Raw genomic sequence first — 47162 nt, forward strand, 5'->3', positions numbered from 1 at the left:
CAAGAAGAAGGAACTAATTTTTCAATCTATTATTCAAGCCCCAAGAAATATACCATTGCTGGTATTGATGTCGTTGGAATACGCTATTTGGATACCGATGTGTTAATTCAAATTTCAGGACTAAGTGTTGGTCAGGAAATTTTAGTGCCGGGGGAGGACGTCACAAATGCGATCAAAAAGCTTTGGGGAAACCAAATGTTTTCCGACGTTAAAATTGAAGCCAGCAAAGTTATTGGCGATCAAATATGGTTGAAAATTTATTTACAGGAACGCCCGCGTTTGGCCGATGTGAACTTTTATGGTGTCTCTAAATCCGAGCGCGATGATATTACAGAACGAGTTCTTCTGTTAAGAGGAAGTCAGGTGACCGATAACCAGCTGAATAATGCGGAGCGGATTATCACGAGTATTTTCCATGAAAAAGGATATCTGAACACCGAGGTGAATATTGTGCAGCGTGATGATACGGCTCAGGTTAATAACGTGATCCTTGATATCATGGTCGATAAAAAGGAAAAGGTAAAAATCGAGGAGATCGTTTATCATGGCGCTGAGAATTTGAAACCTGCGGCTTTGAACAAAGCCATGAAGAAAACCAATGAACGGGGAATCAAGAATTTCTTCAAATCCAAGAAATTTCTGGAGGATAAATACAAGGAAGATAAAGCAAACATTATTTCGAAATACAACGAAAAAGGATTTCGCGATGCAACGATTGTCGCAGATTCTGTCTCACCACTTCCAACCGGTCGTGTGCGACTAGATATTTATCTGGACGAAGGAGACAAGTATTACTTCGGTGATATTCGCTGGATGGGAAATACTGTTTACCCATCGGACTACATGAACGCTGTACTGGGAGTGAAAAAAGGTGATGTCTTCGACCAAAAAACCTTGGACAAGCGATTGAACGAAGATGACGATGCCGTTAGTAACCTGTATTTGGATAATGGTTATTTGTTCTTTAACCTCGAACCTGTTGAAGCCAGCATTCAGGATGATACGATTAATTTTGAGATGCGTATCTACGAAGGAAATCAGGCGACTATTAATCGCGTTATGATCGAGGGGAACACTAAAACTCACGAACATGTGGCTCGTCGGGAGTTGCGCACATACCCGGGCGACTTGTTCAGCAAATCGCAGATTATTCGTTCGGTACGTGAACTTTCACAATTAGGACACTTTGATGCGGAAGCAATTAATCCGGTTCCAATTCCACATCCAGAGGATGGAACGGTAGATATTAAATACGAATTGCAAGAGAAAGCCAATGACCAGATCGAATTGTCGGGTGGTTGGGGAGCCGGTATGTTTGTTGGAACAGTCGGTTTACGATTCTCAAATTTCTCGGTACGTAATATCCTCAATAAAGAAGCATGGCGCCCGCTACCTACCGGTGACGGACAAACATTGAGTATTAAAGCGCAAACGAGTGGTAAATTCTATAACTCATACAGTTTGTCATTCATTGAGCCTTGGCTCGGCGGCAAAAAACCAAACTCATTATCACTCTCATTCTCTCGATCAAAAGTAAATTACTCTGCCAATAACTATTACAATAGTTCGTATAGCCCATATGGCAGCGGATACTCTAGCTATGGATCGAGTTACGGTTATGGATCGTATTACGGTTATGGCTATGAAGACACAGATTCATCGGATGATCAAGTACAAGTTACATCGTCTGTTGCATTGGGGTATGGTTACCGATTGAAATGGCCGGATGATTTCTTTACGATGTATCATGAAGTATCATTCCAGCATTATAATCTGAAGAATATGGCTAACTATTATTACTTCCTGAGTGACGACGATGACGATGGCAGTGGGCAGTTCCATAACTTCAGTTTCAAAACAACATTTGGTCGGAATTCTGTCGACCAGCCATTATTCCCTCGCAACGGTTCTGAGTTCTCTCTGGCATTGCAGTTCACTCCGCCATTTTCATTGTTAAATGGGGTAGATTACAGCAGTGCTGATTTGACCAGCGAAGAGCGTTACAAGTGGATTGAATATCATAAATGGAAATTTAAGGGTGCATGGTATACTCCGATCTCAAAAGACAGAAATCTGATATTGCATACCAAGGTTGAATATGGCTTTTTGGGATACTACGACGAAAACCGTCGTTCACCTTTCGAGCGATTCCGGGTTGGTGGCTCGGGTATGTCAGGTTATAACTTTTATGGTGCCGACATCGTTTCGTTGCGTGGTTACTCAGACTACAGTTTGAGTCCGACTACCGGCTCGAACATGTATGATAAAGTAACTCTGGAGTTACGCTACCCGGTTACCCTGAAACCTTCAGCTACGATTTACGTGCTCGGGTTCCTTGAAGGAGGTAATGCTTATATGAATTTCGAAGATTATAACCCATTTGATTTGAAACGTTCTGCCGGTTTAGGTGTTCGAATCTTCCTGCCAATGTTTGGTTTGATGGGAATCGACTGGGGATATGGTTTCGACGATATTAACGGTGACAGCTCAGTATCCGGAAGTCAGTTTCACTTCGTTATTGGTCAGCAGTTCTGATGATTACGTTTTTGGCTTGGATTTTGTTTAAATGATCTGCAGTAGAAACAAATAAAGTTTTAAACATGAAAAAGATATTATTTATTGTAGCCTTCCTGTTTGTTGCGGGAGCAACAATGGCTCAGAAATATGCTTTTGTTGACACCGAATATATTCTGGACAATATACCGGCTTATACAGCAGCTCAGGAACAATTAGATCAAGTCTCAACTCAATATCAAAACGAATTGGAAACAATGCACGCTGAAATTGAGAAAATGTACAACGATTATCAGTCTGAAGCAGTTTTACTGTCGGAAGATATGAAGCGGAAACGCGAAGATGTAATCATCACGAAAGAAAAAGAGTATAAGACGTTACAACGTCAGTATTTTGGACCGGAAGGAGATCTGTTTAAAAAACGCGAAGGACTCGTTAAGCCGATCCAGGATGATATATTTAGTGCGATCCAGGATATCGCCAATGAAGGTAGTTACGTGGTGATTTTCGATAAAGCTGGAAGCATGTCGATGTTGTATACAGACCCCAAATTTGATTTAAGCGACCAGGTATTGCAAAAACTTGGTTATAAGAATTAATAAATTATATTTGTCAACCAAAATTAAAATCAATAAATGATCATGAAAAGTGTTTTAAAAATTTGTTTGGTAGCGATCATGGTGTTTTCAGCCGGAATGGTTAAAGCTCAGACTCTGAAGTTTGCTCATATTGATTCTCAAGCTTTAATTCAAGCAATGCCTGAAACAACAGCTGCTCAAAAAACGCTCGAACAGCAAGCCAAAGGATTGGAAGATCAATTGTTAAGTATGCAAAAAGAATTTCAGTCTAAATTAGCGGAATATACTCAGAAAGCAGATTCACTGACAGACATCGTTCGTTCTGCCAAAGAAGAAGATCTGCAAAATCTGCAGCAACGCATTCAAACGTTTAACCAAAGTGCTCAACAAAAAATACAGCAAAAGCAAGCTGAGTTGATGCAACCTGTCTTCAATAAGGCAAACGAAACGATCGAAGCTGTTGCTAAAGAACAAGGGGTAATTTATGTGTTCGATACGAATAACGTTCTCTATAAATCAAATCAAAGTATTGATTTGTTACCTTTGGTAAAAACGAAGTTGGGAATTTAATTCTTCACGATATTAAGGAAAAGCCATCTGTCTTCAGGTGGCTTTTTTTACTTTTGATAAAAATTGAATATGACTTCCAATGTGCATCCTATAGGTGTTTTCGACAGTGGCTATGGCGGGCTGACTGTTCTGCGCGAATTTGTAAAAACGATGCCTCAATACGATTTTTTGTATTTGGGCGACAATGCCCGCACGCCCTATGGAACAAGGTCCTTTGACGTCGTTTATGAGTACACGTTGCAAGCTGTAAACGAATTGTTTAATCGAGGATGCCAGTTAGTGATATTAGCCTGCAATACGGCTTCGGCAAAAGCGTTGAGAACGATTCAGCAACGAGATTTACCACTCATTTCTGCTGAAAAGCGTGTATTGGGAGTTATCCGTCCCAGTGTTGAATATGCAGCTAAGTATACACGGTCAGGCCATGTCGGAGTACTGGCCACATCTGGTACTGTTGCTTCAAAGTCGTATCCGATTGAGTTGGAAAAGTGGTCAGAAGGTCGGGTTAAAGTAACCACCCAGCAAGCGTGTCCGATGTGGGTGCCAATTGTCGAAAATCAGGAAATCGGTACAACAGGAGCTGAATATTTTGTCGAGAGGGACATGAAACGGTTGTTTGAGCAGGATCCGAAAATTGATACGTTGATTTTAGGTTGTACGCATTACCCTTTACTCATCGATAGTATCCGGAATTATTTGCCGAATAGGAAAGTAGAAGTTGTTGAACAAGGAAAGATTGTAGCCGAGAGTCTGGTAGATTACCTGTACCGGCATCCCGAAATAGACAGAAACTGTACGAAAGGGGGAATGGTTGATTATTTGACGACAGAACAAGTCGAACTGTTTGAACCTCGTGCTAGCCTTTTTATGAATAAAGAAGTGAAAGCCCGAAAAGTCCATCTCTAGCGTATCATAAATGTTTCAGGTTTTGAATTCCAATTTTGGAAACCAAAACCTGAAACAACTTATGCTTACCAGAGCTTGGAGGGGTAGATTCCCTTGTTCGTCAAACGTTGAATTTGTGATACCACCCAGGCTTTGTCTTCGGGGTAGGTAACACCAAACCATGGTGAATCAGCTTGCAGAACTTTCGTTTTTACCTCTTCGGATTTTATCAACTCAAAAACCACACTAGGAATATAAAACTCCGATTTAGGGAGCATCATTTTTTCATCCAAAAAGCTTTTGAATTGATTCTCCAGATGGGCAAACAGATTGGGATGAAATCCCCAGAAATTCATCGATGCCGGAGTGTTCTCTCCAACTTCTACCTGATGGGCATTTTCATCAACGAACACAATTGAGTCCCCCGAGCGTTCAATTTTGTGACGTTCGGTAATTTCAACCAGATTCTGTTCATTGTCTGTTTTGCAAATACCGCGGCTTACGGTTCCGTTTTCCGAGAGGGTATTTTTCAGTAGGTAACCAACCATGCTGTAGGTGTTTTCCGATACTTCGGTTTTGAAAAAATCGGCCATGACCTGAAAGGCAGGAGCGCCATAGAAATCATCAGCATTGATAGCGGCAAAAGGTTCGTTGATGACTTCTTTGGCCATTAAAATCGCATGGCCGGTTCCCCAGGGTTTTTCACGTTCTTTTGGGCAGGTATAGCCTGCGGGAAGTTTGTTTAGTTCCTGAAAAACGTACTCGACTTCAATTTTCCCCTTTAACTTTTCATCAAATCGAGATTTGAATTCATCGGCAAAGCTTTTGCGAATTACAAATACAACTTTGCCAAAGCCTGCACGTATCGCATCGTAAACCGAGTATTCCAAAATCGTTTCACCGTTTGGACCAAATGGGTCGATCTGTTTCAATCCACCGTAGCGGCTGCCCATACCCGCAGCTAAAATTAATAAGGTAGGTTTCATTTATTTTTTCGGTAAAAGTTACTTTATATCTTGTTCTTCTTCTTTATACCAACTGGCATAGGTGCTGTATGCGTTCGCAATTCGGTGAAGTTCTCCTTCCATTAATTCAGGGCTAATCGACTTGATTTTCTTCGCCGGAATACCTGCGTAAACACTGTTGCCTTCCACGAGCGTTCCCTTGGTTACAACCGACCCGGCTGCAATAATTGTATTGCTCTGTACGATCGCATCGTCAAGTACAACTGCATTCATCCCAATCATAACATGGTTGTGAATGGTGCACCCATGGATAATTGCACCATGGGCAATGATCACATTGTTTCCGATATTGGTTGGCGATTTTTGGTAAGTGGCATGAATGACGGCACAATCCTGAACATTGGTGTTATTGCCGATGCGAATAGAATGAACATCACCCCGAACAACGGCGCTGTACCAGATGCTACAGTCGTCACCCATTTCTACATCACCTATAATTGCCGCATTTTCAGCTAAAAAGCAGTCCTTTCCAATGACTGGTGTTTTCCCTCTAAGTGTCCTTATGAATGCCATTATGTTTATTGATTTTAAATTGATTTGTAAAGATACTAATTCATCTAAATTATTTATGGGACTCTCGTTAGCTTATTAATAAATGGTTATTTTTGCTTGAATCGCCGGAGAAGGCAAGCCTTCAGAGGGGATGGCCAAATGTTAAAATAGTACTTTTAGGCCTCCTTTTTTTAGAAATTATAGGAATTATTGTAGGTATCATAAATATTTGTCAAATGAAAGACGCTAAAGTTATCGAACTTGAAGAAGTGGCTATCAGATTCTCTGGAGATTCCGGAGATGGTATGCAGTTAACCGGAACCTTGTTTTCGGACGCTTCTGCCTTGTTTGGGAATGACATTTCCACCTTTCCCGATTACCCCTCTGAAATTCGTGCACCCCAAGGAACAGTTGGTGGTGTGTCTGGTTTCCAAGTACAATTTGGAAAAAAGCATGTAAGTACTCCGGGTGACTACGCCCACGTGCTGATCGCGATGAATCCGGCCGCTATAAAAGCCAATGCGAAATTTATGAATCCGGGAGGAACCATCATTTTTGATGCGGATTCATTCACTCAGAAAAACCTTGATAAAGCTCAGTTTAAAAGCGAAGATGTATTTGCTGAACTGAATTTAGTCGATTACGTTAAAATTCCGGTGCCGATCACGAGCATGACACGCGAGAGCCTAAAGGACTATGGTTTGGATAATAAATCGGTTTTGCGGAGTAAAAATATGTTTGCCCTCGGACTTGTCTGCTGGATGTTTGGCCGCCCGCTTGATTATATCGAAGGGTATATTTCAAAGAAATTTGCAAAAAAGCCACTGGTGGTCGAAACGAACCTGAAAGTATTGCACGACGGGTACAACTACGGCATGAACATGCAACACGAAACCCCACGGTATATCGTGCATCCAGCGGCTATTGAACGAGGAATCTATCGTAACATTAACGGAAACAATGCAACAGCGTGGGGATTTCTGGCTGCTGCTGAAAAGTCAGGATTACCGCTGTTTTTAGGTTCATATCCAATTACTCCTGCAACTGATATCTTGTCAGCTCTTTCGGAACGGAAAGACCTGGGAGTGAAATCTTTCCAGGCAGAAGATGAGATTGCTGGTATTTGTACCGCCATTGGTGCAGCTTTTGCCGGTAATCTGGCAATTACAACAACGTCGGGGCCTGGCTTTGCCTTAAAATCAGAAGCACTTGGTCTATCCGTGATGGCCGAACTGCCATTAGTTGTTGTGAATGTGCAACGAGGTGGTCCGTCAACCGGCTTGCCCACAAAAACGGAACAGTCTGACTTGTTGCAAACCTTATACGGACGAAACGGTGAAAGCCCGGTTGTGGTTATTGCCGCCAGTACACCGTCCGACTGCTTTTACTACGCTTTTCTGGCTTCGAAAATTGCACTTGAACGAATGGTTCCCGTCGTATTGTTAACTGACGGTTTCCTTGGAAATGGTAGTGAGCCATGGCGTGTTCCGTCAATGGATGAGCTACCTGTAATCACCCCTCGATTAGCCAAAGATAAAGATAGCTTTAAGCCTTATAAGCGCGACGAAGAAACGCTGGCCAGAGAATGGGCTTTCCCTGGAATGGATGGTTTCCAACATCGCATAGGTGGTTTGGAGAAAAACATAGACGGAGCGGTAAGTCACGATCCGGAAAATCACCAGATCAATACCGGATACAGAGAGCAAAAAGTTGAACGGGTTGTCGATATGTTGCCAAAACTGGAAGTTTGTGGCGAAGAGTCAGGCGACCTCTTGGTGGTAAGCTGGGGTGGTACTTATGGACACACCCTGAGTGCTGTTCGTGAAATGAAACAAGAAGGTAAAAGCGTTTCTTTGGCTCATTTCAACTTTATTAAACCATTGCCTAAAAATACTGCCGAAATTTTCAGCCGATTCAAGAAGATTGTTGTGTGTGAGTTGAATATGGGACAGTTTGCCGGCTATTTGCGAGATAAAATTCCCGGGTTTACATACCATCAGGTGAATAAGATGAAAGGCTTGCCATTTACAGTGTTGGAGCTGAAACAAAACTTTAACAAATTATTGGAGGACTAATCAATGACTGACATCAATTATACAGCAAAAGACTTTAAAAGCGAAAACGAAGTTCGTTGGTGCCCGGGATGTGGCGACTATGCTATTATGAACGCTGTTCAGCGGACGATGGCAGAAATGGGGATTCCTCACGAAAAATTCACGGTGATTTCCGGAATTGGCTGCTCGTCCAGGTTCCCGTATTATATGAGTACTTTTGGTTTTCACACCATTCATGGTCGTGCTACAGCAATTGCTTCGGGAGTTAAAACAGCAAACCCGGATTTAAATGTGTGGGTTATCACTGGTGATGGAGATTCAATGGCCATTGGCGGAAACCACTTTATTCATCTGGTTCGTCGTAACATCGACCTCAACCTGGTGCTTTTTAATAATAAAATCTATGGCTTAACGAAAGGGCAATATTCACCAACTTCTGATCGAGGTGTGGTAACTAAGACTTCACCTTTTGGTACGGTTGAAGATCCCTTTGTGCCTGGCCAATTGGTATTGGGAGCCAGTGGAACTTTCTTTGCCCGTGCTGTTGATAGTAATGTGAAACATACTCAGCAGGTGCTCGCCGAAGCAGCAAAACACGCCGGTACATCGGTGGTAGAAGTACTTCAGAACTGTGTGATTTTCAACGATGGAATCCATGAGCAAATCGCTGATCCAAAATTCCGCAACGAGCGTCAATTGTTCCTTGAAGATGGAAAACCAATGGTTTTTGGCAATGAAAACGATAAAGGGTTGGTGTTTGAAAAGGGTCGAATGAAAGTGGTAACGATCGGTCAGGATGGTTATACTCTGGATGACATCCTGGTGCACGATGCCAAAAATCCCGATCCGACTTTGCATTTGGCGCTGATCAATATGTCGTTGCCGGACTTTCCGGTAGCCATGGGAGTTATCAGAAGTGTGGCAGCTGTTGTTTACGATCAGGCTGTGGTAAAGCAAATTCAAGACATTCAGTCAACCCGAAAAATAACAAAGGTTGATGATTTGTTACGCTCAGGAAATACTTGGGAAGTAAACGATCCAACCAGTAGCGATCCGGTACCGTTTTTTCAGAAAAAGTGTTCACTTGTTGAAGAGTAATGCATTAACTATATGTTTGAAAAAAGGAGGCGAAAGCCTCCTTTTTTTATTCCCATCATCCGGAATTTTTCTAATTTCAACAGGTAATAACGCAGTACGATTCCCTTGGCTGATTTTGGGAATGGCCAAAATTGCTAAAATAGAGTACCATGGAACATCTGGATGAAATTTCGCTTGATTCAATTTACAAACACAAAAAGAACGACCGAGACATTTTTGAAGACCTGATGCCAACAAAGGTGAAGGAAGTGCTACTGGTAGCAACACTTTATGATAGTTATTCAATTGTCAGGGAGGGGCAGTTTACCGATAAAATATTTGGTGAGTTTCTTCAACTTAACTTGTACACTTATCCGCGTTTCACAAGTGTAAATACCGAAGATCAGGCTATCCGAATGATAAATAACCGCGATTTCGATCTGGTTATCATCATGGTTGGTGTGGATAAAAATATCCCGGTGAAGATGGCCGACAGTATTCACAATGCCAAGAGCCATGTGCCAATCCTGCTGCTGGTGAATAACAACGGTGACCTGCGTTATTTTCAGGAGACAGCAGATAAATTTGAGTCGATAGACCGGGTTTTTGTCTGGAACGGAAACTCCAATGTCTTCCTGGCAATGGTGAAATATATTGAAGATAAAAAGAACATCGAAGCAGATACCAGAAATGGGAATGTCCGGGTGATTTTGCTTGTTGAAGATTCAATTCAATATTATTCTCGGTACCTGCCTATGTTGTACACCAACATCATGACGCAGACGCAGAATCTGGTTCAGGACGAAGCGGCCGATGAGCTACACATGATATTGAAGATGAGAGCTCGGCCTAAAGTGCTGTTGGTAAGTACCTACGAAGAAGCAATTCAGATGATGAATAAGTACCGTGACTATCTGCTTTCAGTAATCTCGGACGTCAAATTCCATCGCAACGGAAAGGATGATGAGGATTCCGGGATTGAATTGTTGCGTTACGCCAAGCAAATTCTGCGTTTCCCGATTCCCTTGTTGCTTCAGAGCCAAGACGTTCGTAACGCATCGCGAGCAAAGGAAATCGGTGCTGATTTTATCAGTAAAAACTCCGATAGTCTATCGATGGATATTCATAATTTCATTTATAAACGATTGGGATTCGGAAGTTTCGTTTTTAAGGATATGCAGGCGAACCCAATTATGGTTGCACACAATTTGCAGGAATTTCAGGAAATGTTTAAGGTTATTCCGGCAGAAGCTCTGGCCTATCACGGCCGGCGAAATTCGTTCTCAACCTGGCTCATGGCACGCGGGGAGATTAATATTGCGGAACAATTACTACCATATCGGTTCGAAGATTTTAAGGATTCAGAGGAGCTCCGGAAGTTTTGTTTGAATGTGTTTGAAAGGGTACGTATAAAAAAATTGAGAGGGCTCATAATTAATTTTGATCAACAATTGCTTGGCAACGAGCGCTATATCGTTCGAATGGGGAAAGGCTCATTGGGAGGGAAAGGGCGAGGTGTCGCCTTCATGTGTAACTTTATAGAGAATATCGACTTTAAGAAAATAATTCCCGGAATTAATATCCGCATACCCGCAACATCAATCATTGGCGCTGTTGAATTTGAAAGGTTTATCGAACTGAATAATCTTTACGACGAAATTTACAGTTCGAATGACTATGAACGCATTAAGGCTGTTTTTGTTGATTCGGCATTAAGTGATTCGTTGCAGGCAAAACTGAGGAAATTTGCCGAGAAAATCGAACGTCCTTTGGCGGTTCGTTCGTCGGGATTGTTTGAAGATTCTTTGCTGCAACCGTTTTCCGGAGTTTATGCAACTTACCTTTTGACCAACAACGACCCGGATATCGAAATTCGCTACAAGCAACTTGAAACAGCCGTGAAGTTGGTTTATGCCAGTATTTTCACCGACTCGGCCGTTTCATATTTCGATGCGGTAAATTATAAGATAGAGGAAGAACGAATGGGGATTGTTATTCAGGAACTGGTCGGGCATGAGTACAATGGGCGATTTTATCCAACAATTAGCGGAGTAGCACAGTCGTACAATTATTACCCGGTTTCGCATATGGAACCTGACGATGGTTTTGCCATTGCAGCGGTAGGGCTTGGTATGTATGTTGTTGGAGGTGAGAATGCTTATCGGTTTTGTCCACGTTATCCGCAAATTAACCCGAGTAGTCTGAAAGATCAGATCAGAGATTCGCAACGTGAGTTTTATGCATTGGATATGAGTCATACCAAGGCTGATTTGGTGAAGGTTGGGGAAGATGCAGGGATACTAAAAATATCAATCAGGGAAGCAGAGAAAGACGGTGTATTGGATCACTGCGCTTCGGTATACGATTCAGAGAACGATGATTTAATTACAGATCTGTCTGTTCGGGGGCCCAGGGTAATAAACTTCGCGAACATATTAAAGTACAATTTGATCCCAATGGCTGAAACACTCAATTTTTTACTGCGCTTGTTTCGCGAGGCTATGGGGTCGCCAGTCGAGATGGAGTATGCCATCGATTTGGATGATAGTAAGGATGGGGCACCAACCTTCTATTTGCTCCAGATTAAACCATTGATTCGGCATGAACAGGAGTTGGAAATCGATTTGGGTGAGGTCGATGAGTCGGAGACACTTTTGTTTGCCAAACGAGGAATGGGCAACGGACAGATAGATGGAATTAGGGATGTTATTGTTGTACCCGGAGATACCTTCGACAAAACGAAAACCAAAGAAATATCGAAAGAAATAAGTTTGTTTAACCGCAAACTAGATGTGTCCGGAAGAGACTACATTTTGGTAGGACCGGGCCGATGGGGTACGCGTGATCCATTTGTTGGGATACCGGTAAGTTGGGCCGAAATTTCACGAGCCCGCGTAATCGTAGAAGTCGGGTTGCCCGATTTTCCGCTTGATGGTTCGCTGGGCTCTCATTTCTTCCACAATGTTACATCGATGAATGTTGGATATTTTTCGATCCCCTTCAAGTCGCGCGATGCCTGGTTGAATTCAGATTTGTTGTCAAGAGCAGAGGTGATAGAGGAGTTGAACTACGTTAAACATCTTCGTTTTCACGATGATATGACCATTCTAATGGACGGTCGCAAACGAGAAGCACTGATTCATTTGTAATCGGTTTGACTAAAAGTAGCCTGCTTAGTTTGAACTTCTTCAAATCAAATTGTCCTTGATCGTGGTTCTTCTCCGTAGGAAGTACCATTGCTTATTGTGTGTTGAATAACACATTTTCGTATGTTTTCGATTGAAAACCCTACCAAAATGTAAGATTTTAAAAGCTGTATAATCATTATTTGTTTGATATACAGCTTCTTGTTTATTCGGGTACGGGGTTTGACAGTGCACTGGCATCCGGCTGTTTGCGAGCAGTTGTTGTTTAACCCTAAAATGACCGTTATGAAGATTTGTATGCCTATTATTGGAAAGAACGCCGCACTAGTAAATATTCTGGCAGATGACTTTTACAAAGCGAACTTTTATTGCGTGCATGATATAACGCAAGGAGATAATGAAATCTTCAGTAAATCGGAGCTAATGAGTCGCTTCGGATTGGATTTGAAAAAAGGAGGAGAAGACGATATAGTCAAGGCTATTATTAGCCCAAATGTACGTCCTATGGCTTTTAAGATATTGAAAGATAATGATATAAAAGTGCTTAAGCCGAGTGGTAAATTGGTCGACGAGAACATAAAATACTTTAAAGACGAACAGCTGGCAGAGCACGATATCTACAGTGTTGAAGATCCGTCATCATGTGGACTTTCGTGTAGTAGTTGCTCGTCAACCAGCTGCAAGTAGTTACTTGGGAATCTTTAAAAAAGCAAAAACTGTTGTGCCGGTTTTAGTTGAAATGTAAACAAATTTGAAAATTGAAATAAAATGACGATACCATTTAGACCCTTATCTGAAGTGAAAATGATTCTGGAAGAGGCCGGAACAGATATTAGCTATGCATACGACGATTTAGTTTTTGTTGAACATACGGCCTACATGCTTCAGTTTGACGATGATAAACATTCGAATTTAAAGATATATTACAGTACTGAAATAGATGATAATCAGGCAGCTGCTGAAGAAAAGAAATTGCTGCCATTGATGAAAAAGCATAAAATGACTTTGACCAAAGCAGGTAAGTTTTCCCTAAAGCAGAAGGAAGATTCAGAAGAAATCGACATTCTTTTTTTCCCTTCGTGACTTATAGCCCAATATACCCCAAAAAAGAAAGCCGGACAGTTGAGAGATGTCCGGCTTTTGTATTTAATATGCGAATTAATTCAGATTAGTAGAGTCTAATATTCACTGGTTTAGATCAGCTCTTAGCTACGAATTCCAAATTTCCCAGGATTTAATTGCCTGCAAATGCAGCATTTCCAATCCATTTTTAACCGTTGCTCCCTGAGCTTTTCCTTTTTTCATAAACAATGTTTCCTCTGGGTTGTAAACCAGATCAAATAAAACATGATCGGGAGTCAGAAACTCGTACGGAATGTTTGGGCATGTATCAATATTAGGAGAGGTGCCAAGAGGTGTGGCATTAATAACCACCAAACACTCCTGAAGCAACGCTTCGTCAATTTGTTCGTAACGAACTTCATCCGCTTTCACTTCATCCTCAATTGTTGCCGATACATAGCTTAGCCCTAATTTTTCGAGAATATACTTAATGGCTTTCGATGCTCCACCCGTTCCAAGAATCAACGCTTTTTTATGTTTCTCCCCAAGCATGGGTTTCAGCGAATTTTCAAATCCGTAGATGTCGGTGTTGAAACCTTTCAACTTTGTACCAGTCTCTGAATGAATTATTTTAACCGTGTTGATGGCGCCAACTTTAGCTGCTTCAGCATCGATTTCGTCCATAAATGGAATTAATTGCTGCTTGTACGGAATAGTGCAGTTCAATCCTCCAATGTGATCGTTTTTCTCGAAAATACTTGGGAATTCGTCTATTTTATCCAATTCGAAGTTCACATATTCGTGCTCCTTCAGGTTTTCTTTTTCAAATTTTTCGGTAAAAAATCCTTTAGAAAAGGAGTAGCCCAGTCGGTATCCAATTAGTCCGTAGGTTTTCATTTTTTTGTATTTTTTCTTGTTAAAATTTTAGTCAGTGTATATGATATTTGAGTTGGCAGGTGATGCGTAAAATCGATTCTTACTTATATGAAGTTGCAGTATCGCGTTCTAATTAAGCTTTTTTCAACTTTTTTGTCAGTCCTTCAACAACAAATATTAGAGCAAAGCCGGCAGCCGCCAAAGCAAGTGCGAATCCGAGATGAGCTTCGTGTCCGGTAAGTTCGAAATAGTTTCCCGGGATGACATTTTTCTCAATCAATGGGCGAATTTCGCCGTGTCGGTCGGTGAATGTTTCAACCACTTGTTTCCAGGGCCAGACTTTGTTTAACGAGCCAATCATGAAGCCGGATAACAAAGCGATAGTGAGGTTGTAGTACTTCTTTAGCAGCCACGACAGAATATTGGAAAAGCTGATAATACCGACAGTTGCTCCGATTAAGAATACACCGATAACCGGTAAATTAAGTTCCGATAGCGATCCCAGAATAAATTTGTACATGCCTAATAAAACAAGAATAAAACTTCCGGAGATACCAGGGAGAATCATCGCGCAAATTGCAATTGCACCCGATATAAAGATAAAGGCATAGGAGGTGTTGGCTTCGGCAGGAGTGATGACGGTAATAAAATAGGCAATTACCACGCCTGCTATCAGCGAAACAAACGTACCGATCTTCCATTCTTTAATGTCTTTGGCCACGTATATGGCGGATGCCACAATTAGTCCAAAAAAGAACGACCAAATTAAAATCGGATGATTCTCGAGCAGGTATTTCAACCCTTTTGCCAGTGACAAAACACTGATCCCAATTCCGAATAACAAGCTGATGAGAAAGGTTCCGTTGATAGAATCCCAAAATGCTTTAAACTGGCCGCCAATTAGGAGCTTAAGTGTCTTCAGGTTCACCGATTTTATGGAGTCAATCAGTTCCTGATAGATGCCAGTTATAAACGCAATAGTACCACCCGAAACACCTGGCACAACATCAGCCGCACCCATGCCTATTCCTTTCAGTGTTACCAGCAAATAATCTTTGATTGTTCGTTTCATTAAGAAATTTGTGTTTGTTTAACCTACGGAGGTTTTCATTTTTAGAATTAGGCCAAAAATAATGCTTCGCAACAAATTATCAGGCTGATGACAAAAGATTTATCAATTTGATTAAATCTCGATCAATTTGCCGAGCTTAAACATGGATTCATTGTTGTCAATTTTCAGATTACATTGGTTTTCTGGCGGTTTCGGATTGAGGGGTGTTTGCGGTACGTACTTTGCAATTGGGCTGAAGTAAAATAGGAGAGTACGTAAATGATTTCTACTTTGATAATTGATGATGATCCCATGGCTCGAAGAGTGCTTGCGGAAAGTTTGGAAAAGAGTTTTGGCCCTGTAAATATTGTTGGAACTGCCGAATGTGTTGAATGTGGGTTGGCTCTAATCCACTTGCACGACCCGGATCTGGTTTTTTTGGATGTTGAAATGCCCGACGGAACAGGCTTCGACCTACTCGATAAATTGTCGCGTTGGAGATTCAAGTTGGCAGTACTAAGCAGTTGTTTCGAGTATCGCCCTATTGCAGAAACCTACGCGGCGCAGAAATTTATGTTGAAACCTCTAAATCTACAAATGCTACATCATTTCGTGTCGGGCGTAATTTCCGAATATGAAAATTCATGAAACCGGTGTAATTGAACTTTTGTTACTTTTTGATCGGTGAGACAGGAGTTGTAATAGGTTTCGTTTGCTATTGTTCAATATAAGGCAGATCAGTTGTTGCTGTTATACAATATGTTGCTTCTGATTGGTTCTTTTTGTAACTTCTGTTCATATTTAGTTGAAGTCATAAGCAGATTTAATGTATCATTTTGGGGGTACTGGGGTATTAATTCACATTTTAGTTTATTATTAGAGGCTGTCCTTTTATTTAAGTGACAGCCTCTACTTTTTGTAGTGATTTCGGACTATTACTATTTAAAAATCTTTTTCAAAAGGTCGGTTGTTCGTTCCACGGGATTCTCGCGGATGGCTTTTTCCTCGTCAGCAATTTTCACAAATAAACCAGCTATAGCTTTTTCAGTCACGTACTCCGTCAAGTTTGGGTTCACCTTTTTAACCATCGGAAGCTTATTGTAAGCGTTCATTACGTCATCCCAGTATTTGGTGGCATTTACTTTCGTCAGTGAGCCATCAATAATCGGGCTGAATTCTGCCGATAGTTCCGTAGTTGTATGGTCTTGCAGATATTTAGTTGCGGCATTGTTTTCTCCTTTGACAATATTTATGGCATCGGTAATGCTCATTTGTTTGATAGCGCCAACAAAAATATCCTTTGCAGTAGAGGCGGCATCTTCTGCAGCCCGGTTCATCGATAGCACCGCTTTGTCAACCAGGTCTCCCATACCAACAGCACTCAGTTTACTGGCCACAAATTCCACTTCCTCCGGGAACGGTATTTTTATCAAGTCATCACCAAAGTAGCCATCTTCTTTCGAAACCATGGCAACACCTTTTGAAACACCACTGATGAGTGCTTCTTTGATGCCGGATCCAGCTTCGCCTTCACTAAAATTAACCGAGCTGGTTTCATTTTCTTCCGTGGCAACTGAGTCTTTTTCTGCTTCAGTTGAAGTTGTGTTTTCAGGCTCGGTAAGGGTTTTAAGTTGTTTTAGCAGTTGTGCTTGCATTGAAAATGTAGAGGCAAGGAAAAACAAAATAGTCAGGATACTTAATTTTTTCATAATACTTCTTTTTGTGACGAATTAGAATTCGTAGTTATAATACTACTAACAAACTTAAACAATGAAATGCTTTCCGGCAGAACGATTTTTTTTTCAGTTTTTAATTCAACCCGTGAAAAACAGGAAATAAAAAAACCCTTCGGGCTATGAAGGGTCTTGAAATTCAGGTCTTGGTTTATAGTGAGATGTGAGAAAAGGTTCGGTGTTTTTAAGCGAGAAGATTGAGGCTATTCGTAATCGTGCATTTCTTTCATAAATGCTACGAAATCGTCTTTCCGTTCCGAGTCCATCCAGCTCATCGCACTTCTTGGATGTTCGTTCAGCGCTCCAGTTACCAGATATGGAATATGGTAGCCCCAGTCAATCTTTTGTTGCCACGGGAGAATTTCTTCCTGGATTACTTTAAGCAAAGGGAGCAAGCGATATTTCGGGTTTTTCAGAAAAGCGGTCAAAATTTCAATCGGACAATTTCCGGCACCGCGGCCCATACCCAGCAAAGTCGCGTCCAGATAGGTAGCTCCTCCCATTAAAGCGGTAATCGTATTACTCATAGCGAGCTGCATATTGTTGTGTGCATGAATACCAATTTCTTTATCAGGGAGTGCTGAAATGTATTTTTTCAATAAGTGCTCGATGGTTTCGCAGTACATGCTTCCGAAACTGTCAACCAGATAGAACACCGGGACACGCGATTGAGCAACATCAGAAAGGGCTTCCTCCAAATCGCGCTCGTTCACTTTCGAAACAGCCATCAGATTGATCGTTGCTTCATAACCTTTGTCCATACAATGGTGTGCTAACTCAATTGCTTTGTCTGTTTGGTGTGCATAACAAGCAACCCGCATCATGTCGATTAAACTTTCACTGGCCGGTGGGATATCGTCAAAATCGATTCGTCCAATATCGGCCATTGCCGAAATTTTAAGGTTGGTGTCGTTTTCGCCAACTATCCGGCGAAGGTCATCGTCAGCACAAAATTTCCACGGGCCTACTTCATTTCGGCTAAATGACTTCTCGCTACTGATGTAGCCAATTTCCATATAATCAACTCCTGCTTCAACACAAGCAGTGTAAACTCCTTTTACAAATTTGTCATCAAACTGCCACTTGTTCATTAATCCGCCATCGCGAACGGTGCAGTCAACTACTTTAATATCTGATTTATACATGTATGATTTTAACTAATTTTAGTTTGTTTGTGTAGTTCCAGTTCCTTTTGGATATTGTGGCGAACCATGGTTTTGTAAACGTCCTCAATCATCTCGGGAGATAAGTTCAACTCTTCAGCCCAAGCCCGGCGTTGTTGGTACAACTGTTCCTGACGGTCGGGGGCCACAATACTTTCTTCATCGTCTTTAAACCGGATAATTTCACACACGTATTCCTGGCGTTTGGCCAACAATTCCATTACTTCCCGGTCTATCCGATCAATTTGTTGCCGGACTTCATCAATTGTTGTGCAGGATTTCGCATCTTTCATTATTTCCTGAATTTTGTCACAAAAGTAATAAAATGAAATTAATAGAAAACAAATAGCGATAATTCAATGCTTAATAATTCGGTGAAATATAGAATTTTAAGGAATCGCTTATTTAGAATGAGCAATTTTTTCATATCGAAGTATTTCGAAATGTCGAATTAACTTCTATATTTGCAAAATAAGCAACTAAAAGAGTTCTTTGTCCGATATAGGATAATCTCGTTGTTAAACCATTTTCGATCCGGAATGTTTGAGTGGAGAGAAAAGTTCGTAAGTGATTTTAGAATAATATTTTAGCCTGATGAAAAAGCATACTTCTGTAAATATTAACCCGTGTAACGCAAACATGATGATGTGTATGTGTTGTGGTTCTTTTTTGCAGAAGGAAAGGAGTTGATATTGTTATAAGCATAGCCAAACGATAAAAACGAAAAGCCCTTCTACAAACCGTAGAGGGGCTTTTTTTTGGCTCATTTTTTTAGAAAAGTGAAAAATTAAAATCGAAATAGATCATGAAAGAAAAGGCTTACCGAAGTGTTGTGAAATCGGTTTCGTGGCGAACTGTTGGAACAGTGGATACGATGCTTATCGCCTGGTTGGTTACCGGGCAGCTAGAGTTTGCTGTTACCATCGGAGGGGTCGAGTTATTTACCAAGATGTTCCTCTATTACCTGCACGAACGTACTTGGAACCGAATAAAATTTGGCCGCATCGACCAATCCGACATTGAGTATCAAATTTAAAATCGAGCGCACAAATTGCTAATTAAAAACAAAAAATATAAAACGAATGAGTATCAAATTAAATCCTTTAAACGAGGCGCAGTCGAAGGCGCTGGAAATATTGCTCGAAGGATCGGGACCTGAGCAACTGATGTGGTTAAATGGGTATTTTCAGGGACTAACGGCAATTTACAACAAACCATCGGAAGCTGCTCAGCGGGTTCAGAGTTCGGCCGAAATCGTTGCCGCTTCGCATTTGAAGCTAACCATTTTGTTTGGGTCGCATACCGGACGTAGCGAAGGAATAGCTAAAAAACTTTCAGCATTATTGGCGGCAAAATCAATCCAATCGAATGTGTTTGCAATGGATGATTACAATACCAGGCAGTTGACCGAAGAAGAAAACTTGCTGGTGATTGTGAGTACGCACGGGGAAGGTGAACCGCCTGAAATGGCTGAAGACTTCCATCGATTAATTACCGGCAAACGGGCACCGAATTTGCCCAACCTGAATTTTTCGGTGTTGGCTTTAGGAGACAAGAGCTACAAGTTGTTCTGCCAAACCGGGCTCGATATTGATCATGCTTTAAAAAAGGCCGGTGCCAAGGAGCTTTTTCCAATTGTAACTTGTGATGTAGACTACGAAGAAGATGCGAATACTTGGATGAATGCTATTCTGGGAAAACTTGCCGATTTGCATCCTGTGTCACCAGAAAGTAAGGCTGTCGCAAGTGCGGATGAAGGAGCAGTTGTATACAATCAGAAGAATCCTTTTCGGGCAACAGTTATTGATAAAGCTAAAATTACGGGGCGCGATTCCGACAAGGAAGTTTATCATGTTGAGTTGGATTTGAATGGTTCGGGAATTTTGTATCAACCTGGAGACTCGGTCGGTATTTTGGCCGACAATCCGCCCGTACTGGTCGATCGAATAATTGATCAATTGAAGCTTGATCCGGAAACACCGGTCGTAGTGAAGAAAGTTGAATATAGTCTGCGGGTTGCCCTACGTCACCAGCTTGAGATTACACTTTTAACCCGGGATGTCATTCAAAAATTTGCTGAAAAGACAGGGATTGAAGCTGTTGCCAAAATTCTTAACGACGATGGTTTGCTCGATTCATACTTGTGGGGAAATGATATTCTGGATCTTTTGATTGAATTTCCGTTTGAGCTGGCAGCGCAGGATTTGGTTGATTTGCTTCGTCCGTTGCCTGCCCGTTTGTATAGTATCTCTTCCAGTCAGGATGCCGTAGGAGACGAAGTTCATATAACAGTAGCGACAGTACGTTACGAAAATAAAGGTCGAGAGCGGCAAGGCGCGGCATCGACTTATCTGGCCGACAGAACTGAAATTGACCAGCAAGTGCCGGTTTATATTGAGCGCAATCCGGGCTTCCGCCTTCCAAAGGATGAAAACACACCAATAATTATGGTTGGAGCCGGAACGGGTATTGCTCCATTTCGAGCGTTCATTCAACAAAGCGAAACGCAGAAACGGAAAGGAGAAAGTTGGCTGTTCTTTGGCGAACGACGTTTCTATTCTGATTTTCTCTATCAGGTTGAATGGCAGAAATATCTGAAAAAGGGAGTTCTCGGGAAAATCGATCTGGCTTTTTCTCGCGATCAGGAAGACAAGATTTACGTGCAGCATCGATTGGCTGAGCGGCAAGCAGAAGTGTTTAACTGGTTGCAAAAAGGTGCCAGCTTCTACCTATGCGGTGATATGAAGCACATGGCAAAGGATGTTCAAAAAACTTTGCTGGAAATTATTCAAACGCAAGGTGGCATGAGCGAAGAGCAAGCTCGGGAATATTTCAAAAAATTGAAAAAGGAAAAGCGGTTTCAAGCCGATGTCTATTAGGCATTCAACCTAAAAGTTAAATAAGAGGTTTTAATCCTTAATTGTTTGTTAAAAATAGTAGTAAGACTTGGTTGGATAAGTATAAATACTTACTTTGATGGTATAAATACTTATTCGGCAAAAAACATAAAAATTATGAGTGAGCAAATCGATTGGAGTAAGTTATCGGAAGTTGAAAAACTAAAATATGATAGTAATTACCTGCGTGGTACACTTGTTGAAAGCCTGGCAGACCCTGTTACAGGTGCAATAGCCGATGGAGATACGCAAATGTCGAAATTTCACGGTATTTATCAGCAGCACGATCGGGATCTGGAGAAGGAACGTAAGCAGCAAAAATTGGAACCAGCGTGGTCTTTTCTAATTCGGGTTCGCTTGCCCGGAGGAATTGCGTCGAAAGAGCAGTGGTTGCAAATGGACAAGTTGGCCGATAGCCATGCAAATGGAACCTTAAAACTAACCACTCGCCAGGCATTTCAGCTGCATGGTGTCTTTAAGCATAAACTGAAATCAACCATTCAGGGAATCAATGCAGCATTGATGGATACCATAGCTGCTTGTGGCGACGTGAATCGCAATGTCATGTCGTTTGCCAATCCGGAGGAGTCGGAAATACACGCGCAGGTTTATAAATTGGCTGGCGATATATCCGCTCATTTGACCCCTCAAACAACAGCATATCACGAAATTTGGCTGGATCAACATTTATTGGTCGATGGCAAAAAGGATGTTGAGCCGATCTACGGAGATCGTTATTTACCTCGAAAATTCAAGATTGGTGTGGCTGTTCCGCCTTACAACGATGTTGATGTTTTTTCGCAGGATTTGGGCTTCATCGCTATTCAGGAAAAGGGCAAGCTTGTAGGCTATAATGTGGTGGCTGGCGGAGGTTTTGGATCTACTTTTGGAGTCCCGGAGACCTATCCGCGATTAGGCGATGTGATTGGATTTTGTACTCCCGATCAGGCAGTAGATGTGGCCGAAAAGGTGCTTTTGGTTCAAAAAGACAACGGTAACCGGCAAAACAGAAAGCAGGCGCGTTTGAAATACACCATCGATCGCAATGGGTTAGATTGGTTCAAAACAGAGCTAAATAAGTATTTGGGCTACGATTTGCAAGAAGCCCGTTCGTATCATTTTACACGGAATGGAGACCGTTATGGTTGGGTAAAAGGTAAAAACGGTAAATGGAGTCTCAACCTGTTTATAGAAGGTGGACGGGTGAAAGATACCGAAGGATTGAAGTTGAAAACCGCTCTTCGTGAGGTTGCCGAGCAGGTAGATGCTCAGTTTATTCTAACGGGTAACCAAAACCTGATTATTGCCAACACGAATGAAAAGGAAAAGGTAGCGGCTATTCTGAAAAAATACGGTGTTTGGCCGTTGAAGCTCTCCGGTCTGCGTCAGAATTCAATCGCCTGTGTGGCTCTCAACACGTGTAGCTTGGCTTTTGCCGAAGCCGAACGCTATCTCCCCGAATTCATGAGCAAATTAGAGTTGATTTTGGATGAATTTGGTTTGTTCCGGGAAGACATTGTTATCCGGATGACCGGTTGTCCAAATGGTTGTGGACGACCATATCTGGCTGAAATTGGTTTTATCGGCAAATCTGCCGGACGATATAATTTATATTTAGGCGGAAGCCGAAATGGTACCCGATTAAACGCACTCTACAAGGAAACGCTTTCTGAAGAAGAAATTTTAAATGAATTACGCCCAATTATAGCTGCTTATGCCGGAGAGCGGACACAAGGAGAAGGATTTGGTGATTTTGTCATTCGGAAAGGATATGTGAAGGAAATAGTTCATGGTAAAGAGTTTAAACATTAAAGAGATGGAATTACCCTCAGTATTTATAGGTGGAAGCCTATCGGAAAAAACCCGGCAATGGTTGAACAGCCAGCCGGTTCGTTTTATCGAACAACCGATGTTTCGGATTCAGTTCAGAAAACCGCAGACCGAATTGTTGAAATCAATCAGGAATGAGCCTGTTAGTCTGGTGGTTACTAGTAGTTATGCGGCACGGTGGCTCGTTCGTTTCCGCAATCAATTTGGCGCGGTATCAAAACACGAAATTTTTTGCCAAAGTGCCAAACAGGAAAGTATTCTGAAAGAGACTGGCTTGAAAGTTCATCGCCCGACAGATCCCAATATTTTTTCACTTAGCGAGTTGATTGTTCGTCATCATAGCGATCAAAAAGTGGTGTACCTGCGCGGAAATAAACCGTTGAATGATTTGTACGAACAGTTATTCAATCATGGAATTCAGCCAGTCGAAATTGAAGTGTACAAAAATACACCGATTGAAAAGTGGTTGAACCAAACTTTCGATGCCTATCTGTTTTTCACCCCAAAATCAATCGAAGCTTACAAGGCATCGGGTAATTTTCCGGCGCCCAAAGGTCAGATTATGGCTGTTGGTAATAATACTGCAATGATGGCTTGGAAAATTTTTCCGAACGAGGTGAATGTTTCGAGCGAACGGGAGGAGCTTTCTTTTGTGAAATTTTCGATCGGCCGTATGCAAAAGAAACTTAGTGAGCCTGAGTTTAAAGGTATGGTCACTGATTAGATTGTAGTTCGATCGTTGTAATGAGGATCGATGGAATTAGGCTTTTAGCGAGGGTGCACAACCAGCCGGCATTTTTTTTGTTATAAACAGCATGATGCGCACAGTTTCAATATTAGGTGTTGGCTGGTTGGGGATGCCCTTAGCCAAAAAGTTAATTAGCAATGGTTACAAGGTAAAAGGATCGGTGACAAGTTCATCAAAAATGGAGTTGCTCCAGCATGCCGCTATTTGGCCCTATAGGCTGGTTTTAACTGAAGATGAATTGGAACTGGATGATCCTGGTTTTTTTGATGCTGATGTGCTGATCGTTTCTATTCCGCCTCGTCGCAGGCCAGATGTAGAGCTCGTTTTTCCGGCACAAATCCGGCAACTGATTAAACATTTGGAGACCGTGAGCCTGACAAAGGTTATTTTTATTTCATCGACTTCGGTATATCCGGAATCGGGAAGGATTGCTCGAGAAACGGATGTTCTGTTGCCGGACAAACCGTCGGGAAGAGCTTTGCTTGAGGTGGAAAACGAATTGAGGTTGAACCGAAATTTCGAAACAACAATGGTGCGTTTTGGTGGTCTGATTGGTGCCGATAGGAATCCGGCTCGTTTTTTAAGTCGAAAAACCGAGGCGATTGACGGAAGCAAGCCAGTCAATCTGATTCATCAGGACGATTGTATTTCAATTTTGATGGAAATCATCCGGCAAAATGTCTGGGGTGAAACGTTCAACGCTTGTTGTCCGGAGCACCCGTCTCGAAAGGAGTTTTATTTGAAGGCATCTGAATTGTCAGGACTTCAGGCACCACGCTTTACCGACCAGGCAGAACCTTTTAAAATTGTGGATAGTTCTAAGCTCATTAAATGTCTCGATTATCAATTTAAATATCCCAGCCCGATGAGCTATCTGGGAGCTGGATTTTAGTTTAACCCGGATGTTTATCTTTTAGGGATGGCATTGACATCTTATTTCAATTTTTAACCATGGCGAATGATCATTTGATCTCGATTGTCGGAGCTGGGCCCGGTGATCCGGAATTGTTGACGATACGCGCATTGCGTCGTATTGAGCAGGCTGATATAATTTTATATGATGCCTTGCACGGGGAGGATATTCTTGAACTGTCGAGTCCGAAATGTATTAAGATCTACGCAGGTAAGCATTATCAGGATGGTCAACATCAGACCGAACGTCAGGAACAAATCCATGCCCAATTAAAATTGTATGCCCTGCAAGGTAAACGAGTTGTTCGGCTAAAGGCCGGTGATCCGTTTATATTTGGACGTGGAGCCGAAGAACTCGAATTCTGCTTAAGAGAGAATTTGTGTATTGAAGTTGTGCCCGGGATTACAGCCGGACTGGCTGCGGCAACGACCTTTCATATTCCGGTGACTTTACGTGGAGTTAATAGTATGGCCCTGTTTTATACCGGTCATAAGCGGAATGGTGGTTTTGTCGATATTGAAACAGTAGCTTCTGTTATAAAGGCCAATGCTCCGGTGATGGTCTACATGGGTCTGAAGAATTTGGAAATCCTCGTCGCAGAACTTTTAGATAGGGAGGTGGCATCTGATACTCCTATTCAAATTGCGAGCCGGGTAGGGCACAACGATCAGCAACTATACACAACGTCAATCTGCGAACTTTCTCAATTTTTACAACAGAACGATCCCCCTATGCCGGCAGTAATCTTGCTTGGGGCCTATGCTCATAAGGTGAGATAGTTGCATTGTAAGCTAATAGGAATTTATAAGGTGTTCATTTTGAATCGCGCAATTCGGCGTTGCTTTGTGCTTGTAGCAAGCTGTGCTTATTTTTAATAATTATAAATTGCATCTTTTGGGGTGGATTGCTATCTCTGGATTGCAGAAAAATCATTTTTCTGTTTACTTTTGTTTGCATAAAATGAATTTGAGATGGAAAATCTGATGCAAATACACCAATCATTAACCGACACGCCAAAGGAATTCCTTCGTCGTGGTTTAATGGATGAGATTGATTGGGATGGGCGATTGATTTGCATCAAAGGATTTCGCGGAGTTGGCAAAACCAGTTTCTTGTTGGATATCGTGAAAGAAAAATTCGCGGAGGATAAGGGTTGTTTGTATGTCAATCTGAATAACTTTTATTTTACAAAACGGAAGATTTACAGCTTTGCCGACGAATTTTACAAAAAAGGTGGGAAGGTTCTTATTCTGGATCAAATTCATAAATATCCGGAATGGGATACTGAGTTGCGTGAGTGTTACGATAATTTTCCCGACCTGCAGATCATCTTTTCGTCATCGCCCGTTTTGCGGGTTTTGGAGGGTCACGATAATCTGAAAGGAATTGCTCGGGTTTATCATCTCGAAGGCTTGTCGTTTCGGGAATATTTAAACTTCAAAGGCGGTTTTGATTTTAAGTCCTACACGCTTACCGAAATCATCGAAAATCATCAGTCTATTGCCGCCGAAATTACTCAGCAAGTAAAACCACTCGCTTTTTTCAATGATTACCTCGAAACAGGCTACTATCCGTATTTTATCAATAGCAAATCGTTTTATCGCGAAGCGTTGTTAAAACATGTGAATCTGGCATTGGAAATTGATGTAACTTATCTGAATCAGATTGAGTTAAAGTACTTGCCAAAGCTTCGGAAGTTGCTGCAGATTATTTGTAGCCAAGTTCCGTTTACACCCAACGTGAGCAAATTGAGTCATGATGTGGAAATTTCAAGAGCAACCGTTATGAATTACTTGCGCTATTTGAAAAATTCGCGATTGATTAATCTTTTATACTCTAATGGCGATGAAGATCAGATGAAGAAACCTGATCTGGTTTATGCCAACAATACAAATATCCTGTATGCTGTAGATCCGGAGAATATAAACAACCGGAATTTGCGGACAACCTTTTTCTACAACCAGCTTTCCTATAAATATAAGGTGAAAAGTTCCGATAAAGGAGACTTTAAATTAGAGTCGAAATATCATTTCACTGTTGGGGGGAAGTATACAGAACCGGTTGATTCAGGAAGCTATGCAGCAGCAGATATGATTGAGGAAGGGAAGGGGAATGTTGTTCCTCTGTGGTTGTTTGGTTTTTTATATTGAGCAATCGATTGTATTTGAAAGATAAAGTTGAAATAGAATAAGTTTAAAATTAATTTGAGAAAAAATGGCAAAAGAAAAAAAGTTTATCACGTGTGACGGAAACTACGCTGCCGCGTATATGAGTTACATGTTTAGTGAAGTTGCCTGTATCTATCCAATTACGCCATCGTCAACTATGGCTGAATATGTGGATGAATGGGCTGCAAAAGGAAAGAAAAACCTGTTTGGTCGTCCGGTTCGTTTGGCCGAAATGCAAAGTGAAGCTGGTGCTGCCGGTGCGGTACACGGCGCGTTGCAATCAGGAGCCCTTACTTCAACTTACACTGCCTCTCAAGGTTTGTTGTTGATGATCCCCAACATGTATAAAATTGCTGGCGAATTATTGCCAACGGTTTTCCACGTTAGTGCCCGTGCATTGGCATCTCACGCATTGTCGATCTTTGGTGATCACTCAGACGTTTATGCGGCTCGTCAAACTGGTTTTGCGATGTTGGCAGCAGGTTCTGTGCAAGAAGAAATGGACTTGGCTGGTGTATCTCACCTGGCAACTCTGAAATCACGTGTGCCTTTCATGTCGTTCTTCGATGGATTCCGTACGTCTCACGAGATTCAAAAAATCGATTACCTGGATGCAGAACAAATTCGTCCGTTGGTTGATATGGAAACTATTGAAGCATTCCGTAAGCGTGCTTTGAACCCGGAATCTCCTGTAACTCGTGGTACTGCTCAAAACCCGGATATTTTCTTCCAGGCAAGAGAAGTTTCAAACTCATTCTACGATGCCGTTCCCGATATCGTTGAAGGTTATATGCAGGAAATCACAAAACTGACTGGTCGTGAGTATCACCCATTCACTTATTACGGTGCTGCTGATGCGGAAAACATCGTGATTGCAATGGGATCTGTAACTGAAACAATTAAAGAAACGATCGACTACTTGGCTACTCAAGGTAAAAAAGTTGGTTTGTTGTCTGTACACCTGTATCGTCCGTTCAGCGCAAAATATTTCATGAACGTATTGCCTAAATCGGTAAAACGTATCGCTGTTTTGGATCGCAGTAAAGAGCCTGGAGCTAATGGCGAACCATTGTACCTGGATGTAAAAGACTTGTTCTACGGAAAAGAAAACGCTCCGGTAATTGTTGGTGGCCGTTACGGTTTGGGATCAAAAGATACTACTCCGTCTCAAATCCTAGCTGTATACGAAAACCTGGATATGAACGAGCCTAAAAATGGATTTACATTGGGTATTGTTGATGATGTAACCTTCAAGTCGTTGCCGTTGAAGGAAGAAATCAAAATTTCTCCTGAAAACATTTACGAAGCTAAATTCTATGGTTTAGGTTCTGACGGTACCGTAGGTGCTAACAAAAACTCAATCAAAATCATTGGTGGATCAACTGACAAATCTTGTCAAGGTTATTTCGAGTACGACTCTAAAAAATCAGGTGGTTTCACTTGTTCTCACTTGCGTTTCGGCGATAGTCCAATCCGTTCAACTTATTTGGTAACCACACCCGACTTTGTTGCCTGTCACGTTCCAGCTTATCTGCAACTGTATGATGTATTGAAGGGGCTGAAAAAAGGTGGTTCATTCTTATTGAACTCAATTTGGGATGAAGAAGAAACTAAAAAACGTTTACCAAATAACATGAAACGCTATTTGGCTAAAAACGAAATTAAATTCTATATCATCAACGGTACAAAACTGGGTGAAGAACTTGGTTTGGGAACTCGTACCAACACGATCATGCAGTCGGCTTTCTTTAAAATTACCGGTGTAATTCCTTACGAAAAGGCAGTTGAAGAAATGAAACGCGCTATCGTGAAGTCATACGGTAATAAAGGAGAGAAAATCGTTAACATGAACTATGCTGCAGTTGACGCAGGTGGTAAAAACGTTATCGAGGTTGCTGTTCCTGCTGAATGGAAAGATATTAAATTGGAAGAAGAAGCTGCTGCAACTGATCGTCCTGAATATATCAGCAAATTCATCGATGTAATCAATGCTCAGAAAGGTAACGATCTTCCTGTTTCTACTTTTGTAGGTTACGAAGATGGTACATTCGAGCAAGGTACTTCAGCGTTCGAAAAACGTGGTATCGCTGTAAACGTTCCTGAATGGCAAGCTGACAACTGTATCCAGTGTAACCAGTGTGCTTATGTTTGTCCTCACGCTGCTATCCGTCCATTCCTGATGGATAAAGCTGAAGTTGAAGCTGCACCTGCCGGAACAGAAACTCGTGTTGCTACACCAACCAAACAATTCGATGGTTTGAATTTCCGTATTCAGGTGTCAGTTCTCGACTGTACCGGTTGTGGTAACTGTGCCGATGTTTGTCCTTCAAAAACCAAAGCCCTCGAAATGAAGCCTCTTGGAACTCAAGAAGATCAAGTTGCTCGTTGGGAATATATGGACAAAAATGTTTCTTATAAAGAAGCTACTGTTGATAAATTCAAGTCAGTTAAAAACTCGCAGTTTGCTCAGCCATTGTTCGAGTTCTCAGGAGCTTGTGCAGGTTGTGGTGAAACACCCTATGTGAAACTGATCACTCAATTATATGGTGAGCGTATGATGGTTGCCAATGCTACCGGTTGTTCTTCAATCTATGGTGGTTCTGCTCCTTCAACTCCTTACTGTAAACACAAACAATCCGGAAACGGACCAGCTTGGGCTAACTCTTTGTTCGAAGACAATGCTGAATATGGTTTCGGTATGTCGGAAGGTGTTAACGCTCAACGCGATCGTATTGAAAGCGTAATGAAAGAAGCTATTGCCGCTGGTGTTAGCGAAACCATTGCCGAAGCTTTCAACGCATGGATTGCTGCTAAAGATGATGGCGACGCAAGCAAAGCTGTTTCAGCCAAAGTATTGGAAGTACTGGCCGGAAACGACGCCGAATACGCTAAAACAATCGTTAGCTTGAAACAATACCTGGTGAAAAAATCGGTATGGATTTTCGGTGGCGACGGATGGGCTTATGACATCGGTTACGGTGGTGTTGACCATGTTTTGGCTTCGGGTGAAGATGTAAACATTTTGGTAATGGATACCGAAGTTTACTCAAACACCGGTGGTCAGGCTTCAAAATCTACTCCGATTGGTGCAGTTGCCAAATTTGCCGCTTCAGGTAAAAAGATCCGGAAGAAAGATTTGGGTATGATGGCAATGTCTTATGGTTACGTCTATGTTGCTCAGGTTGCAATGGGTGCTAACCAGGCTCAATACCTGAAAGCGCTGCGCGAAGCCGAAGCTTACCCGGGACCTTCATTAATTATCGCTTATTCTCCTTGTATTAACCACGGTTTGCGTGCAAGCATGGGTAAATCTCAAGACGAAGAGAAAAAAGCTGTTGAGGCAGGTTACTGGTCACTGTACCGTTACAACCCAATGATGGAAGCTGAAGGTAAAAACCCATTCGTATTGGATTCGAAGGAACCTGATTGGAGCAAGTTCCAAGACTTCCTGAATGGTGAAGTACGTTATACATCATTGAAAAAGTCATTCCCTGAACAAGCTGCTGAATTGTTCGCTGCTTCCGAAGAAAACGCAAAATGGCGTTTGGCAGGCTACAAACGTTTGGCTGCAATGGATTTCACAGCGGAAAAAGAAGCTGCTAAAGCAGAATAAGAAAAAAACCGTTTATTATATTGAAAAGCCACTGTCCGTTTGGATGGTGGCTTTTTTTTGATTATTGAAAAGTAAGTATTTATAATTGTGGACATCTTGCGGCAAGTGGTTGGTTGACAGATCGGTGAGTGTAGCTTCATTTTACAGGAAGAAGCCTTTTTTTATCAAAAGAAACCCTTTTCCCTGGGGCGATAAACAGAATAATCCATTGTTTCGTATTTTTTTAGCATCGAATGCTAATCCTTAAATGTCATAAGTCTAATTAAAGTCGCATAAAGCTATCAATAAGATAGTGAAAGGTGTGTTAAGATTCTATATAGTTATATTAAATTTAGATTTTAGCAATAAGTGTCAATTGGATATATTATTATATTTGGGCTTTTACTAACTCTAAAACTAAAAAAGATGTCAAAGGAAAATGTTTTTGCTTTACTGGATAAAGGTGCCGAAGACAGACAATTTCGGATTAAGTATGATAACACCTTTACGATGGAAAAATTCGTAGCATTGGCTAAAGAAGATGGTTTCGAATTTACGGTAGATGATTTAAAGGCGGCTTTACGCGAAAACGGTGATTCGTTTGATTCGTATGGTAACCCACCTAAAAAAGGAATTTGGGTATAAGATTATTGTATAATTTGTTTTTTTAAGTCGCTTGTTCAGTAGCGACGAAAATAGAAAAAGCTTCCTCGGAAAAGGAAGCTTTTTTGTTGAATTTATATGATTCTGTATTTTAGACTTTTACTTTTCGAGACCGCTCTAACTGTGCGATTACACGTTCTCCTAATTCAGTTTTCCGTTCTATATGGTGAAGGATTTCCTTCACAAAATGGTTTTCTTCGAACCGACCACGAACTTTTTCAAAATCTCTCTGCTTAATCGAATTATCTCCGTCGATCCCAAAACCGGTCATCATATCGATGCGGAATTCTTTGCTGGCATCCTCATAAAGCATGTGATCCAGTTCAACTACGCTTTCACGCCACTGTGTGACGACCTCGATCAGCTCGTTGATTGAAAATTCGGTAATTGGTTTTTTCAAATAGTCCTCAATAAATTGGGCTGTCCAATTCCATTCATAATCGTAGTAATTCGCATGTAGCTCTCTGAATTTGTTGTCTATTTCCTTAAGGTTCGAAATTTTCCGCGTTTCAATTGCCTCCAGCAGCTTGACAATTTCTTCTTTCGGGGCAATTAATCCGGCCAGATCCACCCAGTCGCCCAGTCCAATCTCACTTGTTGGACGCAAGAAATCAACAACATCCTCAGGCGAGTGCAAGTGGCCTTTGTTTAGACGGGTAATGATAGAGTTACCAATGAACTTTAAAATTGCCAATTGGTATAATTGTAATCCTTTTTTTAAGGCATCGCGCTTTATCTTGGTGTTGTTGTACGAGAAAACTTCAGTCGTTTCGCCCGAAATGCGTTGGATTTCATGGAGAATGCGGATAGCGTGATCCATTTTTTGAATGGTAAACGGACTTAATAGGTTGAAGTTGATGTTGTCCATTTTGTGCGGATCGGTACGTTTATCACGCTTAGGCCATTTCAGCACATCGCGGATGGTTCCAACACTTTTTAGATTAACTCCAGGTACCAGCCAGCTTTCGTCATCATTCTCAATTAGGTAGGAGAATGGCATATCCGATGTGTCTGAATTTTTGTAATGTCGTCCCATTACCAACGTAAATGCACCAATTCGGGCGGGCCACAACAAATACGAATCGCTGGTCGTTTTTGTGCCGCGTTCGGCAATCCCATGATGAATTGGACCCAATTTGTACATGTGGTTACTCTGGTTGGAGCCGCTGCCCGCATTACAGAATGAAAACATACCAGCAATAAGCAAGGTCGATTTATGATGTGTTACCGTGTAGGGGCCTGCAAAAACCGAACAGGCCTCTCCATGAAATCCCTGGCAATTGGCAAAGAACAACGAGTTTTGTGCGGAGTACTGAGCACCGATGGTACATCCCTGTCCGATAAAACAATTGGAGATGATCGCTCCGTCGGTAATTTCGGAACCTGACGATACTATAAAGTTCCGGATGTTGGCATCATGTCCGATTAATACCGGTGCCGATTGGTTCGAATTGATCGAACCATTTAAAATGATACTTGCTCCATTGATTTGGGTGTAGGGGCCAATTTTTACATTTCTGATCTCCCGGCAATTGAAAATTCTGGAAAATTTGCCAATAAAACCCTTGTTCGAGCGAATGCTGTTGCAATAATCATCGATCATCTTTTCGATGTCTGCTATTACGGTATGTCGATATTTATAGAATGCGAGCATATAGGCTAGGTGTGCCGATAGTTCGTCGTAAACTACAACTTCCCGCCCTCCGGTTTCATCCAGTACTTCTACTCGGGTGCCGTTTCCAAAAAAGCTGTAATCTTCCACAGCCACAATATCCGAATTGTCAATAACTACATGATCTTCGATCACATAGTTGGCAATGTAATTTTTTATGTGATTAATGTAAACGTTGTTCCCAATCGTACAGTTATGAAGATGGGCATGAGCGACGCCACATCTTTTTCGAACACCTCCAAAAAGCTCAATCTCTTCATTTTGAACTCCGAGGTGAATTTCACCGGTAAATTCAACATTTGAAAAACGATCGGGATTGAACCCGCTGAGTACTTTTACCTGCTCCCAATTGTCAGAAACACATTGGCGTTTCAGAAGCGAGTCAATTTCGGTTGAGGTTAGTGAACGGTATAGTTGATTATTCATAGTTAAGCATGTTTGATTGTTGCCAGAAAATCGAAATGATCTCCTTTTTCAATTTTCAATCCACATTGTTTGGCATGTTCTTTTAGGTTTTCAGGATCCAGATATAGCCACGGAAATTCAGTGCCTTTCTGTCCGTTATACTCTGTTTGATATACCAATTCGCCGTAGTAATTTTCCGAATTCAGATCAACCAAAGCCGATCCGTCCTCGTCCATATAAAGATAAATTAAATCTGACGAATCAATCAGGATTTGCCCGTCTGGTTTTAGTAGCTTTTTTAGGTGTTTAAGGAAATTATTGAAGCCATGGAGTGTTCCGGCTATCCCTGTGCCATTCATCAAAAGGAGGATGGTATCAAAAGTGGGGGAGTGAAGATTGTACAGATCCGAATGAATGACGTTCTGAATATTCCGGTCTTTTAAAACGCCACAACAAAGTGCAGAGCGCTCCAGTGCGGTTACTTCGATGCCTTTGTTTTGCAGATAAATACTATGACAGCCGGCACAGGCTCCAACATCGAGAACATGGCCACGGGCTTTTTGCAAGGCTAACTGCTCAATCTGAGGCATTTGCTCAAAAGATCGAAAGAAATAAGAAGGTTGCACATAATCCGGATCAAAACCATCTGCGTATATGGTCACCGGCTTGTTAATGCGTTTAAAATGAAAGTTATGAACTGCTTGTCCAATTGGATCGGATGATAACATGTCTGGCTATTTCAAATTCAAAATTGAAGCCTCAAATTTAAGACAAGTTTCCTTTTTTTGGGAATAAATGTAAAAACCCTCCGATTCGCCCTCTCCAATAATACAAATTCTAAGATCCGGAAAATCGCGGGAAATATTTTTAATATCATCCAGCTTAATGTTTTCTTTTTGGAGCCATTTGGATGTTCTAAACTCACCTAGTTTTAAACGACGACCTAAACCTTCAGCTTTTCTGAATGTTTCAAGCGACGAAGCGTAATCGATATGTCTAAACTGTTCCATAATATAAGTCTCGCATCGAGTATACAAGTTACGGCAATTCGCCATGTAATTAAATACACGTTCGTCAAATGTTATCAACAATTCCTAAATTTTGAGTGAAAGTTGTTTTAACAAATGAAAGAAAAAGCGCCCTAAGGCGCTCTGTATTTGTTAAAAACGGAATCCTAAAGTAAACGTTACCTGATGGTCTTGTTGGTCGAATTTTGCCATTGGAGAATCGACTGAAGTCGGCACCTGATATAATTCTAGATAAGAAGTTTGTTCGGTGTATTTATAGGCCATATCAAAGAAGAAACCACCGCTTCTAATTCCAAATCCAGCCGCATAGCTCGATGTATTGGCATCTGCATTTAATTGCGTAACGCCAAACGATTCAGATTTAAACGGACTTGGCAGATATTCATATCCACCGCGCAGGCTGAAGAAATTATTCACCCGGTATTCGCCACCAATTCTCAAGTTACCAACCGCTTTGTAAGCTTCGTCAATATCTTGATTTTCATTGGTGAAATTATAGCCATCTCCACCATCCCGAAGTTTGATGTTTGAATAATCAACATATTCATAGTCAACACTAATCAAGCCGGCTTTTCCAATCACATAGGCTGCACTTAGGATTCCCTTCATAGGCGTTTCCATTTGGTAGTCGTAATCGTAATAAGGAGAGGCGGCATCACTGAACCTATTTTGTCCGCTCTCTGAAATGTTCGAATACATATAGGTGTCGTAGCTGTCATGCAGGTCGTAGAAGGTTGGTGAATGGAAAGCTAGTCCAATCCGCAATTCATCTACAGGCTTAAAAATGGCGCCGGCTTTGAAATTGAAACCTGAGCCAGTTGTCTTTAAATACGAATTAAACCCATAGTCATTGAGCTGGTAAATGAAATCATTTCCCTCGTAATCGACATTGCTCTCGACAAAACTGCTTGTTTCCTTAAAGTATACATCATGGATACCAATAGTAGCTCCTAAGTAGACTTTGTGGTTAAAGTTCGCGGCAAATGAGATGGTATATTCATCAATACTCCCTTTTTGCGCAAATGTCTTCCGTTGGTCATGGCTGTAGTTTTCCAGATTGTCCGGATCATCTAAATGATATTTTAGAAGGTCGTGAAAGTAGGTTTGGCCAGGATCTTCATCATAATAGTAAATCAGGCCAGTACCTATCGCCAGGTCCTCGTATGCTTCGTCTATAATTCCATTGTCAGCATTCACAGCAAACTGATCGAGCATCGAAGAGGTAGCTCCCTGTCCCATGACCAGTTTATTTGCGTTGAAGTTTTGCATTCGGTTGTATCCAAGCCCCATGCTAAAACTTACCAGTGAGCTGGTGCTGTTTGGTGCCGAGGGGAAATTGATGACGTAACCGATATTTGGAACGCTGAGATTAAATTTTGAATCCGATGCATTCGTTCCCAGATAGTTCGCCTTAACCTCGGAACTTCCGAGTTGGGTGGTGAAAACGAACTCGCTGCTGCGATAAAGCCCCATTCCAGCCGGGTTGATACTGGCTGATGTGAAATCAGCTCCCAACGCACCAAAGGCATTTCCCATCGCGGTTGATCGGGCTGTTCCTTGTATTTGGTGATCAGACAATCGCAATGCGTCAACCAAATTTTGTGCAAAAGTTGTCGAAACGGCGGCAACAAAGATGATTGTATAAAGGATTTTTTTCATACTGCTTGAAAATTAATTAGCGAATCGATTCATATTCAGAAGCTGGCGTGAGTCCTCTTGTTGGTTATCGACGACCACTTCGGCTACTTGAACTGCTTGAACTACTAGAGCTGCTTGAGCTACTAGAGCTGCGGGTGCTAGTTCCTGACGACCCCGAAGAGTATGACGAGTTGCTCGAACTGCTACTGCTGGACGAACGATAGGTCGGCGTACTTCTGGATGTACCGTATGACGAAGAACTACTGCTTCGGGTCGGAGTACTGTAGCTAGAAGAGCTTCTATTAGTCGTGCTGGATCCTTTCTGATAGGTGGATCCCGAACTATACGAGCTTCGGTAGGTCGATTGTTGAGTCGCTGATTTGGTCGTTGCCGGTTTTGTATATGACGATGACGACGTGTTTGGTTTGTTGTATGAGCTGTTATTATAGCTTGAACGGGTTACTGTTCGAGGTTTAGTATAGCTCGGTGTATATTGTCTGGTTGTTGTCGTACTTCCCTGGGTTACACTGCTGGTTCCTCTGCTTTGAGTAGTAGAACGTACTGTAGGAGTTTGGCTTACTCCTTGAGCTGAACGGCTCGTTCCAGAATAACTACCATTGGATGAAGATATACTTCTTCTTCCGCTTGTGCTAACATTTCCGCTCGAGATATCACGACGTTTGTCCATAATAGTCGCACTTTTGGTTGTTGCGCTAGTCCTGGCAGATGCGCTGGAAATAGTTCTTACAGAAGTACTCGCTCCGGCGACACTTCGGCTCGATGCACCTACGGTTGTTGCTGACCGTCTTCCGGTGGCCGAATAGTTGTCTCTGCTACCATACGAGGCTCTGCTAACATTGCTGTAGTTGGAACGACGTTGTCCGTATCGGAAATCGTCGCTATTGTAGTAGTGGTGATAGGACGGATAGTGCGATGCATAATGTGGATGTCCCCATCCCCATGAGTTACCCCAATATAAAGATGAATTCCATCCCCATGAGCTACCCCAGTAACCACCCCAGTAGCCATATGGATATCCCCAGTTCCAACTCATACTCCAGCTTGGTGAATACCAATAATTGTAGTAGAATGGATCGTAGTAAAACGGATCATAATAGCCGTAATAATTCCAGCTGTATGGTGAAAAATAGTCATATCGGTGAAACCGGTTGATTCGGTAACCAAAATCTAGATCATCGCCATCGTAATAATTATTAATAATATAGTTAACATTGTCTTCATTGGCCAATGTTGTCGTGTCTGATTCTACCAACTCCATGCCTGACATGTCATAATAATGCGCATCGGCATCGGGGTTGTCAGTTGTAAATACGTGATTGGTATAAGTCTGGCTTCCATCGGTTTCTGACGCTTGTTCCCGCATCGTAAGAGGTGCGTATTTTGCATTTTCAGTACCGGGGTCAACAGGAACCGGGTCAACCACAACCGGTGGAGGTACATCTCCGGGGGTGAAGTAGATATCGTCGTACCGATCGGTTACATAGTTCCCGGTGGTACAAGCACCAAGTAGTAGTGCCAATGCCGAGATGATTGTAACTTTTGCTTTCATAACTAACCCTCCTGTAACTTTTAAGAATAAATTTATTTACTTTGTAGCCTTTAAATAGCAATACAAATAAAGCAAATACCATACCAAATCAAAAGAAATGGCGAAAGAATTAACTCTTCGTGGTGACAATTACTCGCAATGGTACAACGAACTAGTAGTGAAAGCTGATTTGGCTGAAAATTCTGCTGTTCGCGGTTGCATGGTAATCAAACCATACGGATATGCAATTTGGGAAAAAATGCAGGCTGAACTCGACCGTATGTTTAAGGAAACAGGTCACGTAAACGCCTACTTCCCCTTATTTATCCCGAAATCGTTTTTTAGTAAAGAAGCCGATCATGTTGAAGGCTTTGCCAAAGAATGTGCCGTAGTTACGCATTACCGTTTAAAAAATAGCCCGGATGGCAAAGGTGTTGTTGTTGACCCGGATGCTAAACTGGAAGAAGAACTGATTGTACGTCCGACATCTGAGACTATAATTTGGAACACCTATAAAAATTGGATTCAATCATACCGGGACCTGCCAATCCTTTGCAACCAGTGGGCAAACGTGGTACGTTGGGAAATGCGTACACGCCTGTTTTTGAGGACTGCTGAATTCTTGTGGCAGGAAGGTCACACAGCCCACGCGACCAAAGAAGAAGCCTTGGAAGAAACCGACCGGATGGTGAAAGTGTATGCCGAGTTTGCTGAAAAATTCATGGCTTTGCCGGTTGTAATGGGAGCAAAGTCGGAAAACGAACGTTTTGCAGGTGCGCTGGAAACCTACACCATTGAAGCGCTAATGCAAGATGGTAAAGCTCTCCAGTCGGGCACTTCGCACTTTCTTGGGCAAAATTTTGCAAAAGCGTTCGATGTTCGTTTTGCGACCAAAGAAGGGAAAGAGGACTATGTTTGGGCAACCAGCTGGGGTGTTTCAACCCGTTTAATGGGCGCCTTAATTATGGCTCACTCTGACGATAACGGATTGGTATTGCCCCCAAAATTGGCTCCTTTCCAGGTTGTTATTGTGCCAATTTACCGCAACGAAGAGCAATTGAAAGCGATTGATGAAAAAGTAGCCGGAATTGTGGCAAAATTCAAAGCCCGAGGCATTTCAGTGAAATACGACAACTCGGACAACAAGAAACCAGGTTGGAAATTTGCGGAGTACGAGTTAAAAGGAGTTCCTGTGCGGCTTGCGGTTGGGCCTCGCGATTTGGAAAACGGAACCGTAGAAGTTGCTCGTCGCGATACGCTGACAAAAGAAATCACCCAACTGGAGAATATCGATCAGTATGTTGCTGATTTGTTGGACGAAATTCAAGCGAATATCTACCAAAAAGCATTCGACTACCGCACCGAGCATACAACAAAAGTTGATACGTACGAAGAGTTCAAAACGGTGCTCAAGGAAAAAGGCGGTTTTGTTTTGGCTCATTGGGACGGTACGCCGGAAACTGAACAAAAAATTAAAGAAGAAACTAAAGCAACGATTCGTTGTATACCGTTCGAAGGAGAAAAAGAAGAAGGGGTTTGTATTTACACCGGGAAACCTTCAAAAGAACGGGTACTTTTTGCAATTGCTTATTAACATGATTTTTTCAACCCGGATAAAAGCAGTCAGTTTGGCTGCTTTTCTTATTTTTAACAAAAATACTGGTATGAAAAGTGCACAAAAGAAATCGAAACAAATAGAAGCTATCGTGCTTAAGTCGAATGTGAAACAAGATGTTTACCAGAATACACTTGGCGCATTCAATATTTTAAAAGAAGCACTTCGCGAATTGGTCGAAGAGTATTCAACCAATCTGAAAAGTAAGATTAACGATGAAGCGTTGCCTACTTTTCACGAAAAAGGCCCATTTGAGGCTGAATTTCGATTGGCTGCTGATATGTTGTTATTTAGTATGCACACCAATGTTTTTGTTTTCAATCGGGAACACCCGGTTTGGAAAACCGAATATATAAAAGATGATCCGCTTAATTCCTATTGTGGAATTATCAATATTTATAATTTCCTTTCCGATTCGTTTAAATACAATCGAATGCAGGATATTGGATACCTGATTGCCCGGATTTTTGTAAACCGGGAAAACCATTTCTTTGTTGAAGGGAAACGGCAGTCAGGTGAGTTGGTCAAAGATTTTAAAAATGATTTGATCTCGAAAGAGACGATAAAGCAAATTTTGGATACCGCAATTCGTTATGCCATCGAGTTCGATTTGCTGGTTCCTCCTTACGATCAGGTGAAGATTGCTTCGGTAGAACAGATGAAGGAAGAGATTTATCATTCGAAGATGCAAACCGGCAAGCGTGTCGGGTTTAAATTTAATTCAGACGATATATAATATGAAGGAGACAGTTGTAAAGCGGTTTGTCGGATACGCAAAAGAATATACCACATCCGATCCAAAGAGTAAAACCTTTCCAAGTACCGAGCGTCAGTTGACTTTTGCCGACAAACTGGTGGAAGAGCTGAAGCAGATTGGCCTCGCTGAAGTGGAAAAAGACAAATATGGCTATGTAATGGCGACTGTTCCGGCAACTACCAACGAAAAGACGCCGGTTATTGGTTTCGTTGCTCATGTAGATACCAGCCCCGATTTTTCCGGAGAGAATGTGAACCCAATCATTCGTCAATACGATGGTGGTTCAATTCAGTTGAACTCAAAAGTTGTATTAGCACCCGAGCAGTTTCCCGACTTATTGGGCTATATCGGTCAGGAGATTATCACGACCGACGGAAACACCTTGTTGGGAGCTGATGACAAAGCCGGTGTTGCTGAAATAGTAACTGCAATGGAGTACCTGATTCAGCATCCCGAAATAAAACATGGAAAAATTCGGATTTGTTTCACTCCCGATGAAGAGATCGGCAAAGGAGCAGATTTTTTCGATGTGGAGAAATTTGGAGCTGAGTTTGCCTACACGCTTGATGGAGGTGAAATTGGTGAATTGGAGTACGAAAACTTCAATGCAGCGATGGCCACTGTTACCATTCAGGGGAGAAGTGTTCATCCGGGAGCAGCAAAAAACAAAATGATCAACGCCATCCATGTTGGTCAAAAATTAAATAGCATGTTGCCTCCCGAACAGCGCCCGGAACACACAACCAACTATGAAGGCTTCTTCCATCTGATTGCATTTGATGGAAAGGTTGATAAAACCGTTCTTACCTACATCATTCGCGATCACGACCGGAAATTGTTTAATAGTCGGAAAGAGATGCTTACACAAGCTTGTGTTTTTCTGAATGACGAATATGGCGATGGAACAGTTCAGATTGAAATGGAGGATCAGTACTATAACATGCGCGAGAAAGTTGAGCCGGTGAAGTATATTGTTGATTTGGCTGAAGAAGCAATGCGCGAGGTTGGTGTTGAGCCGCTTATTCGTGCCATTCGCGGCGGTACCGATGGTTCTCGTTTGTCGTTCATGGGCTTGCCCTGTCCGAATATTTTTGCCGGTGGCCACAATTTTCACGGCCCCTACGAATATGTTCCGATTCAATCGATGGTAAAAGCCGTTGAGGTGATTGTGAAAATTGCTGAAAAAGTTGTAGGACGATAGATCATGCTCAAAGCCTTCCAAACCTATATTCAGGATGAAAATCTTTTCTCCGAAACCGACAAACTGGTGCTCGCAGTTAGTGGTGGTGCTGATTCGATGGTGATGTTGAAGCTTTTTCAGCAATCGAACTATGAATATTGTGTTGCCCATTGCAATTTTAAATTGCGGGGTGCTGAATCGGACGGTGAGGAGGTTTTCATTCGGGATTATTGTGGCGAACAGGGGATTGAGTTATTCGTCGAGCAATTTGATACCCGAGAATATGCCCATTTGGAAGGAATTTCGGTTGAAATGGCTGCACGGGATTTGCGATACAGCTGGTTCGAGAAGATCAGAAAACAATTGAAATATGATTTTCTGGCAACTGCTCATCATCGCGATGATTTGATTGAAACGATGTTGATCAACCTCAGCCGGGGAACAGGTATTCGGGGCCTGAGCGGCATTCAGTCTAAAAATGGTGCGATTGTTCGTCCGTTGCTATTTGCCTCGCGCGACGAAATTGTAGCTTATGCTGAAGCGAACAATTTACCTTATAAGCACGATTCGAGTAATGACGAACTCATCTATCAGAGAAATATCGTTCGCCACCAAATTATCCCTTTGTTTGAGTCCATCAATCCGGCATTTCGGAAGAATGCCGCGAAAACGGCCGTATTTTTAAAAGACACTGTTCGTGTTTATCAGCAGAAGATAGCCGAAATGATCAGCGGGTTGAAGACGGTAGACCAAGGAATAATCCGCCTGAACATTGAGAAGCTGAAAGCGCTTCAACCGCAACACACCTTGTTGTTCGAGTTTTTACATCCTTATGGTTTTAATGGCGAACAAGTGGGCGAGATTATCGACTCGATGAACACGGAGGCTGGCAAAAGTTTTTTCAGTAAAACGCACCGACTGGTAAAAGACCGTCAAGAGTTGCTGTTGACAGAATTGGTGGATTTAGTAGAGCAACGTTACTACATTGACGAAAATTGCCGGACAGTATCTGAGCCTGTATGCCTAAATCTGGAGACAATCGCCAATAGCCCGGCATTTCGGTTTTCAACAAATCCGATGGTTGCCGATCTCGATTATTCGAAGCTTCAGTTTCCACTAATTCTGAAGCGATGGGAGCAAGGTGAATACTTTGTACCTCTGGGAATGAGCGGGATGAAGAAACTCAGCGATTTCTTTATCGATGAAAAATTATCGATCCCCGAGAAAGAATCCACCTGGATTCTTTATAGCGGCAAAAAAGTGGTGTGGATCCTTGGACGCCGAATTGATGATCGGTTTAAGATCACCCAGCAAACCCAACAAATCCTGCGAATTTCGCTAGGGTGAAAGTTGCTATTTAACGGTTTCCAGCTGCCGCTATGCATCTTTCCAGTTGGCTGTAAAATCATTGAAATGGATTGGCTGAATCCGATTAATCTGCTTTAGTCCCCCCGAATAGTGATTCTAGCTGTATAGTGATTGGTTAATGGAGGCAAATATCCCAATTAATTGGGATTGTTGAGAGGTGAAACTGAGCCTAAATTTGCTGCCTATTAATCTAATCTCTCTATGAAAATGATAATTAAAAGTTTTGGGGCCCTGTTGGCCGTTATGATGATTGCTGGTTTGTCTTTTGCACAAAATACAGCAGATGTTTTGCTTGATTCGAATCAAAAGCTGACAATTGGCGGGTATGCACAGATCGATTATAATCAGGAATTTTCCTCTGATACCCGTTCAAACGGTAATTTAGATGTTCATCGGATGGTATTGATGTTCGGTTACCGTTTCAATGAAAAGGCTCAATTTATTGCCGAAGTAGAATATGAGCATGTGAAGGAAGTTTATGTTGAGCAGGCTTTCTTAAATTACAGAATTAATGATTGGTTGAGTTTCAGAGGAGGATTGTTGCTGATTCCTATGGGGATTATCAACGAGTATCATGAGCCAACCACTTATAATGGTGTTGAGCGCCCAAATCTCGACAGCAATATTAGCCCAACAACCTGGCGCGAGATCGGAGCGGGATTCAATGGTCGGCTTAATGATTTGAATTTGAAATATCAGGTATATGTCGTAAACGGATTTAACGGCTATAGCGGGTCTGGTACATTGAAAGGAAGTAACGGTTTTCGTTCGGGACGTCAAAAAGGAGCCGAGTCGTTTATGTCGAGTCCAAACCTAGCTGCAAAGGTGGATTATTATGGTGTCCCCGGACTTAAACTGGGATTAAGCGGATATTTCGGAAACACGCAGTCGAGCCTTTACGATGGAATGGATAAAAGTGATAATCTGGCCGAAGCACAAGCAGATTCTTCGGTCGTTGGAATCAGTATGGTTGGTGTTGATGCAGCATATTCGTTAAAAGGTTTGGTTTTGAAAGGACAACTGTATCACGCATCGATTAGCAATTCTGATGAGTATAATGCTTTTACCGGTAAAGATCTGGGAAGCGCGATGTTTGGATATTATTTAGAAGCCGGTTACGATCTTCTAAATGCAAAGCAAACAGATCAGAAATTGATTCCTTTTGTTCGCTATGAGCAATACAATACACATCAAAAGACAGACGGGATTACCCGGAACTTAGCCTATGATCGTGCGGATGTTACGGCAGGTGTGGGTTATTGGTTAACTTCAGGGGCTGTATTGAAAGCCGATATGCAGTGGATGAAAAACGAGTCATCGGGAAGCTCTACAACAAAACAATTCAATCTTGGTATCGGAGTTTGGTTTTAAGTCGATGTGATACCTTACAACGCAGCATTTACACAACGAATCAAATTTTTATCAAACTTTAGATGAAGCAAAAAATTTACATAGCAACATTGATAACACTTCTTTTTACATGCCAATTGGATCTTTTCGGACTCGACTCCGGAAAGATCCTCAAGGTTTTAGTGAAAGAAATGAAAGTTTCCAAAGGAGATCTTGAATTGCAACTTTGCCAGCTAAATGATCAACTCAAAGATAAAGTCAATGCGATTTATCAAGTACGGATTAAAGGCGAGGATAAAGGTTACCTTATTGACGCAAACGGTATGGGAAGGTATGACGAATTTCGCTTTTTGGTATTGACGGATGTAAATAAATCGACAGAAATGGTGCGAGTAATCCATTATATTTCGGACCATGGGGGAGAAATTACCTCGAAAAAGTGGTTAAGCCAGTTTGATGGGTTTAAGGGTGGCGATCTTAAGTATGGTGAAGATATTCAAGCCATTTCGGGGGCAACGCTCTCTGCAAGTTCAATTACGAATCGGATTCAGGAAATCATAGTCCTATTGAAGCAAGCAGAAATGCAGGTTGCCCTCTGAGATTAAATTTTTTCACTGAGTTCGAGCCAGCGCAATTCTTTTTCATCCAATTCATCGGATAGGGAAGAGTATCGCTGGCTTTTTTCGAGCAATTCTTCCGGTGAAAGATCACCGGAATTCATTAGTTCTTCCAGTTCTGCTTTTTCATTTTCCAACTGTTCCAGATCTCCTTCCAGTTGTTCAAATTCACGTTTTTCGTTAAAGCTCAGCTTTTGCGTTTGCTTTCTTGGCTTTTCGGAAATCGGCTTTTGAATGCTGGCGGCTACTTCTGCTTTTTCCAGCTTTTCTTCTTCCTCTACACTATTCCTGTAAATGGTATAGTTGCCCGGGAAATCCTTTATTTTTCCATCACCTTCGAACACAAACAGATGGTCGACTATCTTATCCATGAAGTAGCGGTCGTGGGATACCACGATAACACAACCGTCGTAAGCCGCCAAATAATCTTCCAAAACATTTAGCGTCATAATATCGAGGTCGTTGGTTGGCTCATCCAGAATTAAGAAGTTGGGGTTTTGCATCAAAATGGTACAAAGGTAAAGTCTTCGGCGTTCGCCGCCACTCAACTTTTCAATCAGTCCGTACTGACTTTCCGGCGGAAATAAAAATCGGGTTAAAAGCTGAGTGGCAGTCATTTTTGTGCCATCTTCAAACTCAACAACTTCGGCAATGTTTTTTACGACATCAATTACCTTGTCCGATGATCTAAAGTTGATTCCATCCTGACGGTAATAACCAATTTTTATGGTTTGCCCCCAATCAATTGTCCCGGTGTCCGGAGATAGGCTTTGAGTGATGACATTAAGGAACGTAGATTTTCCGGTTCCGTTTTTCCCCACAATCCCAACTTTTTCAAAACGCGAAAATTTATAGGTGAAATCTTCAATTAACTTGAGCTCGCCATAGGCTTTCGATACATGCTCCAGTTCCAGAATTTTACTACCCATTCGCGATGAAGCGATGTTGAGCTCCAGATCGTCTTCGCGACGACGAAAGCCGGCCTTTTCTTTTAGGTCGTAGAAATTATCAACCCGATATTTGGCTTTGTGGCTCCTGGCTTTGGGCATCCGGCGCATCCATTCAAGCTCGGTACGTAATAAGTTTTGAGCCTTTTCGGTTGACGCTTGCTGTTGTTCAATCCGTTCCTGCCGTTTTTCCAGATAATAGCTGTAATTTCCCTTGTAGCTATATACCTGATTTTGGTCGATTTCAATGATTTCATTACAAACCCGATCCAGAAAATAGCGGTCGTGAGTGACCATAAATAGGGTGCAGTTTGTTTTTTCCAGATAGAGTTCCAGCCATTCAATCATCTCCAGATCAAGGTGGTTGGTTGGCTCGTCCAGCATCAGCAAATCCGGTTCGTTTACCAGAACATTGGCGAGTGCCAGTCGTTTTTGCTGCCCTCCGGAAAGTTGACCAACCAATTGGTCGAAGTTATCGATTTTCAACTGGCTAAGAATCTGCTTGACTTTTACTTCGAAATCCCAGGCATGCAGCTCGTCCATTTTTACAGAAAGATGCTCAATGGCTTTTTGATCGTTGTGCTTGAGTGCATTTTCAAATTCACGAACAACCTGCATGGCCGGATTGTCCGACTTCAGTGCTTGTTCCAGTACTGTCAAGCCCGGATTAAGTTCCGGATTTTGCCGAAGATAACCAATTTTAAGCCCTTTTGTGGCGGTGATTTTCCCGTTGTCAGCAGAATCATTTCCTGCTAAGATTTCCATCATGGTTGTTTTTCCTGCGCCATTTTTAGCAATCAGGGCAACTTTTTGGTCTTTAAAAATGGTAAAGGAAATATTCTCGAAAAGCATGGATTCAGCAAAACGCTTCGAGATTTGTTCAGCCTGTATATAAGGGATCATCATATCGTGTTTTGCGCAAAAATAGGAATAATTTGCATAGTTACCGGGATACCCTATTTTTGTTTCCTTTAGACATAGTCGAATATGCAAAAGAAGGAACGTTATCAAAAAGTGATTGACTGGTTTCAGAAAGAAATGCCGATTGCCGAAACCGAGTTAAACTACTCTAACCCATATGAATTGCTTGTCGCGGTAATTCTTTCGGCACAATGCACCGACAAACGGGTAAACCAGATTACGCCAGAGCTTTTTAAACGCTTTTCACGGCCAGAGCTTATGGCTGAGGTCGATTCGGCAGAAGTGTTCGATTATATCCGATCGTGCTCGTATCCGAATAACAAAGCGAAGCACCTTGTAGGAATGGCTAAGATGCTGGTGAATGACTTTAACGGTATCGTGCCTGATGATGTGCAGGAATTGCAGAAGCTGCCCGGAGTTGGACGTAAAACGGCAAATGTGATTGCATCTGTCGTGTATGAAAAGCCGGCTTTTGCGGTTGATACGCATGTGTTTAGGGTTTCGGCAAGAATTGGCTTAACAACAAACTCCAAAACACCACTGGATACCGAAAAGCAACTCATGAAGTATTTTCCGGCAGAGCTGGTTCCTTTGGCTCACCATTGGTTAATTCTTCACGGTCGTTATATTTGTCTGGCGCGTTCACCCAAATGCGGAAAATGTGGGTTGAAAGATTGCTGCCGATTCTACGAAAAGAACTTGAAAAATGAATCGAAAGCAGGGGCGGCAAGGTGATTGTAACCCCGAAATAGGGCTGATGTTAAGCCCATCTTAAGACTGCTTATTTGGACTGGTAAAAAATTAAAGGGTAGATGTTTGATTTTTTTGCAAAACTCGTACATTTGCTCGTAATCTTTAACTATAAAAAAGAAGTGTTATGGCTTATGTAATTTCAGATGAGTGCATCGCTTGCGGAACTTGTATCGATGAATGTCCAGTAGAAGCAATTTCAGAAGGAGATATCTACAAGATTGACGCAGATCTTTGTACTGATTGTGGCTCTTGCGCCGAAGTGTGCCCGGTTGATGCTATTTCAGTAGCAGAATAATATCGGACTGCATAAAAATTTCGCCTGCCA

General features: G+C 41.9%; 40 protein-coding genes. 27 read left to right on the forward strand and 13 right to left on the reverse strand.

The features are described 5' to 3' along the window. The 4 genes from bamA to murI form a co-directional block, all read left to right on the forward strand. Nucleotides 1–2535: outer membrane protein assembly factor BamA (gene bamA / locus ABZD21_RS13070; RefSeq protein WP_372775475.1), on the forward strand; the 2535-nt coding region annotated here is incomplete at its 5' end. Between the two features lie 65 nt (nt 2536–2600). After that, nucleotides 2601–3113, forward strand: coding sequence for an OmpH family outer membrane protein (locus ABZD21_RS13075; RefSeq protein ID WP_372775476.1), 513 nt, complete (start codon nt 2601–2603; stop codon nt 3111–3113). A gap of 42 nt (nt 3114–3155) precedes the next feature. Then, nucleotides 3156–3662, forward strand: a complete 507-nt coding sequence (locus ABZD21_RS13080) for an OmpH family outer membrane protein (protein ID WP_372775477.1) — start codon at nt 3156–3158, stop codon at nt 3660–3662. Between the two features lie 69 nt (nt 3663–3731). Then, complete coding sequence (murI, locus tag ABZD21_RS13085; protein WP_372775478.1) at nt 3732–4568, forward strand: glutamate racemase; 837 nt, start codon at nt 3732–3734, stop codon at nt 4566–4568. 65 nt (nt 4569–4633) lie between these two features. Here the strand turns inward: murI and ABZD21_RS13090 are convergent, their stop codons facing one another. Further along, complete coding sequence (locus ABZD21_RS13090) at nt 4634–5533, reverse strand: NDP-sugar synthase (protein ID WP_372775479.1); 900 nt, start codon at nt 5531–5533, stop codon at nt 4634–4636. Nucleotides 5534–5551: 18 nt separating this feature from the next. Continuing rightward, entirely contained in the window at nt 5552–6085 is a 534-nt protein-coding gene (locus tag ABZD21_RS13095; RefSeq protein WP_372775480.1) for a gamma carbonic anhydrase family protein, read from the reverse strand. 215 nt (nt 6086–6300) lie between these two features. Between ABZD21_RS13095 and ABZD21_RS13100 the strand changes: the two genes are divergently transcribed. The 5 genes from ABZD21_RS13100 (at nt 6301) to ABZD21_RS13120 (ending at nt 13424) form a co-directional block, all read left to right on the forward strand. Next, nucleotides 6301–8139, forward strand: a complete 1839-nt coding sequence (locus tag ABZD21_RS13100; protein ID WP_372775481.1) for a 2-oxoacid:acceptor oxidoreductase subunit alpha — start codon at nt 6301–6303, stop codon at nt 8137–8139. A gap of 3 nt (nt 8140–8142) precedes the next feature. Beyond that, nucleotides 8143–9216 (forward strand): 2-oxoacid:ferredoxin oxidoreductase subunit beta, encoded by a 1074-nt coding sequence (locus tag ABZD21_RS13105; protein ID WP_372775482.1) that lies wholly within the window; start codon nt 8143–8145, stop codon nt 9214–9216. A gap of 149 nt (nt 9217–9365) precedes the next feature. Continuing rightward, nucleotides 9366–12344: a PEP/pyruvate-binding domain-containing protein gene (locus ABZD21_RS13110; protein ID WP_372775483.1), complete on the forward strand. Its 2979-nt coding sequence runs from the start codon at nt 9366–9368 to the stop codon at nt 12342–12344. 282 nt (nt 12345–12626) lie between these two features. Next, on the forward strand, nt 12627–13028 hold the full coding sequence (locus tag ABZD21_RS13115) for a hypothetical protein (protein WP_372775484.1): 402 nt from the start codon (nt 12627–12629) through the stop codon (nt 13026–13028). Between the two features lie 81 nt (nt 13029–13109). Further along, nucleotides 13110–13424: a hypothetical protein gene (locus tag ABZD21_RS13120; protein ID WP_372775485.1), complete on the forward strand. Its 315-nt coding sequence runs from the start codon at nt 13110–13112 to the stop codon at nt 13422–13424. A 126-nt stretch (nt 13425–13550) separates the two neighbouring features. Here the strand turns inward: ABZD21_RS13120 and ABZD21_RS13125 are convergent, their stop codons facing one another. Next, on the reverse strand, nt 13551–14300 hold the full coding sequence (locus ABZD21_RS13125) for a shikimate dehydrogenase (RefSeq protein WP_372775486.1): 750 nt from the start codon (nt 14298–14300) through the stop codon (nt 13551–13553). A gap of 112 nt (nt 14301–14412) precedes the next feature. Next, the gene (locus tag ABZD21_RS13130; RefSeq protein ID WP_372775487.1) at nt 14413–15351 is read right to left on the reverse strand and encodes a DUF368 domain-containing protein; all 939 of its coding nucleotides are present in this window, start codon (nt 15349–15351) and stop codon (nt 14413–14415) included. Nucleotides 15352–15609: 258 nt separating this feature from the next. On the opposite strand from ABZD21_RS13130, the gene ABZD21_RS13135 reads away from it, so the two are divergent. Then, nucleotides 15610–15978 (forward strand): LytR/AlgR family response regulator transcription factor, encoded by a 369-nt coding sequence (locus tag ABZD21_RS13135; protein ID WP_372775488.1) that lies wholly within the window; start codon nt 15610–15612, stop codon nt 15976–15978. 290 nt (nt 15979–16268) lie between these two features. Here the strand turns inward: ABZD21_RS13135 and ABZD21_RS13140 are convergent, their stop codons facing one another. From ABZD21_RS13140 to ABZD21_RS13150, 3 genes are all read right to left on the reverse strand, one after another. Next, nucleotides 16269–17039, reverse strand: coding sequence for a DUF4197 domain-containing protein (locus ABZD21_RS13140; RefSeq protein ID WP_372775489.1), 771 nt, complete (start codon nt 17037–17039; stop codon nt 16269–16271). Between the two features lie 227 nt (nt 17040–17266). Next, nucleotides 17267–18208: an aldolase catalytic domain-containing protein gene (locus ABZD21_RS13145; protein WP_372775490.1), complete on the reverse strand. Its 942-nt coding sequence runs from the start codon at nt 18206–18208 to the stop codon at nt 17267–17269. An 8-nt stretch (nt 18209–18216) separates the two neighbouring features. Next, nucleotides 18217–18519, reverse strand: coding sequence for a chorismate mutase (locus ABZD21_RS13150; protein ID WP_372775491.1), 303 nt, complete (start codon nt 18517–18519; stop codon nt 18217–18219). 512 nt (nt 18520–19031) lie between these two features. Here ABZD21_RS13150 and ABZD21_RS13155 point away from each other — a divergent pair. From ABZD21_RS13155 to ABZD21_RS13195, 9 genes are all read left to right on the forward strand, one after another. Further along, the gene (locus tag ABZD21_RS13155; protein WP_372775492.1) at nt 19032–19262 is read left to right on the forward strand and encodes a DUF2061 domain-containing protein; all 231 of its coding nucleotides are present in this window, start codon (nt 19032–19034) and stop codon (nt 19260–19262) included. Nucleotides 19263–19308: 46 nt separating this feature from the next. Beyond that, nucleotides 19309–21105, forward strand: coding sequence for an assimilatory sulfite reductase (NADPH) flavoprotein subunit (locus ABZD21_RS13160; protein WP_372775493.1), 1797 nt, complete (start codon nt 19309–19311; stop codon nt 21103–21105). Nucleotides 21106–21240: 135 nt separating this feature from the next. Further along, the gene (locus tag ABZD21_RS13165; RefSeq protein ID WP_372775495.1) at nt 21241–22935 is read left to right on the forward strand and encodes an NADPH-dependent assimilatory sulfite reductase hemoprotein subunit; all 1695 of its coding nucleotides are present in this window, start codon (nt 21241–21243) and stop codon (nt 22933–22935) included. 4 nt (nt 22936–22939) lie between these two features. Continuing rightward, nucleotides 22940–23677, forward strand: a complete 738-nt coding sequence (locus ABZD21_RS13170; protein WP_372775496.1) for a uroporphyrinogen-III synthase — start codon at nt 22940–22942, stop codon at nt 23675–23677. 91 nt (nt 23678–23768) lie between these two features. Then, nucleotides 23769–24593 carry a hypothetical protein gene (locus ABZD21_RS13175; protein ID WP_372775497.1) on the forward strand — a complete coding sequence of 275 codons (825 nt, stop codon included), beginning with the start codon at nt 23769–23771 and terminating at the stop codon, nt 24591–24593. Between the two features lie 59 nt (nt 24594–24652). Next, on the forward strand, nt 24653–25393 hold the full coding sequence (cobA, locus tag ABZD21_RS13180; protein ID WP_372775498.1) for a uroporphyrinogen-III C-methyltransferase: 741 nt from the start codon (nt 24653–24655) through the stop codon (nt 25391–25393). 192 nt (nt 25394–25585) lie between these two features. Then, nucleotides 25586–26764 (forward strand): AAA family ATPase, encoded by a 1179-nt coding sequence (locus ABZD21_RS13185; RefSeq protein ID WP_372775499.1) that lies wholly within the window; start codon nt 25586–25588, stop codon nt 26762–26764. 64 nt (nt 26765–26828) lie between these two features. Further along, nucleotides 26829–30395 carry a pyruvate:ferredoxin (flavodoxin) oxidoreductase gene (gene nifJ / locus ABZD21_RS13190; RefSeq protein ID WP_372775500.1) on the forward strand — a complete coding sequence of 1189 codons (3567 nt, stop codon included), beginning with the start codon at nt 26829–26831 and terminating at the stop codon, nt 30393–30395. Between the two features lie 405 nt (nt 30396–30800). After that, nucleotides 30801–31019, forward strand: a complete 219-nt coding sequence (locus ABZD21_RS13195) for a Nif11-like leader peptide family natural product precursor (RefSeq protein WP_372775501.1) — start codon at nt 30801–30803, stop codon at nt 31017–31019. Nucleotides 31020–31128: 109 nt separating this feature from the next. Here the strand turns inward: ABZD21_RS13195 and ABZD21_RS13200 are convergent, their stop codons facing one another. From ABZD21_RS13200 to ABZD21_RS13220, 5 genes are all read right to left on the reverse strand, one after another. After that, entirely contained in the window at nt 31129–33135 is a 2007-nt protein-coding gene (locus ABZD21_RS13200; RefSeq protein ID WP_372775502.1) for a DUF4954 family protein, read from the reverse strand. A gap of 2 nt (nt 33136–33137) precedes the next feature. Next, a complete protein-coding gene (locus tag ABZD21_RS13205) occupies nt 33138–33842 on the reverse strand; it encodes a methyltransferase domain-containing protein (RefSeq protein ID WP_372775503.1) in 705 nt (234 codons plus the stop codon). Nucleotides 33843–33848: 6 nt separating this feature from the next. Next, on the reverse strand, nt 33849–34124 hold the full coding sequence (locus tag ABZD21_RS13210) for a hypothetical protein (protein WP_372775504.1): 276 nt from the start codon (nt 34122–34124) through the stop codon (nt 33849–33851). A gap of 150 nt (nt 34125–34274) precedes the next feature. Further along, complete coding sequence (locus ABZD21_RS13215; RefSeq protein WP_372775505.1) at nt 34275–35801, reverse strand: OmpP1/FadL family transporter; 1527 nt, start codon at nt 35799–35801, stop codon at nt 34275–34277. 64 nt (nt 35802–35865) lie between these two features. After that, complete coding sequence (locus tag ABZD21_RS13220) at nt 35866–37350, reverse strand: hypothetical protein (RefSeq protein ID WP_372775506.1); 1485 nt, start codon at nt 37348–37350, stop codon at nt 35866–35868. A 97-nt stretch (nt 37351–37447) separates the two neighbouring features. Here ABZD21_RS13220 and proS point away from each other — a divergent pair, with 97 nt between their 5' ends. The 6 genes from proS (at nt 37448) to ABZD21_RS13250 (ending at nt 44198) form a co-directional block, all read left to right on the forward strand. Then, nucleotides 37448–38923 (forward strand): proline--tRNA ligase, encoded by a 1476-nt coding sequence (gene proS / locus ABZD21_RS13225; RefSeq protein WP_372775507.1) that lies wholly within the window; start codon nt 37448–37450, stop codon nt 38921–38923. Between the two features lie 70 nt (nt 38924–38993). Beyond that, on the forward strand, nt 38994–39680 hold the full coding sequence (locus ABZD21_RS13230; protein ID WP_372775508.1) for a hypothetical protein: 687 nt from the start codon (nt 38994–38996) through the stop codon (nt 39678–39680). A 1-nt stretch (nt 39681) separates the two neighbouring features. Next, complete coding sequence (pepT, locus tag ABZD21_RS13235; RefSeq protein WP_372775509.1) at nt 39682–40902, forward strand: peptidase T; 1221 nt, start codon at nt 39682–39684, stop codon at nt 40900–40902. 3 nt (nt 40903–40905) lie between these two features. Beyond that, a complete protein-coding gene (gene tilS, locus ABZD21_RS13240) occupies nt 40906–42228 on the forward strand; it encodes a tRNA lysidine(34) synthetase TilS (protein ID WP_372775510.1) in 1323 nt (440 codons plus the stop codon). Nucleotides 42229–42450: 222 nt separating this feature from the next. Next, on the forward strand, nt 42451–43620 hold the full coding sequence (locus ABZD21_RS13245) for a hypothetical protein (protein ID WP_372775511.1): 1170 nt from the start codon (nt 42451–42453) through the stop codon (nt 43618–43620). Nucleotides 43621–43682: 62 nt separating this feature from the next. Beyond that, the gene (locus tag ABZD21_RS13250) at nt 43683–44198 is read left to right on the forward strand and encodes an FMN-binding protein (protein ID WP_372775512.1); all 516 of its coding nucleotides are present in this window, start codon (nt 43683–43685) and stop codon (nt 44196–44198) included. Nucleotides 44199–44200: 2 nt separating this feature from the next. On the opposite strand, the gene ABZD21_RS13255 is transcribed toward ABZD21_RS13250, so the two are convergent. Further along, nucleotides 44201–46069: an ABC-F family ATP-binding cassette domain-containing protein gene (locus ABZD21_RS13255; protein ID WP_372775513.1), complete on the reverse strand. Its 1869-nt coding sequence runs from the start codon at nt 46067–46069 to the stop codon at nt 44201–44203. An 81-nt stretch (nt 46070–46150) separates the two neighbouring features. Here ABZD21_RS13255 and nth point away from each other — a divergent pair, with 81 nt between their 5' ends. Together nth and ABZD21_RS13265 are read left to right on the forward strand one after the other, a co-directional pair. Further along, the gene (gene nth / locus ABZD21_RS13260; protein WP_372775514.1) at nt 46151–46819 is read left to right on the forward strand and encodes an endonuclease III; all 669 of its coding nucleotides are present in this window, start codon (nt 46151–46153) and stop codon (nt 46817–46819) included. A gap of 142 nt (nt 46820–46961) precedes the next feature. After that, entirely contained in the window at nt 46962–47132 is a 171-nt protein-coding gene (locus ABZD21_RS13265) for a DUF362 domain-containing protein (protein ID WP_107823877.1), read from the forward strand. Nucleotides 47133–47162: the final 30 nt, after the last annotated feature.

The sequence above is a fragment of the Mangrovibacterium sp. genome (assembly GCF_041596335.1).
GTDB lineage: Bacteria > Bacteroidota > Bacteroidia > Bacteroidales > Prolixibacteraceae > Mangrovibacterium.

Excerpts from the sequence above, each read along its gene's own strand:
- ABZD21_RS13115 (WP_372775484.1), top strand. The coding sequence starts at position 12,627 with ATGAAGATTTGTATGCCTATTATTGGAAAGAACGCCGCACTAGTAAAT.
- cobA (WP_372775498.1), top strand. The coding sequence starts at position 24,653 with ATGGCGAATGATCATTTGATCTCGATTGTCGGAGCTGGGCCCGGTGAT.
- ABZD21_RS13220 (WP_372775506.1), bottom strand. The coding sequence starts at position 37,350 with ATGAAAGCAAAAGTTACAATCATCTCGGCATTGGCACTACTACTTGGT.
- ABZD21_RS13265 (WP_107823877.1), top strand. The coding sequence starts at position 46,962 with ATGGCTTATGTAATTTCAGATGAGTGCATCGCTTGCGGAACTTGTATC.
- ABZD21_RS13175 (WP_372775497.1), top strand. The coding sequence starts at position 23,769 with ATGATGCGCACAGTTTCAATATTAGGTGTTGGCTGGTTGGGGATGCCC.
- ABZD21_RS13160 (WP_372775493.1), top strand. The coding sequence starts at position 19,309 with ATGAGTATCAAATTAAATCCTTTAAACGAGGCGCAGTCGAAGGCGCTG.
- ABZD21_RS13100 (WP_372775481.1), top strand. The coding sequence starts at position 6,301 with ATGAAAGACGCTAAAGTTATCGAACTTGAAGAAGTGGCTATCAGATTC.
- ABZD21_RS13155 (WP_372775492.1), top strand. The coding sequence starts at position 19,032 with ATGAAAGAAAAGGCTTACCGAAGTGTTGTGAAATCGGTTTCGTGGCGA.
- ABZD21_RS13245 (WP_372775511.1), top strand. The coding sequence starts at position 42,451 with ATGAAAATGATAATTAAAAGTTTTGGGGCCCTGTTGGCCGTTATGATG.
- ABZD21_RS13230 (WP_372775508.1), top strand. The coding sequence starts at position 38,994 with ATGAAAAGTGCACAAAAGAAATCGAAACAAATAGAAGCTATCGTGCTT.
- tilS (WP_372775510.1), top strand. The coding sequence starts at position 40,906 with ATGCTCAAAGCCTTCCAAACCTATATTCAGGATGAAAATCTTTTCTCC.
- ABZD21_RS13150 (WP_372775491.1), bottom strand. The coding sequence starts at position 18,519 with ATGAAAGATGCGAAATCCTGCACAACAATTGATGAAGTCCGGCAACAA.
- murI (WP_372775478.1), top strand. The coding sequence starts at position 3,732 with ATGACTTCCAATGTGCATCCTATAGGTGTTTTCGACAGTGGCTATGGC.
- ABZD21_RS13205 (WP_372775503.1), bottom strand. The coding sequence starts at position 33,842 with ATGTTATCATCCGATCCAATTGGACAAGCAGTTCATAACTTTCATTTT.
- ABZD21_RS13130 (WP_372775487.1), bottom strand. The coding sequence starts at position 15,351 with ATGAAACGAACAATCAAAGATTATTTGCTGGTAACACTGAAAGGAATA.
- pepT (WP_372775509.1), top strand. The coding sequence starts at position 39,682 with ATGAAGGAGACAGTTGTAAAGCGGTTTGTCGGATACGCAAAAGAATAT.
- ABZD21_RS13170 (WP_372775496.1), top strand. The coding sequence starts at position 22,940 with ATGGAATTACCCTCAGTATTTATAGGTGGAAGCCTATCGGAAAAAACC.
- ABZD21_RS13080 (WP_372775477.1), top strand. The coding sequence starts at position 3,156 with ATGAAAAGTGTTTTAAAAATTTGTTTGGTAGCGATCATGGTGTTTTCA.
- ABZD21_RS13090 (WP_372775479.1), bottom strand. The coding sequence starts at position 5,533 with ATGAAACCTACCTTATTAATTTTAGCTGCGGGTATGGGCAGCCGCTAC.
- ABZD21_RS13105 (WP_372775482.1), top strand. The coding sequence starts at position 8,143 with ATGACTGACATCAATTATACAGCAAAAGACTTTAAAAGCGAAAACGAA.
- ABZD21_RS13145 (WP_372775490.1), bottom strand. The coding sequence starts at position 18,208 with ATGTATAAATCAGATATTAAAGTAGTTGACTGCACCGTTCGCGATGGC.
- nth (WP_372775514.1), top strand. The coding sequence starts at position 46,151 with ATGCAAAAGAAGGAACGTTATCAAAAAGTGATTGACTGGTTTCAGAAA.
- ABZD21_RS13140 (WP_372775489.1), bottom strand. The coding sequence starts at position 17,039 with ATGAAAAAATTAAGTATCCTGACTATTTTGTTTTTCCTTGCCTCTACA.
- ABZD21_RS13215 (WP_372775505.1), bottom strand. The coding sequence starts at position 35,801 with ATGAAAAAAATCCTTTATACAATCATCTTTGTTGCCGCCGTTTCGACA.
- ABZD21_RS13250 (WP_372775512.1), top strand. The coding sequence starts at position 43,683 with ATGAAGCAAAAAATTTACATAGCAACATTGATAACACTTCTTTTTACA.
- ABZD21_RS13255 (WP_372775513.1), bottom strand. The coding sequence starts at position 46,069 with ATGATGATCCCTTATATACAGGCTGAACAAATCTCGAAGCGTTTTGCT.
- ABZD21_RS13095 (WP_372775480.1), bottom strand. The coding sequence starts at position 6,085 with ATGGCATTCATAAGGACACTTAGAGGGAAAACACCAGTCATTGGAAAG.
- ABZD21_RS13120 (WP_372775485.1), top strand. The coding sequence starts at position 13,110 with ATGACGATACCATTTAGACCCTTATCTGAAGTGAAAATGATTCTGGAA.
- ABZD21_RS13195 (WP_372775501.1), top strand. The coding sequence starts at position 30,801 with ATGTCAAAGGAAAATGTTTTTGCTTTACTGGATAAAGGTGCCGAAGAC.
- ABZD21_RS13075 (WP_372775476.1), top strand. The coding sequence starts at position 2,601 with ATGAAAAAGATATTATTTATTGTAGCCTTCCTGTTTGTTGCGGGAGCA.
- ABZD21_RS13185 (WP_372775499.1), top strand. The coding sequence starts at position 25,586 with ATGGAAAATCTGATGCAAATACACCAATCATTAACCGACACGCCAAAG.
- ABZD21_RS13165 (WP_372775495.1), top strand. The coding sequence starts at position 21,241 with ATGAGTGAGCAAATCGATTGGAGTAAGTTATCGGAAGTTGAAAAACTA.
- ABZD21_RS13135 (WP_372775488.1), top strand. The coding sequence starts at position 15,610 with ATGATTTCTACTTTGATAATTGATGATGATCCCATGGCTCGAAGAGTG.
- ABZD21_RS13125 (WP_372775486.1), bottom strand. The coding sequence starts at position 14,300 with ATGAAAACCTACGGACTAATTGGATACCGACTGGGCTACTCCTTTTCT.
- nifJ (WP_372775500.1), top strand. The coding sequence starts at position 26,829 with ATGGCAAAAGAAAAAAAGTTTATCACGTGTGACGGAAACTACGCTGCC.
- ABZD21_RS13210 (WP_372775504.1), bottom strand. The coding sequence starts at position 34,124 with ATGGAACAGTTTAGACATATCGATTACGCTTCGTCGCTTGAAACATTC.
- proS (WP_372775507.1), top strand. The coding sequence starts at position 37,448 with ATGGCGAAAGAATTAACTCTTCGTGGTGACAATTACTCGCAATGGTAC.
- ABZD21_RS13200 (WP_372775502.1), bottom strand. The coding sequence starts at position 33,135 with ATGAATAATCAACTATACCGTTCACTAACCTCAACCGAAATTGACTCG.
- ABZD21_RS13110 (WP_372775483.1), top strand. The coding sequence starts at position 9,366 with ATGGAACATCTGGATGAAATTTCGCTTGATTCAATTTACAAACACAAA.